The 57,340-nt window shown below is 66.7% G+C and carries 50 protein-coding genes and 1 pseudogene (1 of these 51 cut by a window edge); 24 read left to right on the forward strand and 27 right to left on the reverse strand.

Annotation, left to right across the window (positions count from 1 at the left end; genetic code table 11):
* Positions 1-134: 134 nt before the first annotated feature.
* Genes FZ029_RS08310 through FZ029_RS08330 form a run of 5 tightly spaced genes read right to left on the reverse strand, consistent with a single transcriptional unit; the run spans position 135 to position 6,515 of the window.
* Positions 135-1,364, reverse strand: coding sequence for an ABC transporter substrate-binding protein (locus FZ029_RS08310; RefSeq protein ID WP_149268832.1), 1,230 nt, complete (start codon positions 1,362-1,364; stop codon positions 135-137).
* Between the two features lie 47 nt (positions 1,365-1,411).
* A complete protein-coding gene (locus FZ029_RS08315; protein ID WP_149268833.1) occupies positions 1,412-2,878 on the reverse strand; it encodes an FAD-dependent oxidoreductase in 1,467 nt (488 codons plus the stop codon).
* Positions 2,879-2,923: 45 nt separating this feature from the next.
* Positions 2,924-4,162, reverse strand: coding sequence for a CoA transferase (locus tag FZ029_RS08320; protein WP_149268834.1), 1,239 nt, complete (start codon positions 4,160-4,162; stop codon positions 2,924-2,926).
* Positions 4,159-4,998 (reverse strand): citryl-CoA lyase, encoded by an 840-nt coding sequence (locus tag FZ029_RS08325; protein ID WP_149268835.1) that lies wholly within the window; start codon positions 4,996-4,998, stop codon positions 4,159-4,161. The genes FZ029_RS08320 and FZ029_RS08325 overlap by 4 nt, the downstream gene beginning before the upstream one ends.
* Before the next feature lie 38 nt (positions 4,999-5,036).
* A complete protein-coding gene (locus FZ029_RS08330) occupies positions 5,037-6,515 on the reverse strand; it encodes an aldehyde dehydrogenase (protein ID WP_149268836.1) in 1,479 nt (492 codons plus the stop codon).
* A 225-nt stretch (positions 6,516-6,740) separates the two neighbouring features.
* Between FZ029_RS08330 and FZ029_RS08335 the strand changes: the two genes are divergently transcribed.
* Together FZ029_RS08335 and FZ029_RS08340 are read left to right on the forward strand one after the other, a co-directional pair.
* On the forward strand, positions 6,741-7,454 hold the full coding sequence (locus FZ029_RS08335) for an IclR family transcriptional regulator (protein ID WP_174757138.1): 714 nt from the start codon (positions 6,741-6,743) through the stop codon (positions 7,452-7,454).
* 40 nt (positions 7,455-7,494) lie between these two features.
* Complete coding sequence (locus FZ029_RS08340) at positions 7,495-8,217, forward strand: 2OG-Fe dioxygenase family protein (RefSeq protein WP_247892208.1); 723 nt, start codon at positions 7,495-7,497, stop codon at positions 8,215-8,217.
* A gap of 22 nt (positions 8,218-8,239) precedes the next feature.
* Here the strand turns inward: FZ029_RS08340 and FZ029_RS08345 are convergent, their stop codons facing one another.
* The gene (locus FZ029_RS08345) at positions 8,240-9,571 is read right to left on the reverse strand and encodes an MFS transporter (protein ID WP_149268839.1); all 1,332 of its coding nucleotides are present in this window, start codon (positions 9,569-9,571) and stop codon (positions 8,240-8,242) included.
* A 113-nt stretch (positions 9,572-9,684) separates the two neighbouring features.
* On the opposite strand from FZ029_RS08345, the gene FZ029_RS08350 reads away from it, so the two are divergent.
* From FZ029_RS08350 to uxuA, 4 genes are all read left to right on the forward strand, one after another.
* The gene (locus FZ029_RS08350) at positions 9,685-10,563 is read left to right on the forward strand and encodes a LysR substrate-binding domain-containing protein (RefSeq protein WP_149268840.1); all 879 of its coding nucleotides are present in this window, start codon (positions 9,685-9,687) and stop codon (positions 10,561-10,563) included.
* 315 nt (positions 10,564-10,878) lie between these two features.
* Positions 10,879-12,252 carry an MFS transporter gene (locus FZ029_RS08355; RefSeq protein ID WP_149268841.1) on the forward strand — a complete coding sequence of 458 codons (1,374 nt, stop codon included), beginning with the start codon at positions 10,879-10,881 and terminating at the stop codon, positions 12,250-12,252.
* Between the two features lie 160 nt (positions 12,253-12,412).
* Entirely contained in the window at positions 12,413-13,936 is a 1,524-nt protein-coding gene (locus tag FZ029_RS08360; RefSeq protein WP_149268842.1) for a mannitol dehydrogenase family protein, read from the forward strand.
* A gap of 53 nt (positions 13,937-13,989) precedes the next feature.
* Positions 13,990-15,180: a mannonate dehydratase gene (gene uxuA, locus FZ029_RS08365; protein WP_149268843.1), complete on the forward strand. Its 1,191-nt coding sequence runs from the start codon at positions 13,990-13,992 to the stop codon at positions 15,178-15,180.
* 72 nt (positions 15,181-15,252) lie between these two features.
* Here the strand turns inward: uxuA and FZ029_RS08370 are convergent, their stop codons facing one another.
* The 8 genes from FZ029_RS08370 to urtA form a co-directional block, all read right to left on the reverse strand.
* Complete coding sequence (locus FZ029_RS08370) at positions 15,253-16,197, reverse strand: 3-hydroxyacyl-CoA dehydrogenase NAD-binding domain-containing protein (RefSeq protein WP_149268844.1); 945 nt, start codon at positions 16,195-16,197, stop codon at positions 15,253-15,255.
* A 224-nt stretch (positions 16,198-16,421) separates the two neighbouring features.
* Positions 16,422-16,769 (reverse strand): zinc ribbon domain-containing protein, encoded by a 348-nt coding sequence (locus FZ029_RS08375; RefSeq protein WP_149268845.1) that lies wholly within the window; start codon positions 16,767-16,769, stop codon positions 16,422-16,424.
* Positions 16,770-16,793: 24 nt separating this feature from the next.
* Positions 16,794-18,026, reverse strand: a complete 1,233-nt coding sequence (fmdA, locus tag FZ029_RS08380) for a formamidase (protein WP_149268846.1) — start codon at positions 18,024-18,026, stop codon at positions 16,794-16,796.
* 54 nt (positions 18,027-18,080) lie between these two features.
* Positions 18,081-18,770 (reverse strand): urea ABC transporter ATP-binding subunit UrtE, encoded by a 690-nt coding sequence (gene urtE / locus FZ029_RS08385; protein WP_149268847.1) that lies wholly within the window; start codon positions 18,768-18,770, stop codon positions 18,081-18,083.
* 15 nt (positions 18,771-18,785) lie between these two features.
* Complete coding sequence (gene urtD / locus FZ029_RS08390; RefSeq protein ID WP_149268848.1) at positions 18,786-19,532, reverse strand: urea ABC transporter ATP-binding protein UrtD; 747 nt, start codon at positions 19,530-19,532, stop codon at positions 18,786-18,788.
* A gap of 15 nt (positions 19,533-19,547) precedes the next feature.
* Positions 19,548-20,714 carry an urea ABC transporter permease subunit UrtC gene (urtC, locus tag FZ029_RS08395; protein ID WP_149268849.1) on the reverse strand — a complete coding sequence of 389 codons (1,167 nt, stop codon included), beginning with the start codon at positions 20,712-20,714 and terminating at the stop codon, positions 19,548-19,550.
* 13 nt (positions 20,715-20,727) lie between these two features.
* On the reverse strand, positions 20,728-21,654 hold the full coding sequence (gene urtB, locus FZ029_RS08400) for an urea ABC transporter permease subunit UrtB (protein ID WP_149268850.1): 927 nt from the start codon (positions 21,652-21,654) through the stop codon (positions 20,728-20,730).
* 171 nt (positions 21,655-21,825) lie between these two features.
* A complete protein-coding gene (gene urtA / locus FZ029_RS08405) occupies positions 21,826-23,100 on the reverse strand; it encodes an urea ABC transporter substrate-binding protein (RefSeq protein WP_149201778.1) in 1,275 nt (424 codons plus the stop codon).
* A 419-nt stretch (positions 23,101-23,519) separates the two neighbouring features.
* Between urtA and FZ029_RS08410 the strand changes: the two genes are divergently transcribed.
* Both FZ029_RS08410 and FZ029_RS08415 read left to right on the forward strand, forming a co-directional pair.
* Entirely contained in the window at positions 23,520-26,963 is a 3,444-nt protein-coding gene (locus FZ029_RS08410; protein WP_149268969.1) for an ATP-binding protein, read from the forward strand.
* The gene (locus FZ029_RS08415) at positions 26,932-27,870 is read left to right on the forward strand and encodes a response regulator transcription factor (protein WP_149268851.1); all 939 of its coding nucleotides are present in this window, start codon (positions 26,932-26,934) and stop codon (positions 27,868-27,870) included. The genes FZ029_RS08410 and FZ029_RS08415 overlap by 32 nt, the downstream gene beginning before the upstream one ends.
* A gap of 75 nt (positions 27,871-27,945) precedes the next feature.
* Here FZ029_RS08415 and FZ029_RS08420 read toward each other — a convergent pair whose 3' ends face one another.
* On the reverse strand, positions 27,946-28,983 hold the full coding sequence (locus FZ029_RS08420) for an aliphatic amidase (RefSeq protein ID WP_149268852.1): 1,038 nt from the start codon (positions 28,981-28,983) through the stop codon (positions 27,946-27,948).
* A gap of 276 nt (positions 28,984-29,259) precedes the next feature.
* Here FZ029_RS08420 and FZ029_RS08425 point away from each other — a divergent pair, with 276 nt between their 5' ends.
* Positions 29,260-29,724, forward strand: a complete 465-nt coding sequence (locus FZ029_RS08425; RefSeq protein WP_149201781.1) for a nuclear transport factor 2 family protein — start codon at positions 29,260-29,262, stop codon at positions 29,722-29,724.
* Here FZ029_RS08425 and FZ029_RS08430 read toward each other — a convergent pair.
* Positions 29,705-31,141 (reverse strand): MFS transporter, encoded by a 1,437-nt coding sequence (locus FZ029_RS08430; protein WP_149268853.1) that lies wholly within the window; start codon positions 31,139-31,141, stop codon positions 29,705-29,707. The two genes, FZ029_RS08425 and FZ029_RS08430, sit on opposite strands and share 20 nt — an antisense overlap.
* 113 nt (positions 31,142-31,254) lie before the next feature.
* Here FZ029_RS08430 and FZ029_RS08435 point away from each other — a divergent pair, with 113 nt between their 5' ends.
* Together FZ029_RS08435 and FZ029_RS33555 are read left to right on the forward strand one after the other, a co-directional pair.
* Positions 31,255-32,178 carry a LysR family transcriptional regulator gene (locus tag FZ029_RS08435; protein ID WP_149268854.1) on the forward strand — a complete coding sequence of 308 codons (924 nt, stop codon included), beginning with the start codon at positions 31,255-31,257 and terminating at the stop codon, positions 32,176-32,178.
* Positions 32,179-32,406: 228 nt separating this feature from the next.
* Positions 32,407-32,514: pseudogene (locus FZ029_RS33555) on the forward strand (IS30 family transposase); the annotation flags it as partial.
* A 216-nt stretch (positions 32,515-32,730) separates the two neighbouring features.
* Here FZ029_RS33555 and FZ029_RS08445 read toward each other — a convergent pair.
* The 6 genes from FZ029_RS08445 to FZ029_RS08470 form a co-directional block, all read right to left on the reverse strand.
* Positions 32,731-33,993 (reverse strand): PHB depolymerase family esterase, encoded by a 1,263-nt coding sequence (locus FZ029_RS08445; RefSeq protein WP_149268855.1) that lies wholly within the window; start codon positions 33,991-33,993, stop codon positions 32,731-32,733.
* 53 nt (positions 33,994-34,046) lie between these two features.
* Positions 34,047-34,466: a CopG family transcriptional regulator gene (locus tag FZ029_RS08450; RefSeq protein WP_149268856.1), complete on the reverse strand. Its 420-nt coding sequence runs from the start codon at positions 34,464-34,466 to the stop codon at positions 34,047-34,049.
* Between the two features lie 169 nt (positions 34,467-34,635).
* Positions 34,636-35,850 (reverse strand): ABC transporter substrate-binding protein, encoded by a 1,215-nt coding sequence (locus FZ029_RS08455; RefSeq protein ID WP_149268857.1) that lies wholly within the window; start codon positions 35,848-35,850, stop codon positions 34,636-34,638.
* Between the two features lie 82 nt (positions 35,851-35,932).
* Positions 35,933-36,712 (reverse strand): 3-hydroxybutyrate dehydrogenase, encoded by a 780-nt coding sequence (locus FZ029_RS08460; RefSeq protein ID WP_149268858.1) that lies wholly within the window; start codon positions 36,710-36,712, stop codon positions 35,933-35,935.
* A 32-nt stretch (positions 36,713-36,744) separates the two neighbouring features.
* Positions 36,745-37,683 carry a 3-keto-5-aminohexanoate cleavage protein gene (locus tag FZ029_RS08465; protein WP_149199809.1) on the reverse strand — a complete coding sequence of 313 codons (939 nt, stop codon included), beginning with the start codon at positions 37,681-37,683 and terminating at the stop codon, positions 36,745-36,747.
* A gap of 81 nt (positions 37,684-37,764) precedes the next feature.
* The gene (locus FZ029_RS08470; protein WP_149268859.1) at positions 37,765-38,676 is read right to left on the reverse strand and encodes a 3-hydroxyacyl-CoA dehydrogenase family protein; all 912 of its coding nucleotides are present in this window, start codon (positions 38,674-38,676) and stop codon (positions 37,765-37,767) included.
* 330 nt (positions 38,677-39,006) lie between these two features.
* Between FZ029_RS08470 and FZ029_RS08475 the strand changes: the two genes are divergently transcribed.
* The 10 genes from FZ029_RS08475 to hpaI all read left to right on the forward strand — a co-directional run bounded on the left by FZ029_RS08475 (position 39,007) and on the right by hpaI (position 48,094).
* A complete protein-coding gene (locus tag FZ029_RS08475; RefSeq protein ID WP_211104125.1) occupies positions 39,007-40,434 on the forward strand; it encodes a sigma 54-interacting transcriptional regulator in 1,428 nt (475 codons plus the stop codon).
* A 335-nt stretch (positions 40,435-40,769) separates the two neighbouring features.
* A complete protein-coding gene (locus FZ029_RS08480) occupies positions 40,770-41,804 on the forward strand; it encodes a TRAP transporter substrate-binding protein (protein ID WP_149268860.1) in 1,035 nt (344 codons plus the stop codon).
* 23 nt (positions 41,805-41,827) lie between these two features.
* On the forward strand, positions 41,828-42,379 hold the full coding sequence (locus FZ029_RS08485; protein ID WP_149268861.1) for a TRAP transporter small permease: 552 nt from the start codon (positions 41,828-41,830) through the stop codon (positions 42,377-42,379).
* Entirely contained in the window at positions 42,376-43,707 is a 1,332-nt protein-coding gene (locus FZ029_RS08490; protein ID WP_149268862.1) for a TRAP transporter large permease, read from the forward strand. Before FZ029_RS08485 ends, FZ029_RS08490 begins: the two co-directional genes overlap by 4 nt.
* Positions 43,708-43,744: 37 nt before the next feature.
* Positions 43,745-44,389, forward strand: coding sequence for a fumarylacetoacetate hydrolase family protein (locus FZ029_RS08495; protein ID WP_188051871.1), 645 nt, complete (start codon positions 43,745-43,747; stop codon positions 44,387-44,389).
* Positions 44,386-45,126 carry a fumarylacetoacetate hydrolase family protein gene (locus FZ029_RS08500; RefSeq protein ID WP_149268864.1) on the forward strand — a complete coding sequence of 247 codons (741 nt, stop codon included), beginning with the start codon at positions 44,386-44,388 and terminating at the stop codon, positions 45,124-45,126. Before FZ029_RS08495 ends, FZ029_RS08500 begins: the two co-directional genes overlap by 4 nt.
* A gap of 47 nt (positions 45,127-45,173) precedes the next feature.
* On the forward strand, positions 45,174-46,022 hold the full coding sequence (gene hpaD, locus FZ029_RS08505; RefSeq protein WP_149268865.1) for a 3,4-dihydroxyphenylacetate 2,3-dioxygenase: 849 nt from the start codon (positions 45,174-45,176) through the stop codon (positions 46,020-46,022).
* Between the two features lie 16 nt (positions 46,023-46,038).
* Positions 46,039-46,428: a 5-carboxymethyl-2-hydroxymuconate Delta-isomerase gene (locus FZ029_RS08510; RefSeq protein ID WP_149268866.1), complete on the forward strand. Its 390-nt coding sequence runs from the start codon at positions 46,039-46,041 to the stop codon at positions 46,426-46,428.
* A gap of 15 nt (positions 46,429-46,443) precedes the next feature.
* Complete coding sequence (gene hpaH / locus FZ029_RS08515) at positions 46,444-47,247, forward strand: 2-oxo-hept-4-ene-1,7-dioate hydratase (RefSeq protein ID WP_149268867.1); 804 nt, start codon at positions 46,444-46,446, stop codon at positions 47,245-47,247.
* A gap of 19 nt (positions 47,248-47,266) precedes the next feature.
* Positions 47,267-48,094, forward strand: a complete 828-nt coding sequence (gene hpaI, locus FZ029_RS08520; RefSeq protein ID WP_149268868.1) for a 4-hydroxy-2-oxoheptanedioate aldolase — start codon at positions 47,267-47,269, stop codon at positions 48,092-48,094.
* Positions 48,095-48,101: 7 nt separating this feature from the next.
* Here the strand turns inward: hpaI and hpaR are convergent, their stop codons facing one another.
* A complete protein-coding gene (gene hpaR / locus FZ029_RS08525) occupies positions 48,102-48,524 on the reverse strand; it encodes a homoprotocatechuate degradation operon regulator HpaR (RefSeq protein ID WP_247892209.1) in 423 nt (140 codons plus the stop codon).
* A 339-nt stretch (positions 48,525-48,863) separates the two neighbouring features.
* On the opposite strand from hpaR, the gene hpaE reads away from it, so the two are divergent.
* Positions 48,864-50,387: a 5-carboxymethyl-2-hydroxymuconate semialdehyde dehydrogenase gene (hpaE, locus tag FZ029_RS08530; RefSeq protein ID WP_149268870.1), complete on the forward strand. Its 1,524-nt coding sequence runs from the start codon at positions 48,864-48,866 to the stop codon at positions 50,385-50,387.
* A 231-nt stretch (positions 50,388-50,618) separates the two neighbouring features.
* Here hpaE and FZ029_RS08540 read toward each other — a convergent pair whose 3' ends face one another.
* A complete protein-coding gene (locus FZ029_RS08540) occupies positions 50,619-51,395 on the reverse strand; it encodes a helix-turn-helix transcriptional regulator (RefSeq protein WP_149268871.1) in 777 nt (258 codons plus the stop codon).
* A 166-nt stretch (positions 51,396-51,561) separates the two neighbouring features.
* Between FZ029_RS08540 and FZ029_RS08545 the strand changes: the two genes are divergently transcribed.
* A complete protein-coding gene (locus FZ029_RS08545; protein WP_149268872.1) occupies positions 51,562-52,755 on the forward strand; it encodes an MFS transporter in 1,194 nt (397 codons plus the stop codon).
* Positions 52,756-52,856: 101 nt separating this feature from the next.
* Here FZ029_RS08545 and fae read toward each other — a convergent pair whose 3' ends face one another.
* From fae to FZ029_RS08560, 3 genes are all read right to left on the reverse strand, one after another.
* Positions 52,857-53,390 (reverse strand): formaldehyde-activating enzyme, encoded by a 534-nt coding sequence (gene fae, locus FZ029_RS08550; RefSeq protein WP_149268873.1) that lies wholly within the window; start codon positions 53,388-53,390, stop codon positions 52,857-52,859.
* A gap of 37 nt (positions 53,391-53,427) precedes the next feature.
* Complete coding sequence (locus tag FZ029_RS08555) at positions 53,428-55,143, reverse strand: methyl-accepting chemotaxis protein (protein WP_247892210.1); 1,716 nt, start codon at positions 55,141-55,143, stop codon at positions 53,428-53,430.
* Positions 55,144-55,305: 162 nt separating this feature from the next.
* Positions 55,306-56,196: a glycine betaine ABC transporter substrate-binding protein gene (locus tag FZ029_RS08560; protein ID WP_149268874.1), complete on the reverse strand. Its 891-nt coding sequence runs from the start codon at positions 56,194-56,196 to the stop codon at positions 55,306-55,308.
* 661 nt (positions 56,197-56,857) lie between these two features.
* On the opposite strand from FZ029_RS08560, the gene FZ029_RS08565 reads away from it, so the two are divergent.
* Positions 56,858-57,340, forward strand: the 5' portion of a protein-coding gene (locus FZ029_RS08565) for an aromatic ring-hydroxylating dioxygenase subunit alpha (RefSeq protein WP_149268875.1). Its footprint extends 798 nt past the window's final position; the window shows 483 of its 1,281 coding nt (coding positions 1-483); its start codon is at positions 56,858-56,860; its stop codon lies beyond the right edge, outside the window.

Consider the following 57,340-nt stretch of genomic DNA (forward strand, 5'->3'; position numbering starts at 1 on the left):
TCACATCCCGAACCGCCACGAACCCCTTGAACTCCTTCGTCAGGTTGCGCGCTTCCAGGATGATGTCGTCGGTGGGTCGGGTGGTCATTCCTGTCCTCTCCCGGTCTTGAGGCCGGCCGGCGGCACGCCGCCCATCACATCTTCTTGACGAGAGGGCACTCGCTTTCCGACAGCGGCCGGAAGGCGCGCTCGGCGGGAATGCTGCGGACCTGCTTGTAATAGTCCCAGGGCGCCTTGGACTCGGCCGGGGTCTTGACCTGGAACAGATACATGTCGCGCAGCACCCGGCCGTCCTCGCGCACCGTGCCGTTCTTCGTCATGAAGTCGTTCACCGGCGTTTCCTTCATCGTCTTCATGACGGTGGGGGCGGCATCGGTCCCGGCGGCCTTGATCGCCTTCAGATAATGGCTGACGGCGCCGTAGACGCCGGCCTGGTAGAAGGTCGGCATCGCCTTGCGCTTCTCGAAGAAGCGCTTGGAGAAGGCGCGCGTCTCGTCGTTCATGTCCCAGTAGAAGGGCGTCGTCAGCATGATGCCCTGGGTCGCCGGCAGGCCCAGCGCATGGACCTCGCTGATGGCGAGCAGCAACGCCACGATGTTCTTGCCCGATTGGCCGAGCCCGAATTCCGCCGCCTGCTTGATGGCGTTCTGGGTGTCGGCTCCGGCGGTGGCGAGCGCCACGACCTTGGCCGGCGACGCCTGGGCCTGGAGCAGGAAGGAGGAGAAGTCGGCATTGTTGGCCGGCATCTTCACGCTTCCCACCACCTTGCCCTTCTGGCTTTCGACGACGGCGCCGGTGTCACGCTCCAGCGCATGGCCGAAGGCATAGTCGGAGGTCAGGAAGTACCAGCTGTCGAGCCCCGAGGCCACCACCGCCTCGCCGGTCACATGGGCCAGCGCATAGGTGTCGTAGGTCCAATGGATGCCGTTCGGCGTGCAAGCCTTGCCGGTCAGGTCCGAACTGGCGGGCGAGGAGAAGATGGCGACGCGGTTCTTCTCCTTGGTGATCTGCTGCACCGCCAGCGCCACGGCGGAGTTCGGCACGTCCATGATGGCGTCGACCTGATCGACATCGTACCAGCGCCGTGCCGTCGAGGCACCGACGTCGGCCTTGTTCTGGTGGTCGGCGAAGATCAGTTCGACGGGCGTGCCATTGACGGAGCCGCCGAAGTCCTCCACCGCCATCTGCGCGGCGGTGATCGAGCCTTGCCCGGTGCTGTCGGACAACTGGCCCGACAGATCGGTCAGGACGCCGATCTTGATCTTTCCGTCGCTGTAGGCGGCACTTTGCGCGAGCGCCGGCTGGGACACGGTATGGGCGAACAGGCAGGCGGCGACGGCCGCCGTCACGGCGTAACGGTTCATCAGTTCCTCCCTAGGGTATTTTTATGGATGGTCGGCTTTATGGACGCTCAGCCGGCGTCCCTCGACGCGGCGGCATGCTGGGCGGCCAGCCGGCCGAACACGGCGCCGCGCAGGACCGAGGTCGAGCCGGTGTAGACCTGGTGGTAAAGGCCGACCGTCTCGCCCGCCGCATAGAGTCCCGGCATCGGTTGGCCATTGCCGTCCAGCACGCGGGCATCGACGTCCACCTTCAATCCGCCGAAGGTGAAGCAGTTGGCCGAGACGATGGGGAAGGCGCGGAACGGACCCTTGGTCAGCGGGCGCGCCCAGTTGGTCTTGGCCGGGTTCAGACCGATGGTCGCCAGACCGTCCACCCGCGTCGGGTCGAAGCGGGAGGCATCGGCCGGACAGGCGGCGTTGTAGGCGGCGACCGTCGCCATCGTTGCCTCCGGCGGCAGACCCAGCTTGTCGATCAGCGCGTCCAGCGTCGGCGCCTCGATGGCCGGCACGTCGCTGCGGATGCTGGCGCGCCAGCGCGGGATGTCCTCCACCTGATCGTCGAACAGGACATAGGCGATCCCCTCCGGCTGGTCGGCGACGACACGGGTGATGGCGTCATAGGTCGCGTCGGCGGTGCCCGGCGCCTCGTCGAGGAAGCGCTCGCCGCGCTTGTTGACCAGCACGCCATAGGGCCAGATGAAGATCACCGCTTCCGGCTGGCGCGACCGCGGATCGACCGGTTCGGCATGGTAGGAGCCGAAATCGCCGGCCGCCGCCGCCCCGGCGTCGAGCGCCATCCGGATGCCCTCGCCGCGGTTGTAGTAGCCGCCACGCGCCACCGGCCGCACATGCTTGGCGCGCTGGCCCATGTAGCGGGTCATCATCTCCGGATTGCCCTGATAGCCGCCCGACGCCAGGATCGTCGAACGGCCGCGGATGGCGACGCGCAGGCCGTCGGTCCCGGTGGCATAGACGCCGCCGATGCGGCCCTGGTCGTCGCGCAGCAGCTCCAGCGCGGTGGTGCGGTAGAGCACGCGGGCGCCCAGTGCCTTCGCCTCCGCCATCAGGCGCTCGATCAGCGCGAGGCCGCCGCCCTGCGCGGCAATGCGCTGGGTGTTCTGGGTCAGCAGATAGATGGGCTGCGGTTCGAACCGCAGGCCGAAGCCCTTCAACCAGGCGATGGTCGGCGGCACCCGCTCGGCGAAGCGGGAGATCACCTCCGGATCGGGGAAGGGGTGGGCCTTCACATAGTCCGGCCAATGCTCGTACGGTTCGGAGGCGGCGGCCAGCACGTTGGGGTCGATGTTCAGCCCGGCGTTGGCGGCGAAATGCTCCTCGAAATCGTCGGCGATCTCGGAATCGTTCTTCATCCGCATATAGGCTTCGGTCCAGCGTGAGTTGCCGCCGAAATCCTCCTCGGGTGCCCGCTCCAGCAGGGTGACCGACAGGCCGGCCTGCAGCGCCGTCACCGCCGCCGAAAGCCCGGCGATGCCGCAGCCGACGATGACCAGATCGCTGATGGCGTAATCAGACATCCGTGTTTCCTCCGTCATTTCATTGATCTTCCGACCTGTCCCGCATCATCCTGCGAGACGTTCCCGGTCGCTGCCGGGTTCGCTGTCGGCCACCACGATTCCAGCCTCCGTCAGCTGCTCGATCGCCGCCGGACCGTAACCGAGTTCGGCCAGCACCGCGCGCGTATCCTGCCCGACGCGCGGCGGATCGCGGCGGATCGCCAGATCGGCGTCCGCCACATGGATCGGCAGCCGCGGCAGAGCGGTCCGCACCCCGTTGGGCAGGGTGGTCGGCATCAGCCCACCGGTCGCCCGCAGATGCGGATCCTCGAACAGATCCTCGGGCCGGGCGATCGGTGCGAAGGGAATGCGGGCGCGCTCGCACACCGACACCGCCTCGTCCATCGACAGGCTGCCGAACAGACCGGTCATCAGCGGCAGCAGGCGCGGCCGGGCGGCGATGCGGTCGTTGTTGGTGCGGAAATCCGGATCGTCGCGCAGGTCCGGCCGGTCGATGACGGCGCAGAAGCGCTCCCAATGGCTGTCGGTGGTGATGCCGACGAAGATCGGCCGCCCGTCGGCGGTGCGGAAGGTCTCGTAGACCGCCCAGGCCGACACGCGCTCCGGCATCGGCGGGATCGGCCCATCCGACTGGGCGGCGTAGCAGAGATGCTGCCCCATCAGGAAAACCGTGGTCTCGAACAGCGCGGTTTCGATGGTCTGGCCCTTGCCGGTCCGCTCACGCTCGCGCAGTGCAACCAGGATGGCGATGACCGCGAACATGCCGCCGGTGATGTCCACGACCGAGGTGCCCGCCCGCAGCGGCCGGCCGCTCGGTCCGGTCATATAGGCGAGGCCGGTCATCATCTGCACCACCTCGTCCAGCGCGAGGCGGCCGGCATAGGGGCCGTCGAGGAATCCCTTCAGGCTGGCATAGATCAGGCGCGGGTTGACGCGGGCCAGCGCCTCGGCACCCAGCCCCAGCCGTTCCATCGTGCCGGGGGCGAAATTCTCCACCAGCACGTCCGCCTCGGCGACCAGACGGCGCGCGATGTCACGGCCTTCCGCCGTCTTCAGATCGACGGCGACCGAGCGCTTGTTGCGGTTGAAATAGCCGAAATAGCCGGTGCCGAAGCCCTTGAGATGACGGGTCGGCTCGCCGTTGGGCACCGGCTCGATCTTCACCACGTCGGCGCCGAGGTCGGCGAGGATCATCGCGCAGGACGGGCCCATCACCGTGTGGCCGAAATCGAGGATCTTGACGCCGGCCAGGGGGAGCTTTTTGTCGAGGGGTTGGGCGGTCATGCGTCCTCTCCTGCAACCGGACGCGGGGACGCCCCGTCGTAGCGGTAGGGAATGGACGGCGGCATCGGTCCCTTGATGCGGCCGCCCTGCTGCGACTGCTCCCAGGCGTGCGCCAGGATGCCGACCGAGCGCGACAGCACGAACAGCCCGCGCCCGAGACCGGCCGGGAAACCGAGTTCGGCGAAGACCACGGCGGTGGCGCCGTCGATGTTCATCGGCAGCCGCCTGCCCTTGCGCGCGGCCAGCGCATCCTCCACCGCGCGGCCGATGGCGGCGGCCTCTCCGGTCACGGCGCCCTCCCCTCTCGCCGCATCGACCAGGGCCAGCAGCCGGCCGGCGCGGGGATCGACGGGGTGGAAGCGGTGGCCGAAGCCGGGGATATGCTCGCGCCGCTCAAGCCGGGCGGCGATCTCGCTCTCCGCCGCCCCGGCCACGGACATGCCGTCCGCCATGTGATCGGCCAGGCGGGCGGCGACGGCGGCGTACAGTTCCATGCATTGCTGGCCGGCACCGCCATGGACGTCGCCCAGCGCGTTGATGCCGGAGGCCATGGCGTTGTTCAGCCCGACGCCGCAGGTGGCGGCCATGCGGGCGGTGGCGATGGACGGTGCCTGCGGCCCGTGGTCCACCGCCGCCACCAGTGCTGCACCCAGCAGCCGGCCCTGCGCCGGTGTCGGCAGCTCGCCGCGCAGCATCAGCCAGACCATGTCGGGGAAGCCGATCGTGCCGATCAATTCCTCGATGGCGTAGCCGCGCACCCGGATCGAGCCCGGATGGATGTCGATGATCGATGTCCGCCACCAGCCGGTGGCGCTGTCGATGGTCGCTTCGGACATGGGAATGCTCCCGGAGGACTCCCTTCGCAGGCCCGGCCTCAGCCGAGCACGAAGGGGTTGGCGCGGTTGGGTTTGGTGGTGATCCAGACACTTTTGGTCTGGAGATATTCCTTGATCGCCTCCACTCCGCCCTCGCGGCCGAGGCCGGAACGCTTGTAGCCGCCGAAGGGCGTGGTGAAACTGGTCGAGCGGTAGTTGTTCACCCACACCGTCCCGGCGCGCAGCCGGTCGACGCAGTACATCGCGCGGTGAAGGTCGCGCGTCCAGACGCCGGCCGCCAGACCGAACTCGACGTCGTTGGCGATGCGCAGCGCATCGTCCTCGTCCTCGAACGGTATGACGCAGAGGACCGGGCCGAACACCTCCTCCTGGGCGATGCGCATGTCGTTGCGCACCTGCGTGAAGATGGTCGGCGCCACGAACTGCCCCTGGCCGTATTCCGGTCCCGACAGGGCATGGCCGCCGAGCGCGCAGACCGCGCCCTCCTCCTTCGCCATGGCGATCATCCGCAGGATCTTCTCCCATTGCGGACGGGTGGCGATAGGGCCGATCTGCGTGTCCATCTTCGACGGGTCGCCGATGCGCGCCTCGGCTGCCGCCGCGACCAGCTTCTCGACGAAGGCGTCGTGGATGGATTTCTGGACCAGCAGGCGCGAGCCGGCCATGCAGGTCTGGCCCGAGGCGCCGAACACGCCGGAGATCGCGCCCTTCACCGCCTGGTCGAGATCGGCGTCGTCGAAGACGATGTTCGGCGACTTGCCGCCCAGTTCCAGCGTCACCTTCTTCAGGCCCGGCGCCGCGGCCTCGTTGACGCGCTGGCCGCCGATGTCGCCGCCGGTGAAGGCGATCTTGGCGGTCAGCGGATGACGCACCAGCGGCTCGCCCACCTCCGCGCCGAAACCGGTGACGACATTCACGACGCCGCGCGGGAAACCCGCCTCATGCGCCAGCTTCGCCAGCTCCAGGATGGAGGCGGAGGTGTATTCCGACGGCTTGATGACGATGGTGTTCCCGGCCGCCAGCGCCGGGGCCATCTTCCAGGTGGTCAGCGCCAGCGGCGAGTTCCACGGCGTAATGGCGACGACGACGCCGAGCGGCTCGTACTTCACATAGTTGAAGACATCGGCCTTGTTGATCGGCACGACGGCGCCCTGAACCTTGTCGGCCAGCCCGGCATAATAATGGAACCACTGGGCGACGTTCCGCACCTGCCCGCTGACCTCGGCCATCAGCTTGCCGTTGTCGCGCTGCTCGATGGCGCCCAGCCGGTCGACATTGGCCTCGATCAGCTCGGCCAGCCGGCGCAGCAGGGCGCCGCGCTGGGTCGCGGTCAGCCCGGCCCAGTCCGGCGACAGGAAGGCGCGGTGCGCCGCATCCACCGCGCGGTCGGCATCGGCCTGCATGCCGCGCGGGATCTCCGCCCAGGCCCGCCCCGAAAAGGGCTCCGTCGTCTCATACCACTCGTTGGAAACCGGATCGCACCAGTCCCCGTCGATGAACAGCTTGTAGCGTTCCACCCTCGGCCTCGCAAAAGTTCTGTTAGATAGAACCGTGTTTCATCTAAGAGAACATAGGTGCGCCAAATGCGTCAAGTCCTAACCATTCGCCTCCCCACTTTTTTCAGCCAGGGCCTTGTACCGGCCGTCCTTGACGTACGATGGTGGTGTCGGGGAAAAATGCGCGCCGGAGATGCCCATGGCCCATCTGCCAATGACGCCCCGTCTGCCAATGAAGGACGCGATATGACCGACGCGAAGGCCAACACGACGACCACATCCTCCGGCGGGGTGGAGTCCGTCGACCGGGCGCTGAGCATCGTCGGCTGCTTCCAGGCGGGCGATCACGCCCTGAGTTTGACGGAGATCGCTGCGCGGACCGGTCTTTATAAAAGCACCATCCTGCGGCTGACCGTGTCGCTGGAGAAGGCCGGCTATCTCGTCCGCCACCAGGACAAGTCCTATCGGCTCGGCCCGGAACTGATGCGGCTGGGGGGGCTCTACCAGCGCTCGCTGCGGCTGGAGGATCATGTCCGGCCGGTGCTGCGCCAACTGATGCGGGAAAGCGGGGAAAGCGCGTCGTTCTTCCGGCGCGAAGGGGCGTGGCGCATCTGCGCGTTCCGCGAGGATTCGACCCAGGCGATCCGTGACCATGTCCACGAAGGCGACCGCCTGCCCCTGGATCGGGGGGCGGCCGGCCATGTGCTCACCCGCTTCGCCGGAACGGTGTCGGCGGCCGATTTCGCCGCCCTTCCCCTGCGCTCCTTCGGCGAGCGCGAGTCGGAAACCGGGGCCGCCGCCGTGCCGGTCTTTTCCCAGCGGGAGGGGCTGATCGGCGCCCTGACCCTGTCGGGTCCGCTGACCCGCTTCACCGAGGAACGCGTGGCGGTGATGGCGCCCCTGTTGCTGGCCGCCGGCCGCCGGCTGTCCGAGACCCTGGGCGGACACTATGCGAATTGAGGTTTCGCCAGGGCTGCAAGGCCGGCGACAGGGAGGTGACATGGATATGCTGATGCAACGGATGCGGGACGGGATCGCGTCGAGCGGCTTCTCCTTCATCGCGGCACCCGACATGCAGGTTCTGCTCGGCGAGGCCGGCATGGCGGATTGGGACGGTTTCAGCAGCAGCTGGGACGACCTGGGCCTCGACCTCTACATGGCGGACGGCGGCCGTTACCGGCGGCGGCGCCATGCCGCCTTTGCCCTTTCGGCCGGGGATATCCGGCGCAAGCCGCACCAGCCCCATTACCAGAGCCGCGATTACAATCCGCTGAACGGCGGGATCGAACGCTGGTTCGAGCCGGTCACCGACGGGATCGCGGCCCACCCCGCCCTGCGTGCGATCCTGGCGACCAGCTTCGCCCTGTTCGATCCGTTGACGCCGCCGGACGTCCGTCCCGACGTCTGGCACACGGAGGTTCATCAGTTCCGCATCGAGGCGCGCGCGGGCGAGGCCGCCCAACCGACCCCCGAAGGCATGCATCGGGACGGTGTCGACTGGGTCCTGGTGATGCTGATCCGGCGCGAGAACATCGCAAGCGGCACCACGACGATCCACGACCTCGATGGCCGACCGCTGGGAAGCTTCACCCTGCGCCATCCGCTGGAGTCGGCGGTGCTGAACGACGCGCGGGTGTTCCATGGCGTGACGCCGGTGGAGCCAGCCGACCCGGACCGGCCCGCCTTCCGTGACGTTCTCGTGGTGACCATGCGTCGCCCGTGATTGCGCCGTTCGCTCCGGCTTTTCAGCGTACTGCCGCTGGCGCCACCTTCGGGAACAGGACGAAGGCCGCCAGCGCAGCCACGGCCGCCGCCAGCCACACCCCGCTCCAGTTCGCCCGTTCCAGGACGTGAGGGATCGCCATCGGGGCGAGGAAATAGGCGCCGAAGGCAAAGGTGTTGCCGAGGCCGAGAGCCGTGCCGGTGTGCGCGATGCCCGCGATGCTGGCAAGTTCGGTGAAGGCGATACCGTGCCAGCTGGACGCGACGATCCCGCCGGCGACCAGGGCGACGACCACCGCCGCCACAAGCGCTCCGCCGGACTGCGGCAGTGCGGTGTCGATCGCGACGAAGCCGGCCAGCACGCAGTAGACGACGGCCGTCAGCAAGGCGCATGCCTTGAGGAACGGCCGCCGGTTGCGGTGACGGTCCGTGAAATGGCCGCTCCACACGCGGACGACGGCCGCGCCAAGCTGAATCGTCACGATGCTGGCGCTCACCGCGGCGGTGCCGAGATGACCGACATCGTTCAGAAAGATCGCCGCGAAAGTGACGACCGCCACCTGCGGAATGCACAGCGCGCCGACGCCGAAGACCGTTTTCCAAACCTGCCCGTTGTGCAGCGGTCCCTTTCCAGACATCTGCGAAGCGGTCCCTGCCGGCATCGTGGCCGCCATCTCAGGAGGTTCGCTCACCCACAGCCACACGAACCCCGTGGTGGCGAGGCAGAGCGCCGCCAGCGTGCCGTAGACTCCCTGGAATCCGACGCCGTCGGCGAGCGGCGGAAGAATCAGCGCCCCGGCGGCACCGCCGGCTGGCAAAGCCATCTGCCGGACACTCATGGCGAAACCCCGCTCGCCTTCACCGAACCATGCCATGACCGCCCGCCCGCTCGACCCGTTCAGGCTGCCGCCGATCATGCCGACCATCAGGAAGGCGCCTGCGAGGAGCGTGGTGGACGGAATGCGGCCCGGCACCGGCGATAGCAGCAGCGCCATGAGCGCCAGCACCAAACCGGTCAGGCCGAGCCCCGTCAGCAGCACCTTGCGGTCGCCCCAGCGGTCGGTCAGCATCCCCCACAGCAATTCGCTGACGGCGACCCCCAGCCCCATGGCCCCGATCACCAGCCCCAGATCGGTCGCCGCCAGCCCGTAATCGGCCCGCATGGAAACGGCCGTCGCCGGAAGTCCCGTCAAGGCCGCGGCAAAGCTGCCGTTGGCGGCCACGCCGACCCCCAGCACCTTCCAGCGATGGGGGTCCTTGCCGGTGGCCTTGTCGGTGGAATCCCTGCCGGCGCCATTGTCGCCGATATCTCTCAATGAGGCCCGTCGGGCCCGTTCGTCACTGGTCGTCGTCATGTCCGGAAGCCTCGATGTCGCTTGTGCTTGCCTCCTTGCTGATACCGCGTCACAATCATTCTGATAATCAGGATTATCTATACAGTCGATCCCGAAAATCAGGATTGTTGGCCGTGAGCAAAGTGATCTTCGATCTCGACGTGCTGCGCAGCTTCGTCACAGGCATGGACCTCGGCAGTTTTGCCAAGGCCGCGGACCGGCTGGGCCGCTCGACCTCGGCGGTGAGCGCACAGATCAGGAAGCTCGAGGAACAGGCCGGCATGGCGATCTTCCGCAAGGCGGGTCGTGGCCTTGCCCTGACCGAGGCGGGGGAGACCATGCTCGCCTACGCCCGGCGCCTGCTCGACCTCAATGACGAAGCAGTCACCGCTCTTCACGGCATGACGTCGGAAGGGTGGCTGCGGGTCGGCATGCAGGAGGATTTCGCGGAAAAGCTATTGCCGGCGGCGCTCGGCCGCTTTGCCCGCGCGCATCCCAAGGTCCGTATCGAGGCGCGCGTCGGCCGCAACAACGACCTGCTCGACCGGGTGGCGCGGGGACAACTGGATTTCGCCCTCGCCTGGGACAACGGATCGGCGGCGCCGTTCAAGACGGATATCGCCACTCTTCCCGTCCGCTGGATCGCGCCCGGCGCCGGCATGGCGATGCCAACATCCGAGGACGGAGCGCTGCCGCTGGTATCATTTGATGACGGCTGCTGGTTCCGGGGCGTCGGCACGGCTGCGCTCGACCGTGCCGGCCGCGCATGGCGCATCACGCTGACAAGCCCCAGCCTTTCGGGATTATGGGCCGGCGTTGAAGCAGGGCTGGGACTCACCCTCCGAACGTCAATCGGCCTGTCGTCCGGCGTCCGCGTGTTGGAGGAAGGGACCCACGGCCTACCTCCGCTTCCCTCGATAAGCCTCGCGATCTACCGGAAGGATGCGACGCTCGATCCTCTGGCGGAAAGGCTGATCGACATCGTCACGGATGGCGTGCGGGACCTTACCTGACGAAATGCCGCAGACGCCACGGTTGACCGTCAGCCGGGCGCGCAACTACCATACCAGCAACTGGAATGGTAGTATGCAACGCCACGAACGGTCCCGAAGCGGCACCGCTCCCGACGATGGCCGGACTGCTCCAGGAGACAGTGCTGAAACGTGCGACCGCCGCCCGGTGGTGCCGCGGGAAACCTGGATACCCGGTTCCCGCACTTGTCCACCGGTGCGCCCGAACCATTGGGCCACGGTATTTGGACCGAATCCGGTGCGCAGATCCTGCGCAGTGACCGGCGGCGGCGTGCGTCCTGGCTGGAGATGCCAATCATGAGCGAACAGACTATTGCCGACGCCCCACCCGGCCAGTCGGCGGAACCGGCCCGTAAAGCCGGCGGCTTCGGCAAAGCGGCGGGCAAAGCGGCGGTCACGGTAAGCAAGACCATCGGCCGCTACCGTTGGACCATCTGCGGCCTGCTCTTCTTCTCGACCACCATCAACTATATGGACCGGCAGGTGCTGGGCCTGTTGAAGTCCACGCTGATGGGCGACATGGGCTGGACCGAGTCCGACTATGGCGACATCGTCGCCGCCTTCTCGCTGGCCTACGCCTTCGGCTATGTCGGCTGCGGCCGGCTGATGGACAAGGTCGGCATCCGCATCGGCCTGCCGGCGGCCGTCGCCGGCTGGAGCTTCTTCGCCTGCATCCATGCCCTGATGGGCAGCGTCCTTGGCTTCAAGGTGGCGCGCGCCGGCCTCGGCCTGACCGAAGGCGGCAATTTCCCGGCCTCGATCAAGGCGGTGTCGGAGTGGTTCCCGGCCAAGGAACGGGCGCTCGCCACCGGCATCTTCAACGCCGGCTCCAACGTCGGCGCGGTCGTGGCGCCGATCCTGGTGCCGATCCTGCTCGCCCTCTATGGCTGGCAGGCGGCCTTCCTGGTCACCGGCGGCATCGGCTTCTTCTGGGTCATCGCCTGGCTGCTGATCTACCGCAAGCCGGAGGAGCATCCGAAGCTGACGGCCGAGGAACTGGCCTATATCCGCAGCGATCCCGTCGAGCCGCAGGAGAACATTCCCTGGATCAAGCTGCTGACCTATCGCGGCACTTGGGCGAACATCGCCGGCACCTGCTTCTCGGCACCCGTCTGGTGGTTCTACCTGAACTGGGTTCCCGGCTTCCTGAACAAGCAGTATGGCGTCAACCTGTTCGGAGCGATGCTGCCGCTGATCATCATCTACACCATGGCCGATTTCGGCAGCATCGGCGGCGGCTGGTTCTCCTCCCACCTGATCAAGCGCGGCGTGAAGCCACTGCGCGCCCGCAAGCTGACCTTCCTGGTCTGCGGCCTGTGCGTGCTGCCGGTGTTCTTCGCCTCGACCGTGTCCAACATGTGGCTGGCCGTTCTGCTGATCGGCATCGCCGCCTCCGCCCATCAGGGCTATTCGGCCAACGTCTACACCATCGTGTCCGACACCATGCCGCGCAACGCGGTGGGATCGGTGGTCGGCATCGGCGGCTTCTGCGCCTATTTCGTCGGCATGTTCGTGTCGATGGGCGTCGGCCGCCTGCTGGACGCCACCAACGGCAACTATCAGGTGCTGTTCGGCATCGCGTCGGTGCTCTACCTCGTCGGTCTGGCGATCATGCATCTGATCCTGCCGAAAACCGGATCGGGCAAGACCCCGGCCGGGATCGAGGTCTGATCTTTCCGTCCACTCCGCCTCGCCACTCCGGGGCGCCCCGCCCCGGAGTCCTCACCAGCGACCGATAGTCTTACCGAATGACGGTGCACCGGCCACCCGCACTGCCCCCAGGGGCAGCGGACAGGGGGACCGCAGCGACCGCCGCGAACCGGAGCCCATCATGCCCGACGCGAACACCGCCCTGCTGGCGGCCCGTCCTTCACGAACCCGCCTATCCACCGACAACCTCGACCGCTTGGCCCCGGCCATCGAGCGTCCCGCCTACGACCGCGCCGCGGTGACGCCGGGCATCGTCCATATCGGCCTCGGCGCCTTCTGCCGCGCCCATCTCGCCACCTACACCGACGACGTGCTGGCGACCGGCGACCGGAGCTGGGGCATCGTCGGCGTCGATCCGCTTTCCCCGGCGATCCGCGACGCGCTGAAGCCGCAGGATTGCCTCTACACCCTGCTGGTGCGCGAGGAGAACCGCGACCGGCTGCGCGTTGTCGGCTCTTTCCTCGACGCGCTGGCGACCGACGACCAGCTGGACGAGGTGCTGGCCCTGATGGCGAAGCCGGAAATCCGGATCGTCACCCTGACGGTCACGGAAAAGGGCTATTGCCAGGACGCCGCCACCGGTTCGCTGGACGAAGCGCATCCGCTGATCCGCGCCGACCTTGCCGACCCCGCCAACCCGCGCAGCGTCCCCGGCCTGCTGGCGGAAGCGATCCGCCGCCGCCGCGCCGCCGGGGTGCCGCCATTCACCGTGCTGGTCTGCGACAACCTCGCCCAGAACGGCATCAAGGTGCGCGGCATCGTCGTGCGCTATGCCGAGTTGCGCGATCCGGAGCTTGCCGCCTACATCGCCGGGCAGGTCAGCTTCCCCTGCACGATGGTCGACCGCATCACCCCAGCCACCCAGGACGCCGACCGCGCCACGGTGGAGGAAGCGACCGGCTGCGCCGATGCATGGCCGGTGGTGAGCGAGCCGTTCAAGCAGTGGGTGATCGAGGACCGCTTTCCGCTCGGCCGCCCGGCCTGGGAAAAGGCCGGTGCCATCCTGGTCGAGGACGTCCACCCGTTCGAGCTGATGAAGCTGCGCTGCCTGAACGGTGCCCATTCGCTGCTGGCCTACCTGTCGGTGATCGCCGGGATCGAGACCATCGCCGACGCCATGGCCGACCCGCAGTTGCCGGCCGTCATGCGCCGTCTGTGGAAATTCGACCTCATCCCGACGCTGCCGCCGGTGCCGGGAACCGACATCCCCGCCTACACCGAGGCGCTGGAGGCGCGTTTCCGCAATCCCGGCATCCGTCACCGCACCATCCAGATCTCCTCCGACGGCTCGCAGAAGCTGCCGCCGCGCCTGCTGGAGCCAGCGCGAGAGCTGTTCGCCGCCGGCAAGGCACCGGCGGTGATCCCGCTGGCCGTCGCCGCCTGGATGCGCTTCCTGCTGGAAAAGGACGAGGCCGGCAACACCTACACGGTCGCCGACCCGATGGCGGCGGTGCTGACCCGCGTCGCCCGCGCCAACAGCGGCGATGCCGGCGCGCTGGCGGCGGCCCTGTTCGCCATCGAGGACATCTTCGCACCCGAACTGGTGGCCGAAACCGCCTTCCGCAATGAGGTCGTCCGCCATCTGGACAGCCTGATGAACGCAGGTGTGCAGCAGACGCTGACCGCCTTCCTCGCCACCCCATGACTTTCGGCGGCCATCAACCCCGCCAACGCACCCGAATTTGAAAGGACCCCATCATGCAGGAAACCTGGCGCTGGTTCGGCCCAGACGATCCCGTCACTCTGGAAAAGGCCCGTCAGGCCGGTGCGACCGGCATCGTCACGGCGCTGCACCACATGAATCAGGGCAGCGTCTGGACGCCTGAGGAAATCCAGAAGCGTCGCGCCATGATCGAGGCCGCCGGCCTGACCTGGGCGGTGGTGGAAAGCATCGGCGTCGGCGAGGAGATCAAGACCCGCACCGGCGACTTCCGCACCAAGATCGACAATTACAAGCAGTCGATCCGCAATGTAGCCCGCGCCGGCATCCCGGTGATCTGCTACAACTTCATGGTCATCACCGACTGGAGCCGGACCAACCTGATGCACCGGCTGCCGAACGGTGGCTATGCGTTGCGCTACGACAGCGTCGATTTCGCCGCCTACGACCTGTTCGTGCTCAAGCGCCGCAATGCGGAGGCCAGCTACGACCCCGCCCACATCGCCGCCGCCAAGGCGCGGTTCGAGGCGATGACGGTGGAGCAGGTCGCCGAATTGGAACGCAACCTGATCGACTGGCTGCCGGCCCGCGACTTCGCTTATGACCGCGACAGCTTCCGCGGCATGCTGGAGCTTTACCAGGAGATCGGCGTGGAGGATCTGCGCGCCAACCTGATCGAGTTCCTGCGCGAGATCACGCCGGTCGCCGAGGAAGAGGGGGTGCGGCTGTGCATCCACCCCGACGACCCGTCCTTCCCCATCTTCGGGTTGCCGCGCGTCATGTCCACCGCCGAGGATGTCCGGGCGCTGTTCGACGCCGTACCGCAGGAGGCCTGTGGCCTGACCCTGTGCACGGGCTCCTTCGGGTCCAACCCGAAGAACGATCTGGTGGCGATGGCGAAGGAGTTCGCCCCGCGCATCCATTTCGTCCATCTGCGCAACACCACGCACGAGCCCGACGGCTCCTTCTACGAGGCCGACCATCTCGGCGGCGACACCGACCTGATCGGCGTGGCCGCGGCGATGATCGACGAGGAGGCCCGCCGCAAGGAGATCGGCCGTGCCGACGCCCAGATCCCGATGCGCCCCGACCACGGCCATCTGCTGGGCGACGACATCGGACAGACGATGAACCCCGGCTATTCCTTCGTCGGGCGTTTGAAGGGTCTGGCCGAACTGCGCGGCGTTATGCGCACCATCGAAGCCTTCCGCGAAAAGCGGGTGGCGTGACCGGTGGCGGGGCCGCTCTCCAGTGCGGGGCGAGGGGCCCCGCCATCCGGGCGCGGATGGTCGTCTCCGCAGTCATGCGCTCTCTCCCTCCCCGGCCTTCCGCCGGGCGGCCAGGGCCAGCATCAGCCCGCGGTCGCGCTCGACCTCCAGCGTGGCGACGGAGCGGCCGGCGGCTTCCCGTGCGATGCCGTCGACAAGCAGCCGGCAGACTTCTGGCGTCAGGCTCGGGGTACCGAGAGTCGCCCAGCGCCGTTCCTGGCTCGGCCCGAGATGGTCGAGGTAATGGGCGATGCCGCCGGGCCCGCCGCCCAGGTGATAGGCCATGTGGGCGCCGATCACCGACCAGCGCAGGCCGGGACCATGCACGAGCGCGGCATCGACGTCGGCGACATCGGCGATGCCCTCCGCGACGATGTTCACCGCCTCACGCCACAGGGCGGAGGCCAGACGGTTGGCGATGTGGCCCACCGCATCCTTCTTCAGCGCCACCGTCACGCGGCCGATGCCGCGGTAGAAGGTCTCGGCCCGGCCCAGCGTCTCCGCATCGCCGGCGAACAGTTCGACCAGCGGCATCAGATGCGGCGGATTGAAGGGATGGGCCGTGATGAAACGGTCACGCCGCGCCACGCCCGCCGCCAGATCGGTCCAGGTCAGCGAAGAGGTGCTGCTGGCGATCACCGCGTCGGGCGCAGCCGCAGCCTCGACCTCGGCATAGAGCGCATGCTTGATGGCGGTCTTCTCGGGCGCGTTCTCCTGAATCCACGCGGCGCCCCGGACAGCCTCGGCGACCGATGACGCGACGGCCAGGCGGCCCGGCCGGTCCGCCGTGGCCCCGAGCGCCCGCAATTGCCCGAGCAGGGGCTCCACGCGTTCCGGCAGGGCGGCCAGCACGCCGCCGTCGGGATCCCAGGCGACCACATCCAGCCCATGGGCCAGAAACAGCGCCGACCAGCTCTGCCCGATCAGCCCGCAGCCAAGAACAGCAACGGACGAGATCGGCAGCGGGGATGACGGCATTGGAAACTCTCCTGCGCGGTGATGTCGGATATGGAAACGCGGTGCGGCCGGAGCTGGACTTCGCCCATCCCCCGCATCACTATGATGCATCATACAGCAAAAGCCTGCAGGAGAAAAAACGGGCTGGAACCGGGCGACGCCGTGTGGGAGCGTCGCCCGGTTCCAACCCGTTCTTCATGGCCGTCTTTTCGACCGGCGCGCTTCGGCTTCACCGCCCCGATGCGTCAGTGGCTGATCATCCATGGCCTTGCGGTGGGGAAGCCCTTGGCACCGTCCGCGGTCCGCTGCACCGACCGCCCCTTCTTGCCACCGCCGCAACACCCACAGCCGGGGCCGTGCTTGTGCGCCGGCCCAACCTCCGACAACAGTTTCGGCCGGTCGGCGCTGCGTTCGTTGGTGGAATGCGCCGCCCGGGTCGCGGCCGACAGGGTGGAGAAGGCCGGCGCCATGCGGATCACCCGCCGCGACGGAGTCTCGCACCAGGGGCAGGGTTGCGGCAGGCTGCTTTCCGCCATCGGCCGCATTTCGGTGAAGTCGCCGCATGTCGGGCATTCATAGTCGTACATCGGCATGGCGTGGCCTCCTTCCTCTGGCGGTTACACGCGGTCCGGTGCGATGGGCATGTCGATGTCGCCGCTGATGAACTTCGTCGGCCCGTCGGCGTTCGGGCTGATGTCGAAGTCGAAGATCTGCGTCGGCAGGAACAGGGTGGCGCAAGCGTTGGGCACATCGACGACGCCGCTGATGTGGCCCTGCACCGGTGCCGTGCCGAGGATCGAATAGGCCTGGGCGCCGGAATAGCCGAACTTCTTCAGATATTCGATGGCGTTCAGGCAGGCTTGGCGATAGGCGACATGGACGTCGAGATAATGCTGCTCGCCCGCCTCGTCGACCGAGATGCCCTCGAAGATCAGATAGTCGTTGTAGGTCGGGACGATCGGGCTCGGCTTGAAAATCGGGTTCTTGATGCCGTATTTCGCCATGCCGTCCTTGATCAGGTTCACCTTCAGATGCGCCCAGCCCGCCATCTCGATGGCGCCGCAGAAGGTGATCTCGCCGTCGCCCTGGCTGAAATGCAGGTCGCCCATCGACAGGCCGGCACCCTTCACATAGACCGGGAAATAGATGCGCGAGCCGCGCGACAAATCCTTGATATCGCAGTTGCCGCCATGCTCGCGCGGCGGCACGGTGCGGGCGCCCTCCGCCGCCGCCTTGTCGCGGGCATCGCCCTTCAGCCGGCCCATATGGGCGGTCGGCGCATAGGGCGGGTTGGCGAGGCCGGGCACGCGGGTCGGGTCGGTGTCGATCAGCGCCTGCTCGCGCTTGTTCCACTTGGCAAGCAGGTCGTGCGACGGCAGGCAGCCGATCAGGCCGGGGTGGATCAGCCCGGCAAAGCGCACGCCGGGAATATGGCGCGACTTGGTGAACATGCCTTCGAAATCCCAAATAGATTTCTGGGCCAGCGGGAAATGCTCGGTCAGGAAGCCGCCGCCATTCTGCTTGGAAAAGAAGCCGTTGAAGCCCCATTGCTGCTGCGGGAAGGCGCCGATGTCCAGCAGGTCGACGACCAGCAGGTCGCCCGGCTCCGCCCCCTCGACCCCGACCGGACCGCTGAGGAAATGCACCTGGCTGAGGTCGACGTCGCGCACGTCGGCGGCATCGTCGTCGTTTTTGATCTGGCCGCCGGTCCAGTCGTAGCATTCCAGGATGAAATCATCGCCCGGCTTCACCGTCACCGCCATCGGGATATCCGGGTGCCAGCGGTTGTGGATCATGTCGTTTTCATAGGGAGTCTGTGACAGATCGACCTTGATCAGGGTGTCAGCCATGGGTTGCTCTTCCTTTTTGTGGACTGATTTCAAGGGAGTGGGAGTAGCGGCGCATCACACCGACAGCAGCCGGGCGACCTTGGCCTCGTCGATGGCGCCGCGGCTGTCCTCGTGGACGATCTCGCCGTTCTCGATCACCAGCACCCGGTCGGCGATGTCGAGCGCGAAGCTCAGCACCTGTTCCGACACGATGATGCTCAGCCCCTTCTCGTCGCGAATGCGGCGGAGCGTGCGGGCCATCTCACGGATGATCGACGGCTGGATGCCTTCGGTCGGCTCGTCCAGCAGCAGAACCTTGGGCTTGGTCGCCAGCGCGCGGGCGATGGCGAGCTGCTGCTGCTGGCCGCCCGACAGGTTGCCGCCACGCCGGCCCTTCATCTCCAGCAGCACCGGGAACAGCTCGTAGAGATCGCCGGGAACACTGCGCCCGCCATGCACGGTCAGGCCGGTCTCTATGTTCTCCTGCACCGTCATGGTCGGGAAGATCATGCGGCCCTGCGGCACATAGGCGACGCCCTTCGCCACCCGCTCGTAGCTTTTCAGGCTGGTGATCTCGCTCTCGCCGATGCGGATGGCGCCGGAGCGCGCCGGCACGATCCCCATCAGCGACTTCATCAGCGTGGTCTTGCCCATGCCGTTGCGGCCCATGATGGCGACGATCTCATTGGGAGCGACCGTGAAGTCCAGCCCGTGCAGGACCTCGCTCTCGCCGTAGGACACGCGGAGTTGATTGACGGACAGCATCTGTTGATCCCCCGCTCAATGGCCCAGATAGACTTCGACGACCTTGGGATCGGTCTTCACCCGCTCCATGCTGCCTTCCGACAGGATCCTGCCCTGGTGCAGCACGGTGACGCGGTGGGCGATGTCCTCGACGAACTTCATGTCGTGCTCGATCACCAGCACCGAGCGGTTCCGAATGATGCGGTTCAGCAGTTCGGCGGTCTTCTTGCGCTCGTTGACGCTCATGCCGGCCACCGGCTCGTCCAGCATCAGCAGTTCGGGGTCCTGGATCAGCAGCATGCCGATCTCCAGCCACTGCTTCTGCCCGTGGCTGAGATACTCGGCGCGCTGGTCGAGATGGTCGGCCAGGAAGATCATCTCGGCGATCTCCCCCACTCGGTCGCGCACCGCGGCATCGCGTTTGAAGGCGAGCGCGCCGAACACCGTGCGGCCACGCGGGTAGGAGATCTCCAGATTCTCGAACACCGTCAGGTCGTCGTAGATCGACGGGTTCTGGAACTTGCGCCCGACGCCGGCCTTGACGATCTGGTGCTCCTTCATTGCCGTCAGTTCCCGATTGCGGAACTTGATGGAGCCGCCGGACGCCTTGGTCCGCCCGCAGATGAGGTCGAGCACCGTGGTCTTGCCGGCACCGTTCGGGCCGATGATGACGTGGATTTCGTTGCTGTCGACGTAGAAGGACAGGTCGTTGACCGCCTTGAACCCGTCGAAGGACACGGTCAGCCCTTCGACCGCCAGCAGGTAATCGGTGGGGTTTGCCATGGGATCCGTCCCTCCTCAGTCGGCGGCGGTGTGGGGCGGGATGATCGGCGCGCCGGCGGCGGCTCCGTCCGACCGGCGGGCGGTCAGCCGGCGCAGATGTGGGGCGATGAATTGCTGGTAGAGGCCGGCCAGCCCGTTGGGGAACACCATCACCACGCCGATGAATAGCGCGCCCATGGCGAACAGCCACAGCTCCGGAAAGCTTTCCGACAGCATCGTCTTGGCCCAATTGACCAGCAGCGTGCCGTACACCGCGCCCAGAAGCGACAGCCGCCCGCCGACGGCGCAATAGATCACCATCTCGATCGACGGCACGATGCCGACGAAGGACGGCGACATGAAGCCGACCTGCAGCGTGAACATCGCCCCGCCAACCGCCGACAGCGCCGCGGCGAAGCAGAAGACGAAGATCTTGAAGTTGGCGACGTCGTAGCCGGAGAAGCGGACCCGGTCCTCCTTGTCGCGCAGCGCCACCAGGATGCGGCCCAGCTTGGAGCGGCGGACGTAGAGGCACAGCAGCAGGCAGCCGATCAGCAGAGCGGCGTTGACGAAATACAGCACCAGCTTCGCCTCGTCGGTGCGGATGTCCCACCCCTTCAGCGTTCGCAGGTCGGTGATGCCGTTGATGCCGCCGGTGTAGCCCTGCTGGCCGACGATCAGGATGGTCAGGATGGCGGCGAAGGCCTGGGTGATGATGGCGAAATAGACGCCGCCGACCCGCCGCTTGAACATCGCCAGCCCGACAACGAAGGCCAGCACCGCCGGGACCGCCACCACCGCGACGATGGAGAAGGATAGGCTGTGGAACGGCTCCCAGAACCAGGGCAGCGCCTTCAGCTGGTTCCAGTCCATGAAATCGGGGATGCCCGGCGTGGACTGGATCTTGGTCGCTTCGGGGCTGGAGGCCTCCAGCTTCAGGAACATCGCCATGCAATAGCCGCCGATTCCGAAGAAGATGCCCTGCCCCAGCGACAGGATGCCGGCGCTGCCCCAGCACAGCACGAGGCCGAGCGCCACGAAGGCATAGGTCAGGTATTTGCCGACCATGTTCAGCCGGAAGATGTCGAGGCCGAGCGGCAGGACGATCACCAGCAGGGCGGCCAGCAGCAGGATGCCCGCGATGTCGCCGTCGATGCGCCAGAAACTGCGCCCGAGAAGGTTGCTTTGAGGGGTGCGCGTCATGGTGATTGTCTCCTCAGCGGCGGACTTTGAGGACGAACAGGCCCTGCGGGCGCAGCATCAGGATCACGACGACGGTCAGCAGGGTCAGGACCTTGGCGGTCGAACCACTGAGGAAGAACTCCATCGTCGACTGCGCCTGGCTGATGGTGAAGGCGGACGCGATGGTGCCGATCAGGCTCTGGGCGCCGCCGAACACCACCACCAGGAAAGTGTCGACGATGTAGAGCTGGCCCGATGTCGGGCCGGTGGAGCCCACCATGGTGAAGGCGCTGCCGGCCACCCCGGCGATGCCGCAGCCGAGCCCGAAGGTGTAGCGGTCGACCTTCTCGGTGTTGATGCCGACGGCGCCGGCCATCACCCGGTTCTGCATCACCGCACGCACGCCCTGTCCCCAGCGCGAACGGAACATGACGGCGTAAATCACGATGGTGATAGCCATGGTCAGCGCCATGACGAACAGGCCGTTGATCGGCACCTCGATGGTGTCGGTGACGGCGACCGATCCCATCAGCCAGTCGGGCAGCACCACGCCGACCTCGCGCGCGCCAAAGACGGAACGAAAGACCTGCTGCAGGATCAGGCTCAACCCCCAGGTCGCCAGCAGCGTGTCGAGCGGACGGCGGTAGAGGAAGCGGATCATCCCCCATTCCACCAGCATGCCCAGCGCCCCGCTGGCGACGAAGGCCAGCGCCATGGCGATGAAGAAATAAGCCGGGAAAAGCGCCGGCGCGTAACTGGAAATGAAATTCGAGCAGAGATAGGTCACATAGGCGCCGAGGATCATGAATTCCCCGTGCGCCATATTGATGACGCCCATCTGCCCGAAGATGATGGCGAGGCCAAGCGCCATCAGCACGAAAACGGAAAACAGGATGAGTCCGGCAAATCCCTGCATGGCAAAGATCGACCCGAGCTCGGCCAGGCTGTAGCCCTCGAACATGATGGGTACTCCTGTGCGGTGATGCGGCGGAGTGCGGAAGCGAATGCCCCCTCCCTAACCCTCCCCCTCTTCGAGGGAGAGGGAACTGCCGCCGCCTCGCAAATCACCCCCTCTCCCGCGATAGCGGGGGAGGGTCGGGGAGGGGGCATCGAAGCCGACGCCCACCGCCCCTTACTGGTAGCCCTTCGGGAACGGGTTCGGCTCGATCAGGTCGGCGGTCTCATAGACCATGTCGAACTGCCCGTCGGTGCGGGCGCGGCCGACGCGGGTCTTGCTCCACAGGTGATGGTTCTCGTGGATACGGACATAGCCTTCCGGCGCGCCGGTGAACTCGATGCCGGGGGAGGCGGCGGCGATCTTGTCGATGTCGAAGCTCTTCGCCTTCTCCGCCGTCAGCTTCCACAGCCAGGGGCCGAGATAGGCGGCCTGGGTCACGTCGCCGATGACGCTTTCCCCGCCCCACATCTTCTTGAAGGCGGCGACGAACTTCTCGTTGTTCGGATTCTTCAGCGACTGGAAATACTTCATGCAGGCATAGGCGCCGGCGATGTTCTCGCCGCCGATGCCCAGCATCTCGTCCTCGGTGACGGAGATGGTCATCAGCGTCTGCTTGTTCAGGTCGATGCCGGCGGCCTTCAACTGCTTGTAGAAGGCGACGTTCGACCCGCCGACGACCGAGGCGTAGATCACGTCCGGCTTGGTCAGCTTGATCTTGTTGATGACCGAGTTGAACTGGGTGTGGCCCAGCGGGAAATACTCCTCGCCGACCACCTTCTGCCCGTGCATCTCGATGTGCTTGCGGGCGATCTTGTTGGAGGTACGCGGCCAGATGTAATCGGAGCCGATCAGGAAGAAGGTCTTGGCCTTCTTCTCATTCGACACCCAGTCCAGACCGGCCAGGATCTGCTGCGTCGCTTCCTGTCCGGTGTAGATGACGTTCTTCGACTGCTCCAGCCCCTCATAGAAGGTCGGATAATAGAGCATGCCGTTATACTGCTCGAACACCGGCAGAACCGCCTTGCGCGAGGCCGAGGTCCAGCAGCCGAACACCGCCGCCACCTTGTCCTCGACCAGCAGCTTGCGCGCCTTCTCGGCGAAGGTCGGCCAGTCGCTGGCGCCGTCCTCCTGGATCACCTCGATCTTGCGGCCCAGCACGCCGCCCATTTCGTTGATCTGGGCGATGGCCAGCTTTTCGGCCTGCACCGAGCCGGTTTCGGAGATCGCCATGGTGCCGGTGGTGGAATGCAGGATGCCGACCTTCACCGTGCCGTCGGTGACCGCCAGCTTCGTGGTGTTGACCGCATCGGTCGGCAGCGCCTGGGCCAGCGCGCCGCGCGGCAGCAGCGCCACGGCCGGCAAAGCCGCCATGCCAAGGAGGAGCTTGCGGCGGAGCGGCGACGGAACGCCGCCGATGGTCTTGTCCGCATCCATCTTGTCAGAGGACATGAAACCTCCTGATGTTGGCCATTGTCGCCTTGCAAATGCCGTCCGCGATCCGGATGCGGCCTTTTTGAAAGGCGGTATTTTTTGGGGGGAGTTGGCGGAGCGATCCGCGACTGGACGAGCCGATGGTTGGCCGAACTGTGCGGCGCAGCAATACGTGGATTTGCGTATAGGGGTGCCGGAGCGCAAATCGCTATAAACTTGCGGCAGTCTGAAATCGGCTCACCACTCGCAACCACCCAGCGGCGAGTTGAACACGCGTGTTTTCTCGCAGAATACGCCGGTGCTTTGGCTTTATTGTTCGACGGCTTTATTCCTGACAGACTGACGGAGGAACCGGCTTTACTATGGAAGCGCCACGGAAACGGAATCTACGGACTGTACGTAACACCAACTGATTTTCAGGAGGGCGAATGGGGCCGATGGCAGGGCGCCAGAGGGTGGTCGCGGTGCGGCGGACCTACAACAGGTGGGTCGCCAACCAGACGCTGGAGGATTACGCGCTGCGCTTCACCGCGCGGAAGGCGCGGCGCTGGTCGCCGACGCGCGTTGCCAACACGGCACTCGGTTCGATCTCCTTCCTGGCGCTGGAGGCCATAGGCGGGGCGATCACGCTGAATTACGGCTTCACCAACGCGCTGTTCGCCATCCTGGCCGGCGCCGTCCTGATCTTCGCCAGCGCGCTGCCCATCAGCTACTACGCCAGCAAATACGGCGTGGACATGGATCTGCTGACCCGCGGCGCCGGCTTCGGCTATATCGGCTCCACCATCACCTCGCTGATCTACGCCTCCTTCACCTTCATCTTCTTCGCCATCGAAGCGGCGATCATGGCGACGGCGCTGGAGATGGTGTTCGGCCTGCCGCTGGCCGCCGGCTATGTCGTCAGTTCGCTTCTGGTGATCCCGCTGGTCGCCTACGGCTTCACCGTCATCAGCCGCATCCAGCTGTGGACGCAGCCCTTGTGGCTGGCCCTGCACACCCTGCCCTTCCTGTTCATCGCCATCCAGGACAGCGACGCCTTCACCGCCTGGACCCGCTTCTCCGGCCGGGCAGCGGAGACGGGTGACGGCGGCTTCGACCTGATGCTGTTCGGTGCGGCGGCATCGGTGGTGTTCTCGCTGCTGGCGCAGATCGGCGAGCAGGTCGATTTTATCCGCTTCCTGCCCTACGACCCCGGCGCGACGGGCCGCAAAAAGCTGGGCTGGTGGGCGGCGCTGGTGGCGGCCGGGCCGGGCTGGATCGTCATCGGCACGATCAAGCTTCTGCTGGGCTCCTTCCTGGTGGTGCTGGCGCTGCAGAACGCCGTTCCGTTGGAGTTGGCGGCGGAGCCGACACGGATGTATCTGGTCGCCTTCCAGTATGTGACGCCGTCGCCGCAGCTGGCGCTGGGCCTCACCGGCCTGTTCGTCGTGCTGTCGCAGCTGAAGATCAACGTCACCAACACCTATGCCGGCTCGATCGCGTGGTCGAACTTCTTCTCGCGACTGACCCACAGCCATCCCGGCCGGGTGGTGTGGGTGGTGTTCAACGTCGTCATCGGCCTGATGCTGATGGAACTGGGCATCTACAAGACGCTGGAACCGGTGCTGGGCCTCTATTCCAGCGTCGCCGCCTCGTGGATCGGCGCGCTGGTCGCCGATCTGGTGGTGAACAAGCCGCTGGGATTCAGCCCGCGCCATGTCGAGTTCAAGCGCGCCCACCTCTATGACATCAACCCCGTCGGCGTCGGCGCCATGCTGCTGGCGACGGTGCTGTCGATGCTGGCCTTCCTGGGTGCGCTGGGACCGACGCTGAAGGTCTGCGCGCCCTTCCTCGCCTTCGCCACCGCCTTCGCCGCGGCGCCCGCCATCGCCTGGGCGACCCGCGGCCACTACTACATCGCCCGCCGCCCCTTCGACAGCTGGAACGGCGAGGAGGCGATCCGCTGCCGCATCTGCCAGCATGCCTTCGAACCGGACGACATGGCCTTCTGCCCGGTCTATGCCGGTGCGATCTGCTCGCTCTGCTGTTCGCTGGACGCCCGCTGCGGCGACGGCTGCAAGCGCGACGCCCGGCTCGGCGTGCAGCTGCGCCACGCGCTCGACGCCGTCCTGCCGGCGAAGGCCGCGACGGCGCTGAAGGCGCGGTTCGGCCATTATCTGGCGGTGCTGCTGATGCTGGGGCTGGCGGTCGGCGCCGTGCTGTCACTGGTCTATGTCGAGGTCGCCTCGGTCAATGCCGAGGCGCAGGCTCTGATCCGCAGCACGCTGTGGAAGGTCTTCTTCATCCTGATGATCGTCGCCGGCGTCGCCACCTGGCTGTTCGTGCTGGCCCGCGAAAGCCGCAAGGTGGCTCAGGAGGAAACGCGCAAGCAGACCGACCTGCTGATGCAGGAGATCGAGGCGCACGAACGCACCGACGCCCAGCTTCAGAAGGCCAAGGAGGCGTCGGAAGCGGCCAACCTCGCCAAGAGCCGCTATCTGGTCGGCATCGGCCACGAGTTCCGCACGCCCTTGAGCGCCATCTTCGGCTATTCGCAGATGCTGGAGCGCGATCCGGCCATGCCGCCGCACCGCATCGACGCCGTCCGCGTCATCCGGCGCAGTGCGGAACACCTGTCCGGCCTGCTCGACGGGCTGCTCGACGTGTCGAAGATCGAAAGCGGCCGGCTGCAGCTGAACCGGGGTGAGGTGCGTTTCGGCGATCTGCTTGACCAGCTGGTCGGTATGTTCCGGCTGCAGGCGGCAGGCAAGGGCATCGCCTTCCGCTTCGAGGCGCCGGAGGACCTGCCGCCGGTCGTCTTCACCGACGAAGGCCGCATCCGCCAGATCCTGATCAACCTGCTGTCCAACGCCATCAAATTCACCGACAGCGGAACCGTCAGCCTGCGCGTGCGCCACCGCAGCCAGATCGCCGAGTTCGAGGTGGAGGACACTGGCCCCGGCATCGCCGCCGGCGATCTCGACCGCATCTTCGAACCCTTCGAACGCGGATCGGCCGCCAATCCGATGGTGCCCGGCATGGGCCTTGGCCTCACCATCACCAAGCTGCTGACCGAGGTGATGGGGGGCGAGATCACCGTGACCAGCACGCCCGGCAAGGGCAGCCTGTTCCGGGTGCGGCTGATGATGTCGGCGGCGATGCTGTCCACCGCCGCCGCTCAGCCCGACCATCCGATCCGCGGCTATCGCGGGCCGCGTATAACCGTGCTGGTCACCGACGACGACCTCGCCCACCGCAACCTGCTGGGCGATCTGCTGACCGAGATGGGCTTCACCGTGTTCAAGGCGACCGACGGCCAGAGCTGCCTCGCCCTGGCGGAACTGCACCGGCCCGACATCCTGCTGCTCGACATCTCCATGCCCGGCATGAACGGGCTGGAGGTGGCGCGGCACCTGCGCGCCACCGGCCACGGCGACACCACCATCATCCTGGTGTCGGCCGACACGCGGGAGGACCGCTCCGCCCCCGTTCCCGGCCAGCCGCATGACGGCTTCGTCGCCAAGCCTGTGTCGATCCCGAAGCTGCTGGCCTGCATCGGCCGGCTGCGCGGCATCGAGTGGGAATACGAGACGCCAGCCGGCACCGACGACGGCCCGCCGGTCTTCACCGCGTCGGAATTGCCGTCGCAGAACCACATCGCCGAACTGATCCATCTCGGCCGCATCGGCTATGTCCGCGGCATGCAGGCCAAGCTGGCGGAGATCGCCGCCGCCCATCCGGAGCTGGATCGCTTCGTCGGCCGTATGCGCACGCTCGTCAGCAATTACGACCTGAACCAGTATATGGCCGCGCTGGAGGCGGTTTACCGCGATGACAGCCATGATGAAGCCAGCTATGACGAATCGGGCCATGACGATGAAATCCGCAACCAGACCGCGTGACGTCGTCCTCGTCGTCGACGATTCGCCCGAAGCCCTCAGCTTCCTGACCGACGCGCTGGAGGAGGCCGGGGTGACCGTGCTGGTGGCGCTGGACGGCCGCAAGGCGCTGGCGCTGCTGGAGCAGGTGACGCCCGACGTCATCCTGATGGACGCCATCATGCCGGGGCTGGACGGCTTCGAGACCTGCCGCCAGCTGAAGCGTAACAGTCAGGTCGCGCATGTTCCGGTCATCTTCATGACCGGCCTGACGGAAACCAAACATATCCTGAAGGGCTTCGCCGCCGGCGGGGTGGATTACGTCACCAAGCCCATCGTCGCCGAAACCCTGATCGCCCGCATGTACGCCCATCTCGCCAACGCCCGCGTGGCGCAGAGCACGCGGGCGGCGCTGGACGTCACCGGCCGCACCCTGCTGGCCGCCAACCACAAGGGCGAGGTTCTGTGGTGCACGCCGCAAACCACCCGCATGTTGGAGGCGGCCTTCGGCGATGACACGGGAAGCGGCGTGTCCCTGCCGGAGGAGGCGCGGCGCTGGCTGGCGGAGCGTCAGGCCGGCGGCGCCACGCGCAAAGCCGACAGCGTGGTGCTCGCCACCCTTGCCGACGGCCGCCGCCTGCGCCTCAGCCCGGTCGGGCAGACCGGCCCCGACGAGATCCTGTTGCAACTGGCGGAGGAGTCGGATGCCGGCGAGGACAGACAGTTGAAGGACAAGCTGTCCCTGACACCGCGGGAAGCCGAGGTGCTGATGTGGGTCGCCAACGGCAAGCCCAATCGCGACATCGCCGAAATCCTCGGCCTCAGCCCACGCACGGTCGACAAGCATCTGGAGCAGATCTATTCGAAGCTCGGCGTTGAGAACCGGGCGGCAGCGGCCGCGATGGCGGTGCGCGCGCTGAACGGCCGGTAGACAGGATCAGGATCACCGTGCGGCATGATCCGAACGGACGCGGGAGAGGAACAGCCCCTCTCCCGCCGCAGACGGTCAATTCCGGGGAAGCTCGGTCGTCGGGATGCCATCGATCGGACATTCCGGCGTGCCGACCGTCGGCCGGGTGAAGGCCTCCACCATGGCCCGCGTCCCCTCCGGGTCGTTCACCCATTGGCGATAGAAGTCGTAGGGACAGGCGGCTTCGCCCTTCACCCCGTCGAGGCTGGCGATCATGCCGGTGTAGCCGCGGTGGACAAGCTTGAAGAGGTGGTTCTCCGACTGGCCGTTCTTGCGGAAATCGCGGATCAGCGTCTTGGACAGCTGGGCGTACTGGATGCCGTACTCCTCCTCTCCGCATTCGCCCAGCGTGCGGCCATCGAAGCCGACGATGGCGGAATGGCCGAAGTAGGAATAGACGCCATCGAACCCGGCGGCGTTCGCCACGGCGACATAGACATTGTTGGCCCAGGCCATCGCCTTCGCCATCAACACCTGCTGCTCCTTGGCCGGATACATGTAGCCCTGGCAGCGCACGATCAGCTCCGCCCCTTTCATGGCGCAATCGCGCCAGATTTCGGGGTAATTGCCGTCGTCGCAGATGATCAGGCTGATCTTCAGCCCCTTCGGACCTTCCGACACATAGGTGCAGTCGCCGGGATACCAGCCCTCGATCGGCACCCAGGGCATGATCTTGCGGTATTTCTGCACGATCTCGCCCTGGTCGTTCATCAGGATCAGCGTGTTGTACGGCGCCTTGTGCGGATGCTCCTCGTGGCGTTCGCCGGTCAGCGAGAACACCCCCCACACCTTCGCCTTGCGGCAGGCGGCGGCGAAGATCTCCGTTTCGTCGCCGGGAACGGTCGCGGCAGTCTCGTACATCTCCTTGGAATCATACATGATTCCATGGGTCGAATATTCGGGGAAGATCACGAGGTCGAGGCCGGGCAGACCCGTCTTCATGCCGATCAGCATGTCGGCGATCTTCTGCGCGTTCTCCAGCACCTCCGCCTTGGTGTGCAGGCGCGGCATCTTGTAATTGACGACGGCGACGCCGACGGTGTCGTTGCTGCTGGTGATATCGCCGTGAATCATCTCGGTCTCCCTGCGTGACGGGGCATGGGGCGGCGCGTGCGGGAAGCAGGAGGAACGGCCGGCTTCCGCATTGTTTTCGCACGCGTCTTCGTCGTCACCGATCATCGGGGAGCGGCCCATCCACCGGAATACGCGATTCCCCGTATGGCCGATCGGCAGGGCGGATCATTTCATCCAGCGCAATAATGAAATGCCAAGGCTGGTCATTCCCGCCGCCCTGCGGATGCAGCAGTCTGGCGATGGGGAACCATCCCATCCACCGTCAAGGAACCTGCCATGTCCCGTCCGCCGCTTCCCCCCTTTACCGAAGCATCCGCCATTGAGAAGGTCCGGCTCGCCGAGGATGGCTGGAACAGCCGCGATCCGGCGAAGGTCGCTCTCGCCTACACCGAGGACAGCCGGTGGCGGAACCGCGCCGAGTTCGTGACCGGCCGCGCCGAAATCCAGGCCTTCCTGACCCGGAAGTGGAACAAGGAGTTGGGCTACCGGCTGATCAAGGAACTCTGGGCCTTCGCCGGGAACCGTATCGCGGTGCGCTACGCCTATGAGTATCACGACGACAGCGGCCAGTGGTTCCGCGCCTATGGCAACGAGAACTGGGAATTCGCCGAGGATGGGTTGATGCGCGCCCGGCACGCCAGCATCAACGAACACCCGATCGCGGAGACGGAGCGCAAGTTCCACTGGCCGCTCGGCCGCCGGCCCGACGACCATCCCGGTCTCAGCCATTTCGGCTTCTGACCCCGACCCTTGCCGATAGAGACGGCTGGGCCGTTCCAACGTCCGCCGGCACGCGGAGCAGGCTTGCGACGCCGCCGGCCAGGGTGAGGACGGCCGCCACGGCAAGCCCGATCCGGGGCGCCTCCACCGGGCCGGAAACCAGGGAGAAGAGCAGCGTCATGGTCACCGCACCGGCAGTCTGCCCGACCAGCCTTGCGGTGCCCTGCATCCCTCCGGCGGCACCGCTGCGCGCCTTCGGCACCGTGAGCAGCATGTTGCGGTTGTTGGGCGTCTGGAAAAGGCCGAAGCCGAAGCCGCTGATCACCATGAAGGCCAGCAGGGGCAGCGGATCGCGCTGGAGCGGCCAGACTGCCGACAGGGCGAGGCCGGCGGCGAGCAGCAGGCCGCCGGCTGCGCACAGCCAGCCGGTCGCCAGGCGATCGGAAAGCCGCCCCGCGACCGGCGCCGCGACCGCGGTCGCAAGCGGCCACGGCACCATGAACAGCCCGGCGGTGAAGGCGTCCTGCCCCAGCCCGTTCTGCAGATAGAAGGGCAGCGCCACGGTGCTCGCCATCTGGCCCGTGAAGCAGAGGACGGAGGCGACCACCGACAGGCGGAAGGAGCGCACCCGCAGCAGGTCGAGGGGGATCAGCGGCGCGTCCTGCCCGTGTTCCCGCCGGATCAGGCCGGCAAGGCAGAGCGCCGCGACCAGCAGCAGCGCGCTGCCGGCCCCGACCCGTGACGCGACGGTCTCGGCTCCCATCACCAATGCCACGAAGAAGCCTGCGTTGAGGACGACGCTGACGGGATCGATCCGGCGCTTCACCCCCTCGACCGCGGGCAACGCGCGCGCCGTCATCAGCACGATGACGCCGATCGGGATGTTGACGGCGAACAGGAACGGCCAGGGAGCGATGGCGAGGATGGCCGCCCCGACGGTCGGTCCTGCCGCCGACGACAGGGCGATGACCAGGGCGTTCCAGCCGATGGCGGCCCCCAGCAGCCGCGGCGGATAAACGAAACGCAGCAGGGCGACGGCAAGCGACATCACCGCGGCGCCGCCCAGGCCCTGCATCAGCCTTGCGGCGACCAGCCAGGGAAGCGTCGGCGCCAGGGCGCAGCCGGCCGAGGCGGCGGTGAACAGAAGCACGCCGCCGGCGAACACCTTCCGATATCCGAGGCTCTCGCCGAGCGCGCCCGCCGGCAACAGCGCGACCACGAGCGCCAGTTGGTAGCCGGTGATGACCCAAACGGACCCGGCTGGCGCGACGCCCAGCGTGTCGGCGATGGTCGGCAAGGCGATGTTGACGACGGCGCCATCGAGCACGACCAGCACGATCGCCGTCAGGATGGACGCGACGGCGGCGACGCGGCGGAAGCCCGACAGCCCCTCCGACGGTGGGGAAGCGGCCGGCCGGGCGGCGGTGGATTGGGGCATCGCATGTCTCCAGGAAGTGTCGGAGATCAGTATGGCGACGCTGTGACATGGCGGTAGACGCAGCTTATGCAGAGTATTCCTGCATGGAACGCCATGTGTTAGCGTTTCCACCCATGGCCGATCCCGATTTCAACCTCCTCGTCGCGCTCGACGCGCTGCTTGCGGAAGGCAGCGTGGTCAATGCCGCCCGGCGGCTCGGTCTCAGCGATTCCGCCATGAGCCGCACATTGGCGCGCCTGCGGGACGCCACCGGGGATCCGCTGCTCGTCCGGGCCGGACGCGGGCTGGTCCCCACGCCGCGGGCCATCCAGCTGCGGGCGCGGGTGCAAGATCTCGCCGACGAAGTGCGCGCGGCGCTGCGTCCGGCGGCGGCGATCGACATTGCCGGGCTGGAACGCACCTTCACCCTGCGCGCCAGCGAGAGCTTCATCGAGGTCTTCGCCGCCCGGCTGGTCAGCCGGGTCACCGCCGAAGCACCGGGCGTTCTGCTGCGGTTCGCGCCGAGGACGGATCGGGATGCACAGGCGCTGCGCGATGGACGCATCGATCTGGAGATTGGCGCCCATGCGGAAACCGCGCCCGAGTTGAAGGTGCAGAAGCTGATCGGCGACCGGCTGGTCGGCGCCGTACGGGGCGGCCATCCGCTGATGCTGCGGGAGGCGGTGACGGCCGACCAGTATGCCGCCTGCGGCCATGTGGTCACCTCGCGCAGCGGCCGGGCGAGGGATCAGGTCGATGATGCCCTCGCCGCCCTCGGCCTCTCCCGTAAGGTGGTCGCCGTGGTGCCGAGCTTCCCGGCCGCCCTGGCGATCGTCCGCGCGTCGGACCTCGTCGCCCTGGTGTCGGAGCGGCAGGTCGCCTCCGGCATAACCGGGGTTCGCACCTTCCCGCTTCCGGTGCCCATGAAGGACGTCACGGTGACCCAGATGTGGCACCCGCGCCAGGATGCCGACCCCGCCCACCGCTGGCTGCGCGGACAGGTGCTCGCAGCCTGCCGGGGGACGGACGACGGAGCCACGTCAGGGATGAGTGGTTGATGGATCAGCCTGCCCTGCCCCCAACTCCGGGGGACGGGACGGACAGTGATCTCGTTCCGTTTGGAACATTGTACACGCAGTTTGCCCGATGGACGCGCCTGGGGCGTTGGTGCCGCTTGCTCGGCCGGCTGCGTCAGACCTGGCGGCTGGCCTGCGGTGATACCGCGGAGCCCAGCACGGTGGTGCTCGATCGCCCATCGTCCGGCAGAGGTGGAGACCCGGCAGAGTTTCGGGCACTGGGAACGTGATTTGGTGATCTTCAGCCCTCAGTTCGGAAAATCCAACATCACGTCTCTTCAGGAGCGTCAGAGCCGCTATCACATCCTCATTGCCAATGAGGATCGCCGCTCAGCCGACGGTATAGCCTGAGAGGCCGGGAAGACAGCTAGTCTTCCCTGCCCCGCCGCTTGCCCCGGTGGTTCCACAGACGTGATCCATAATCGCGATGGAGGCGCACGGATCAAGCCTGTGGATTACCGCCACGACCTCTCTCTTCCTGAAGCAACGCCTATCAAGCAGGCCAACAGATCCATGAGAACGTGTTGTCGCACTTCAGCTTGGTTCCGCCCGGTGTTCCAGGAAGAAGCGCATCATCTCCGCCGTGGCGTCCGGACCCTGCGGGTCGGTGTAGGAGCCGGCGGGGCTCCCACCCGCCCAGGCATGTCCGGCGCCATGGATCGCCCACTGCTCGCACAGCGTCCGGCCGGAAGGGTCGGTGTGCAGGATTCGGCTGTAGGAACGCCGGCCGGGGGCTTCGCCGTGTTGCACCTCGGTGCCGAGGCCGGCCGCGGCGGCCGTCGCGCGGGCGGCCACATGATCGCCGTTTCGCGGGTGGACGACGGTATCGCGATCACCGTGGAAGATGATGGTGGGTACCGGGCGGCCGGCACCCGCCCTTCCCGCCCCTGCCCTGCCCATGGCCCCATAGTCGCCCTGGTGCATGGCGGCGAGGGCGGAGGGAAGGTCGTGTGCGGCGCCGGCAGGCAGGCCGGAATGCACGCCGACCGCCGCATAGAGGTCGGGATAGGCCTCCCCCATGATGGCCGCGGCGGCACCGCCGGCCGACAGCCCGGCGATGTAAACCCGGTTCGGGTCGATGGGATGGTCGTGGATGATCCGGCGGGTGATCCCTGCCAGCAGGTCCGGCTCCCCCTGGCCGCGGCGCTGGTCTTCGGGTTTGAACCAGTTCCAGCAGCGTTGGGCGTTGGCCGAGGCCGGCTGTTCGGGGTAGGCGACGTAAACGCCGTGCTGCTCGGCAAAGGCGTTCATCCGGGTCCCTGCGGAGAAATCGTCGGGCGACTGGGTGCAGCCGTGCAGCATCACCACCAGCGGACGCCGCCCGTCGCCGCGGTTGGCCGGCACATAGAGCTTGTAAGCCCGCGTCCCCGACGCCCCGCTGTGGGACGCCGTCGCAAAGGATGCGCCATCCGGCAGCGGTTCGGCGGGCGGGCGCGGAGCACCGCCACCCCGCAACCCCGTCGGCTGCAGGCGCGCCGCAAGGCCGCGCAGGGTCTCGCCAAGGCCGGTCCTCGCACCCTTTCCGGCCCGGCTTCCCGCCATCTTGCCGGCTGGTCGCACGTGATCCTTGGTGTCGCTCCGGGCTTGAGGTCCGGAAGCGGCATCGAGGCGCACGAACTCTCCCTCCAGCACGGTCGGGTCCGGCACAGCGGCTGGAGCCGCCGCAGGTTCGGTCGCGCCCTCTCCCCGCAGCAGGCGCTGGATCAGGCCGGTCGCTTCGGTGAGCCGGCCGGCCTGGGTCAGGCGGGCGACCTCGTCCATGCCGGGCGGCAAGCCGGTGGGGCGTGTTTGGGACATCTGGATGCTTTCTCGGTTCGGGGATGACGCCGGTATCGGCGATGCGGGACGCATCAGCGGATGCGGTCGGCGAGCGCCGCCTTGACGGCTGCCGGCGCATGGAGCGCGCCAAGTACGGTCAGCGTGGCGATGGTGGCGCGGGCAAGCTCGGGTGACACGTCCTGGGCGATGGCGGCAAGCCCGAGGACACGGATGTCCAGCATCCGCCCTTGGGCCTGGACGGCTTCCAGGTCGGCGCGGCTGAAATGGCGAAGGCCAAGATCGACGCTCTTTCGCGTCACGGATTGGCGGACCACGTCAGCATGTTTGTCGACTTGGTTGCGGATGGCGGTGCGGATGAAGTCGGTGCGGTTCGAATAGAACCCCTCCTCCACCAGCAGGTCGATGTGACCCAGGTCGACGTAGCCGAGATTGATTGTGATCTTCTCGCTGTCACCGGCTTTCGGCCGCAGGTCTCGCGCCACGTCGCTCATGATGTTCCATCCGTTCACCATCCAACTGGATGGTAAATGGATGGCGTCCGCCCGCCGTTCAAGCCCGACCCCGATGTTTTCGGACGGCCGTCGGCGTGCAACCCCCGCCACCGAGGGTTCGCCTGACGCAGAGCAGTGAAAAGGGGAGCCCGAACGCTCCCCTTTTCCATCATTTCACGAGTGGGCAGCCGCTGGCCTTCGGGTCGATGTAGGCCTGCGTACCGGGGATCTTCTTGATGATCTTGAAGTAATCCCAGGCGTATTTGGATTCGGCCGGCGTCTTGATCTGCGCCAGATACATGTCGTCGAAAACGCGCCCGTTATCGGCGATCTTCGCCTCCGTCATCATCATGTCGGTGACGGGCATGCTGCGCATCTTGGCAGCCACCTTGTCGGCATCGTCGGTGCCGGTCTCCTGCACGGCCTTCAGGTAATGGCGGACCGCCGAATACACGCCGGCCTGGTTCATCGACGGCTTGCGGCCGGTTCGTTCCTCGAACTTCTTCGACCAGGCGCGGGTCTCGTCGTTCATGTCCCAGTAGAAGGAGTTCGCCAGCATCAGCCCCTGCGAGGTCTCCAGTCCGAGCGCCTTGATGTCGTTGATGTTCAGCAGCAGGCCGGCCAAGGTCTGCCCACTCTGGGGAATGCCGAACTCGGCCGCCTGCTTGACGCCGTTGATGGTGTCGCCGCCGGCATTGGCGAAGGCCACCACGTCCGCGCCCGAAGCCTGCGCCTGAAGCAGGTAGGAAGAGAAATCGGATGCGCCCAGCGGATGACGCACACTGCCCTTGATGGTCCCGCCGAGCTGCTTGACAGTGTCGGCCGCTTCGGCCTCCAGCGAATGGCCGAAGGCATAGTCGGCGGTGATGAAGAACCAGCTCTTCCTGCCCTGCTCGACCAGCGCGCGGGCGGTGGCGGAGGCGACGGCATGGTTGTCCCAGGTCCACTGGAAGCCGTAGGGACTGCAATCCTTGCCCGTCAGGTCGGTCGAACCGGGACCGGACATCAGAAACAGGCGCTTCTTGTCCCGCGTGATCCCCTGCACGGCCAACGCGGCGGCCGAATTCGGCACATCGGCGATCACGTCCACCTTTTCCGTATCGATCCACTGGCGGGCAAGGTTGGCGGCGATGTCCGCCTTGTTCTGGTGGTCGCCGACGATGATCTCGATCTTCGTGCCGTTGACGGCGTTGCCGAACTCCTCGGCGGCCATCCTTGCGGCCACCGCCGATCCTTCGCCGTTGATGTCGGCGTAGATGCCGGAGCGGTCGGACAGCATCCCGATCTTGATGACGTTGTCGGACATCTGGGCGTGGGCTCGGGTCGGAACCGAACCCGCGGCCAACGTGGCAAAGGCGACGCCGGCGAGAAGGAACTTGCGCATCTTTCACTCCCAATTCTGACATTCTTGGTGATTGGGGCGGTCGTCGGCGAGGGCGCCGCCCGAAGGGCCGCGGGACCTTGGCTCAATGGGTGGTGTAACCGCCATCCACGGGAAGGATCGCCCCGGTGATGGACGCCGCGGCGTCGGAACAGAGGAAGGCGATGGCTGCGGCCACCTCCTCCGGGCCAATCAGCCGGCCGGTCGGCATCTTTTCCAGGAACACCGCCTTCAGGACCTGATCCTCGGGCAGGCCGGTGACCTGCGCCTGCTGGGCGATCTGGCGTTCGATGATCGGGGTCAGCACCGTGCCGGGACACACCGCGTTGCAGGTGATGCCATGACCGGCGACCTCGATCGACACCGACTTGGTCAGGCCGACGAGGCCGTGCTTGGCGGCGACATAGGCCGGCTTGTGCGGGGCGCCAACCATGCCCAGCACGGACGCCGTGTTGACGATGCGTCCCCAGCGCCGTTCCCGCATTGCCGGCACAGCCGCCTTTATGGTGTGGAACGCGGCGCTGAGATTGACCGCCAGCAACAGGTCCCATTTGTCGTCGGGAAATTCGTGCAGGGCGGCGACATGCTGGATGCCGGCGTTGTTCACCAGGATGTCGATTGGACCCAGCCGGTTCGCGGCCTCCGCCATCATGGCGCGGGCCTCCTCCGGCCGGCTGAGATCGGCGGCGGAATAGACGATCCGGGTCCCGCTCAGTTCCGCGATCTCGGCACAGGCCCGGTCGATCTCCGCACGGTCGCCGAAGCCGTTGACCATCACATGGCAGCCCCGGCCGGCCAGTTCCCGCACGGTCGCCAGTCCGATCCCGCTGGTGGAACCGGTAACCACGGCGTTTCTGTTCTGCATCTATCGGTCCTTGATATGGGAAATGGGGCGGCTCAGAACGCCACCTGATCGGCGCCCTTGAGGTGGAGCATGGCGCGCGCCTCTTCCGGGGTGGCGACCTCCAGCGACAGTTCCTCCAGGATGCGGCGGATCTTGGCCACCTGCTCGGCGCTGTTCCGCGCCAGCCGGCCCTTGGCGAGATAGAGGCTGTCCTCAAGCCCGACCCGGACATTGCCGCCCATCACCGCGGCCATGGTCGTGAAGGGAATCTGATGGCGTCCGGCGGCCAGCACCGACCATTCGTAATCCTTGCCGAACAGGCGGTCGGCGGTTTCGCGCATGAAGACGAGGTTGCGCTCCTCCGCCCCGATGCCGCCCAGGATTCCGAAGATCGTCTGGATGAAGAGCGGCGTCTTCACCAGCCCGCGATCCAGGAAATGTGCGAGATTGTACAGATGGCCGACATCGTAGCATTCGAATTCGAAGCGCGTGCCACAGCCTTCACCGAGATGTTCCAGAATATAGGCGATGTCCCGGAAGGTGTTGCGGAAGATGAAGTCGTCGGTGCTGCGCAGGTAGGGCTCCTCCCAGTCGTGCTTCCAGTTCTTGTACCGGTCGGCCAGCGGGAAGATGCCGAAGTTCATCGAACCCATGTTGAGCGAGCACATTTCCGGCCGAGCCTGCAGCGGGGCGGCGAGCCGTTCCTGAACCGTCATGTTGAGCGAACCGCCGGTGGTGATGTTCAGCACCGCGTCGGTGGACTGCTTCAGCCGCGGCAGGAACTGCATGAACACCGCCGGATCTGGTGTCGGCTGTCCGGTGCGGGGATCGCGGGCGTGCAGGTGCAGGATCGCCGCCCCGGCTTCGGCCGCACCGACCCCCTGCTCGACGATCTCGTCGGGCGTGACCGGCAAGGCGTCCGACATGGTGGGCGTGTGGATCGAGCCCGTCAGCGCGCAGCTGATGATGACTTTCTTGCCTGATGCGGCCATGCAAGGCCCTCCTGTGTTGAACCGCCCGTCGAGGCTGCGGACGATTGAAGATTGAACGTCGCCGGGCGGCTGCGGTGGCGGCTACCGGCGGTCGAGGCCATCCAGGCGTTGAAGATGCGTTGCGAGGGTGGCGGTGACCTTCTCCCGCTGCGCTTCCGTCCAGGTTCGGAAACCGGCACCGGCCTTCATGCCCAGCCGTCCCGACGCGACCAGATCGCGCAGAAGCGGCAGCGGACCGGGGCTGCGGTCGAGATCGGGCAGGACATGCTCATGAACCGCGAGGGTCAGGTCGGTGCCGACAAGATCGGCATTCTCCAACGGTCCGAGGACGGCGAGCCGCCGGCCGAAACTCGCCTTGACCACGGCATCGACCGTTTCGGCATCGCACACGCCGTTCTGGACCAGGGCAATCGCCTCGCGCCAGAGCGCATGCTGCAGGCGATTGCCGATGAAGCCGGGAACATCCTTGCGGACATGCACCGGCGTCTTTCCGATGGACGTCAGCAGGCCGGTCATCGCGGCGATTGCGGCATCGCTGGTGTCCTGGGTCTGGATCACCTCGACCAGCGGGATCAGATAGGGTGGATTCCACCAATGGGTGCCCAAGGCGCGGGACTTGTCGGAAAGCGGCTCCATGATCCGCGTGATCGGGATGACCGACGTGTTGCTGGCGAGAAGCGCGTGGGATGGCGCGGCCGCTTCGATGGCGGCGACGATGCGTTGTTTGATGGCGAGGTCCTCCGGCACCGCCTCGATGACGATGTCGGCGCCGGCAACGGCGCCCGCCAGCGTTTCATGCAGGTCGATCAGGTCGGCGGCCGCGATGTCCTCGCCCAATGCCCGCAGATTGCGGCGGACATGGTCGGGAATCGCGGCCCGGCGTCCGGCATCGGGTTCCTGGATGGCGACGCGATATCCGGCGGCGGCAAAGGCCTGTGCGATCCCGTGACCCATCAGTCCGCCGCCGATGATCGCGATGCGCTGGTTTGTCATGGCGCGTGCATATCCCCTTTGCCTGACCGGAAGCCTGTGCCCCACCGCCCTTTCCTGCCAAGGCCCGTACGATTGCGAGGCGGATTGTCAGGGTGGCGCGCATTTTGGAAGGGATGGTTAGCAACGCGCGTGCCACATGAATAACTACTTGAAAGAAAAGGATATGTGCCAATCAGCGTTCACTATGCGGCGGAGCAGGATTTAGCGATCGCTGACAGTCGACTGCCGCAAAGGGCGGAACACCGCTGCAAATCGGCGCTTTCGCCGTGTTCACTTTTCTGACAGACAATGTGCAACATATTGACAATCAGTGACACCGAGGAGCGTGGCATGCAGAAGGATCCGGCCGGTCATTTCGCTGCGGCACGTGCGCTGATGGTGATGATCGATGAGATGATCGACGGCGCCATACTGGTCGATCAGGATGCGCGTCTCGTCTGGTCGAATGACAAGCATGTCTGGTTCAGCGACAAGCAGATTGCGATGCTTGGCTTCCGGTCGCCGGCGGACGCGATCGGCCAGCCGGTTGAGCGCATCATTCCACACAGCCGGATGCGCGAGGTGGTGGAAACAGGCCGGTCGCTGCCGCTCGACATCATGCGCTATGGCGAGCACACGCTGCTGGTCAGCCGCCTGCCCCTGCGCGATGAGCAGGGACAGGTCATCGGCGCCCTTGCCTTCGCCCTGAAGAACAGCCTGACGTATCTTCGGCCCATCGCCGACCGCTTCAACAAGTTGCAGTCCCGCCTGACCCGTGTGGAGCAGGAGTTGGCGGCGAGCCGCGCCTCCCAATACACGGTGGAGAACCTGATCGGCTTCAGCCAGCCGATGCTTCAGGTCAAGCGGCTGGTGCGCAGGGCCGGCCAGATCCGGTCGGCGGTCCTGCTGCTTGGCGAAACCGGGACCGGCAAGGAACTGGTGGCTCAGTCGATCCACGCCTCCTCGGACCGCGCCCACCGCCCCTTCGTCGCCGTCAACACCGCCGCGATTCCCGAAAATCTTCTGGAAGCGGAGTTCTTCGGCGTCGCACCGGGAGCATACACGGGCGCCGCCCGCCAGCCGCGCCCCGGCAAGTTCCAGCTTGCTCATGGCGGAACGCTGTTTCTCGACGAGATCGGCGACATGCCCCTGCCGCTGCAGGCCAAATTGCTGCGCGCCCTGCAGGAACGCGAGGTCGAGCCGCTCGGGTCCAATCAGGTCATCAAGGTCGATGTCCGCATCATCGCGGCAACCAGCCGTCCCCTGGCCGAAATGGTGCGCAGCGGCGCCTTCCGATCGGATCTGTACTACCGGCTCAATGTCTTTCCGATACAGTTGCCGGCGCTCCGTGACCGCAAGGACGACCTGGAAATCCTGGCCCCGCTGTTTTCGGAGAAGATCGCCATCAGCCTCGATCAGCCGATGCGCGAGTTCACGCCTGCGGCGCTGGATGCGCTGCGGCAGCATGATTGGCCCGGCAATGTCCGTGAATTGGCCAACGTCATCGAACAGGTCTATGTGCGTACCGAAGGCGAGCGCATCAGGGCCGAAGATTTCGCGGACATCCTTCCGAGCGTCGCGATCCGGTCCCCTGCCCCACCCGACCGGAAGCGGTCCCTGACCGCCGCCATGGACGAACTGGAAAGGGCGCTCATTCTCGAATCCCTTGAGGATTGCCGGGGTAACAAGCTCGAAGCGGCCCGGAGGCTCGGCCTTTCGCGCACAAACCTCTACGCCAAACTGCGCAAACACGGCATTGCGTCGCATTCGGACGACTGATGCCATGTTCCGGACGTGGCCGGCATCCGGGTGTCGATGAACGGGCGCCGTCGGGAGCGCCGGATCCATCGCCAATCAGCCCGAATCTGCGCGCCTTACCGACTGTTCTGGTCGAACTGTGCCGCCTTTCCAGATTTCCGGCGCCATTTTTTCATGACGCGCGCCAAGCCGAGGACGTCCTTCCGGGTCACCCCACATCGCGCTTGACTGTTTAACATGTTAATGTTTAACTCGTTAACAGCATCACGCACCATCAATGAACAACGTGCCGACAAGAGGACGGACGGACCCTTCGGTCTGCCAATAGTCCCCCGTGCATCGGTGGAGGAAACCCCATGCTGAAATCGATCCGGCCGGCGGCGTTCGCCCTGGCCGCACTACTGCCGCACATCGTCGCCTCCCCTGCCGCCGCCGCGGACGGCGTCTCGCTGAAGATCACGCATTTCCTGCCGCCGGGTGCACCCGCGCAGCAGCAGGTGCTGGAGCCCTGGTGCAAATCGCTGGGCGAGCAGTCCGGCGGACGCATCTCCTGCCAGTTCTATCCGGCGATGCAGCTCGGCGGCACGCCGGCGCAGCTGGTCGATCTGGCGAAGAACGGTGTCGCGGACATCGTCTGGACCGCTCCCGGCTATTCGGCCGGCCGCTTCCCGATCATCGAGACGATGGAATTGCCCTTCGTCGTGCGCGACGGCCTGTCGGGCAGCCGGGCGGCCTGGGACTTCTACCAGCGCCATGCGGTGGAGGAATTCGCCGCCTACAAGGTGCTGGCGGTCCATGTCGACGGCGGGGTCGCCATCCATACCGCCGGCAAGCCCATCAGCGGGCTGGACAGTCTGAAGGGACAGAAGCTGCGCGCCTCCACCCGGATGGTCTCCAAGATGCTGGCCGCAGTGGGCGCCATCCCGGTCAACATGCCGCCCGCCCAGGTGACGGAAGCCATCTCCAAGGGAGTCGTCGACGGCGCGATGGGCGCATGGGAGGTGGTGACGCCGACCAAGCTGCAGGAAGTGACGAAGTTCCACACCCAGCCGCCGGCCGGCCAGCCCTATTACTCTACCACGGTCCTGACGCTGCTGATGAACAAGGAGCGCTACCAGTCTCTTCCCCCCGACCTGAAGGCGGTGATCGACCGCAACAGCGGCCCGGCGCTGGTGGACAGCTTCGGACAGGTCTGGGACCGGGTCACCGCCGACACCCGTGCGCTGGTCGGCAAGGAGGGGGGCAGCATCCTGAACCAGGACTCCGCGGACTACGAAGCGATGCGCACCGCGGCAGCACCGGTGGAGACCGAATGGCGCCAGGACGTCGCCAAGCGCGGTCTCGACGGCGCCGCCCTGGCGGCCGACGCCCGCGCGCTCGCTGCCCGCTGACCCCCTTCGCGGAGACCGTAATCATGCATCAACCCATCGGGCTTCCCGATCGCCCGCCGACGGACGGACTGAGCCGCGTACTGCTTGTTACGGCCAGGGGATTCGCGCTGGCGGGCGGCGGCATCTTCCTGGTGCTGGTCGGCATGTCGCTGCTGTCGATCCTCGGGCGCAAGCTGGCCGACCTGCCGGTGACCGGCGACGTGGAGATGATGCAGGTCGGCACCGCCGTGGCCGCCTGCGCCTTCCTGCCGCTCTGCACCATCCTGGGCGAGAATCTGCGCGTCGACTTCTTCACCGAGGCGGCTCCCGCATGGCTGCGCCGGCTGCTCGACGCGGTGGCCGACCTGCTGCTCGGAACGCTGGTCCTGCTGCTGGTCTGGCGCACCGGCCTCCAGACCATCGACATCCGCGAGGCGGGAGAGGTGACGCCGCTCCTGGGACTTCCGGTCTGGATCCCGATGGCCGCCATGCTGCCCAGCCTCGTCCTGACGGCGCTGTGCGCGCTGGCCCGCTGCCGGCGCGGCCTGACCTCGGAACAACAACTGACGGCCGGTACGGCGGAGGCGGCACGATGAGCGGGATCGCAATCGGACTTGCCGGTTTCGCCGGGCTGATGGGGATGCTGGCGCTGCGCGTCCATATCGGTGTGGCGATGCTGCTGGCCGGCGCCGGCATCTACCTGACCATCAATGACGGGCAGGCAGCGGCGCTGCTGTTCACCCTCAACAACCTCGCCTTCGCCCGTCTTTCGAATTACGACCTGTCGGTCATCCCGCTGTTCCTGCTGATGGGCCAGTTCGCCACCCATGGCGGACTCTCCAAGGCGCTGTTCCATGCCGCCGGCGCGTTGATCGGCCACCGGCGCGGCGGCTTGGCGATGGCCTCCACCGCCGCCTGCGCCGCCTTCGGCGCCATCTGCGGATCGTCGCTGGCGACCGCGGCCACCATGGGACAGGTGGCACTGCCGGAGCTGCAATCCCGCGGCTATTCGGGGCGGCTCGCCACCGGCACGCTGGCCGCCAGCGGCACGTTGGGCATCCTGATCCCGCCGTCGGTGCCGCTGGTGGTCTATGCGGTGCTGACCCAGGAATCGATCGGCAAGCTGTTCGTCGCCGCGGTGGTTCCCGGCATCCTTGCCGCGCTTGGCTATTTCGCGGTGATCGCGCTGATCGTGTGGCGCGATCCCGCCGCCGGCCCGGCCAGCGCGCCGGTGCCATGGACCGAGCGGCTGCGCGCCCAACTCGGCGTTCTGCCGGTGCTGCTGGTCTTTCTGGTGGTGATCGTCGGCATCTATGACGGCTGGGCCAACCCAACGGAGGCCGCCTCGATCGGCGCCGCTGCCTGCGGCATCATCGCCGTGGCGTCGGGCGGCATGCGCTGGCCGCAGTTGGTCGCCAGCATCTACGGCACGGCCCAGGCCACCGCCATGATCTTCGTGGTGCTGATCGGCGCCGACCTGCTGAACGCCGCGCTGGCGGTGTCGCAGATGCCGGTGGAACTGGCCGGCTGGGTGCGCGACAGCGGCATGCCGCCACTGCTGGTCCTGTTCAGCATCATCGGCATCTACATCCTGCTGGGATGCGTGATGGATTCGCTGGCGATGATCCTGCTGACCATCCCGATCTTCTATCCGGTGGTGATGGGTCTCGACTTCTTCGGCATGGCCGTCGCCGACAAATCGGTCTGGTTCGGCATCCTGGCGCTGATGGTGGTGGAGATCGGGCTGGTCCATCCGCCGGTCGGCATGAACCTCTACGTCATCAACCGGCTGGCGCGCGGCGTGCCGATGCGGGAAACCGCCTGGGGCGTCATGCCCTTCCTGGCGTCCGACCTGCTGCGCATCCTGCTGATCGTCTTCGTGCCGGGCATCTGCCTGTGGCTCGTCCATGCCTTCGGAGGCTGACACCATGCAAACCGCGTCCCCCGGAGTTGCTCGGAGATTGGTCTACGGGGTGATCCTGAACGACCGCCCCACCCTGGACCGCCTCGGCCCGGCCCTGTCGGAGCCGCCCTACGGCGCGCCGCCGAAGGCGCCGATCCTCTACATCAAACCCTACAACACCCATGCCGGCAACGGCGCCACCGTGCGGCTGCCGCGCGGGGCGGAGCGGGTGGAGGTGGCGGCGACACTGGGCCTCGTCATCGGCCGCGACGCCACCACCCTGGACGAGGCTACGGCGACCGACGCGATCGCCGGATTGCGCCCGATCCTCGACGTCAGCCTGCCCAACCCGTCGGTCTACCGGCCGCCGGTGCGGGAACGCTGCTTCGACGGCTCCTGCCCGATGGGGGAGACGCTGCCCTACGCGGCGGTGACGGGGCTGGAGGCGCTGACCATGCGCACCCTGGTCAACGGCACGGTCATAGCGGAACGCCGCCTGTCCGATCTGGTCCGCCCGCCGGCCCGGCTGCTGGCCGAGGTGACCGGCTTCATGACCCTGCGTGCCGGCGACATCCTGCATCTCGGCATCGCGCTCGGCGGGCCGCAGGCCGGTGCCGGCGACCGCGTCCGGCTGGAGATCGATGGCTTCGCCCCGCTGGACATCGCCATCGAAGACGCCGCGGCGGAAGGAGAAACGCCATGAAGCGCGCCCGCATCCTGCTGGACGGCACGGTCCATACTGCTGTGGAGGAAGAGGGACGGCTGCGGCTGTCCGACGGCCGGCTGGTTGCCCCTGGTGCGGTCACCTGGCTGCCGCCGGTGGAGCCGCGCACCATCTTCGCCCTCGGCCTCAACTATGCCGACCACGCGAAGGAGCTGGCCTTCAAGGCGCCGGAAACGCCGCTGGTCTTCCTGAAGGGGCCGAACACCATCACCGGCCATCATGCCAGCACCCGGCGCCCGGCCGACGCCACCTTCATGCATTACGAATGCGAACTGGCGGTGGTGATCGGCCGCACCGCCCGCGACGTGCCGCACGACCGCGCCTATGAGGTGGTGGCCGGCTACAGCGTCGCCAACGACTACGCCATCCGCGACTATCTGGAAAACTACTACCGCCCGAACCTGCGGGTGAAGAACCGCGACGGCTGCACGCCGCTCGGCCCCTGGCTGGTGGACGCGGCGGACGTGCCCGATCCGATGAACCTCACCCTACGCACCCTGGTCAATGGCCGGGTGATGCAGGAAGGCAGCACGCGCGACATGATCTTCGACGTGCCGCACCTGATCGCGTACCTGTCGTCGATCATGACCCTGTCGCCGGGCGACGTCATCCTGACCGGAACCCCGGAAGGGCTGGCGAATGTCGGGCCGGGCGACACCGTCACGACCGAGATCGAGGGCATCGGCAGCCTCGTCAACCACATCGTGGCCGGCTGACGGCCATCACCAAGCCGGGCTGAACCGGCACGATTCCGGAGGAAATCATGGGCAAACTCGCACTCGCCGCCAAGATCACCCACGTCCCGTCCATGTATCTGTCGGAGCTGGACGGCCCGCACAAGGGGTGCCGCGACGCCGCCATCGCCGGCCACAAGGAGATCGGCCGGCGTTGCCGCGACCTCGGCGTCGACACCATCGTTGTGTTCGACACCCACTGGCTGGTCAATTCCGGCTACCACATCAATTGCGCGCCCCATTTCGAGGGCGTCTACACCAGCAACGAGCTGCCGCACTTCATCAAGAACCTGCCCTATGCCTATGACGGCAATCCGTTGCTCGGCCATCTGCTCGCCCGCACGGCGACGGCGGCCGGGGTGAACACCCGCGCCCATTCCGAAACCACGCTGACGCTGGAATACGGCACGCTGGTGCCGATGCGCTACATGAACGAGGACCGCCGTTTCAAGGTGGTATCGGTCTCCTCGCTCTGCACCGTCCACGATCTGAAGGACAGCGCCACGCTGGGCCGCGCCGTCCGCCACGCCATCGAGCAGGAGTATGACGGCACCGTCGCCATCCTCGCCAGCGGCTCGCTATCCCACCGCTTCGCCCAGAACGGCGTGTCGGAAGAGTATCTGCACAAGATGTGGGATCCCTTCCTGGAGCAGGTCGACCTGCGCGTGGTCGAACTGTGGCAGCGCGGCGACTGGGCGACCTTCACCGCCATGCTGCCGATGTATGCCGAGAAATGCTGGGGCGAGGGCTATATGCACGACACCGCCATGCTGTTCGGCGCGCTGGGCTGGAACCGCTACGCGGGCAGCGTGGACATCGTCACTCCGTACTTCGCCTCCTCCGGCACCGGCCAGATCAACGCCGTCTTCTCGGTCTGAGGCGGGAGGACGGACCATGCCGCATCTGACCGTCGAATACACCGGCAACCTCGGCGCACAGGCCGACATTCCGGCGCTGCTGCGCAAGGCCAACGCCGTGCTGATCGCCCAGGGTGGCGTCTTTCCCATCGGCGGCATCCGCTCCCGCGCCATCCGGCTGGAGGATTTCTGCGTGGCGGACGGCACGGCCGACGACGCCTTCGTCCACCTGACGCTGAAGATCGGCGCCGGCCGCAGCGCCGAACAGAAGCGACAAGCCGGCGACGAGCTGTTCGCCATGGTCAGGGACCATTTCGCCGGCCTCTTCGCCAGCCGCTTCCTGGCCCTGTCGCTGGAAATCCAGGAATTCAGCGAAACCGGCACCTGGAAGCACAACAACATCCACGGCCGCTACAAGGCCGCTTGAGACAAGGCTTACCCCATGCTCAGTCCCGATGCCGTCCGGGCCGCCGCCGCGCGCCTGCACGAGGCGGAGAAGACCCGCGTCCAGACCCGCCAGATTTCCCTCGACCACCCCGACATCACGATCGAGGACGCCTACGCCATCCAGCGCTGCTGGGTGGAGGCGAAGGTTGCCGAGGGGCGCACGGTCATCGGCCACAAGATCGGCCTGACCAGCCGGGCGATGCAGCAGTCCTCGCAGATCGACGAGCCGGATTACGGCACCCTGCTGAACGACATGCTGTTCCCCGACGGCGGCGACATCGACATCGGCCGCTTCATCGCCCCGATGGTGGAGGTCGAGCTGGCCTTCATCCTGAAATCCAGGCTGGAGGGGCCGAACGTCACCATCTTCGACGTGTTGTCGGCCACCGACTATGTCGTGCCGGCGCTGGAGATCATCGACGCCCGCTGCCACCGCGTCGACCCCGACAGCAAGCGCCCCCGCAAGGTGATGGACACCATCTCCGACAATGCGGCGAATGCCGGCATCGTCATGGGCGGCCGGCCGATGCGGCCGCTGGACACCGACCTGCGCTGGGCCGCCGCCCTGCTCTACCGCAACGGCGTGATCGAGGAGACCGGCGTGGCTGCCGGCGTGCTGAACCATCCGGCCAATGGCATCTGCTGGCTCGCCCGCCGCTTCGCGCCGCATGGTGTGGCGCTGGAGCCGGGGCAGGTGGTGCTCGCCGGCTCCTTCACCCGTCCGGTGCCGGTCAAGGCCGGCGATACGGTCCATGCCGATTACGGCCCCTTCGGCTCCATCGCGCTGCGCTTCGTTTAAAGCGCCAAGGAAGATATCGATGAAGACACCTGAAAACGCCTTCAAGCGGTCCCTGGCGGCGGGCCGGCCGCAGTTCGGCCTGTGGCTCGGACTGGCGGACGCCTATTGCGCGGAAATCTCGGCCGGGGCCGGCTTCGACTGGCTGTTGATCGACGGCGAACATGCGCCGAACGACCTGCGCGGCATCCTGGCCCAGCTGCAGGCCATCGCCGCCTATCCCAGCCATCCCATCGTCCGCCCGGTGGTCGGCGATGCGGCGATCATCAAGCAGATGCTGGACCTCGGCGCCCAGACCCTGCTGGTGCCGATGGTGGAGACGGCGGAACAGGCGGCGGCGCTGGTCGCCGCCACCCGCTATCCGCCCGCAGGCATCCGCGGAGTGGGCAGCGCGCTTGCCCGCGCCTCGCGCTGGAACCGCTTCAGCGGCTATCTGGACGAGGCCGACGGCGGGATCTGCCTGCTGGTGCAGGTGGAATCCGCCCGCGGACTTGAGAATCTGGACGCCATCGCCGCGGTGGACGGGGTCGACGGCGTCTTCTTCGGTCCGGCCGACCTGTCGGCGTCGCTGGGCCTGCGCGGCCAGCCCGGACATCCGACCGTGCGGGCCGCCATCGAGGACGGCATCGACCGCACCCGCAGGGCCGGCAAGGCCGCCGGCGTGCTGGCGACCGACGAGGCGCTGGCCCGCGCCTATCTGGCGGCCGGCGCCCTGTTCGTCGGGGTCGGGGTGGACACCACCCTGTTCGCCCGCGCCGCCACAGATCTGGCCGCCCGCTTCCGGCAGCCATCCCCCGAACAGAGCACGTCGGATCCGGTCCAGACCGGTCCGGCGTCCGGCGGCTACTGAGCGCTCCCTACTCCTCGTCGTCGCCGCCGTCCGGACCGCCCAGGCAGTCGGCAAGCTCGTTGAGCAGTCCGTACAACGTCGCCAGCCGGTCGGCGCCGAAGGCCGCAGTGATCTCGGCGTAGCGCTGTTCGCTGTGGGGGGCGATCAACGCGATCATGTCGCGCCCGGACGGCGTGATCGAGATCTGGGCCGCCCGCAGGTCCTTGTCCTCGATCCCGCGCTGAATCAGGCCGCGTTTTTCCAGCGTGCGCAGGATGCGCGACAGGCTGGGCATGCTGATGCTGCTGACCCGCGCCAGTTCGCCGGCGCGGAATTCCTCGGCCGTGGTCAGGGCGCGCAGCACACGCCACTGCTGTTCGGTCAGGTCATGTTCGTGCAGCAGCGGGCGGAACCGCGCCATAACCGCTTCGCGCGCCTTCAGCAGCGCCATCGGCAGGGAACGGCGGAAGGCGCGAATCTCACCACCGGTTTGCCCGGCCTCCGATGCGACCGCAATTGGGGGCCTCGCACCGTGTTCAGCTGCCGTCGCGTTTTTTCTGGATGGTCTGCCCAAGGCTTCGGCCTCATCTGGAAAGGGTCGGCGCATGTTTCGAAGTTTCCGGCACCATAGCGCGGCGGCGGCGTGCAGGGAAAGCGCTTGACAGTGCCGCACACCGATTTATATAACATGTTAAATATTAACAAATCAAGCTTATGCGCCACGGCCGGCGATGCCCGCCGCACGCCGGCCCAACGAGCGCCGGCCAACCAGACACTGGAGTGAAACGCCATGGCATCCGCTTTCGATACGAACCTCGCAACCGCGGAAGGGCTCCTGGCCCGGTTCCGGGAACGTCCGCTCGGCCATTTCATCGATGGACGGGAGGTTCCCGGCCAGTCGGGCAAGCTGTTCGACAACCTGTCGCCCATCGACGGCGGGGTCATCAACCGGGTCCATGCCGGCAACGCCGCCGATGTCGATGCCGCCGCGACCGCGGCGCTGCGCGCCTTTCCCGACTGGGCCGCCATGCCGGGCACCGAGCGCAAGCGCATCCTGCACCGGGTCGCCGACGGCATCCTGGCGCGGGCGGAGGAGATCGCCCTGCTGGAAAGCCTGGACAGCGGCCAGCCGATCCGGTTCATGAGCAAGGCCGCCGAACGGGCGGCGGAGAATTTCCGCTTCTTCGCCGACCGGGCGCCGGATGCCGCCAACGGCCTGTCGCTGCCGGCCGCCGATCACCTGAACTTCACCGTCCGGCAGGCGCTGGGACCGGTGGCGGTCATCACGCCCTGGAACACGCCCTTCATGCTGTCGACCTGGAAGATCGCCCCGGCGCTCGCCGCCGGTTGCACGGTGGTCCACAAACCGGCGGAATGGAGCCCGCTGACCGCCATGCTGCTGGCCGAGATCATGACCGAAGCCGGCGTTCCGGCCGGTGTCGCCAATCTGGTCAACGGGCTGGGCGAAGAAGCCGGCAAGCTGCTGACCGAGCATCCGGCGATCAAGGCGGTGGCCTTCGTCGGCGAATCGACCACCGGCAGCCACATCATGGCCCAGGGCGCACCGACGCTGAAGCGCATGCATTTCGAACTGGGCGGCAAGAATCCGGTCATCGTCTTCGATGATGCCGATCTGGACCGGGCGCTGGATGCCGTGGTGTTCATGATCTACAGCCTGAACGGCCAGCGCTGCACCTCGTCCTCGCGCCTGCTGGTTCAGAGCGGCATTCACGACACCTTCGTCGACAGGCTGGCGGAGCGCGTCGCCCGTATCCGGGTCGGCCACCCGCTGGACCCCGCCACCGAGGTCGGCCCGCTGGTGCACGAGCGCCATCTGAACAAGGTTCTGGGCTATTGCGCCATCGCGCGGGAAGACGGCGCGACGGTGAAGGTCGGCGGCGTCCGCGCCGAGGAGGCCGGCGCCGGCGGCAACTATGTCCGTCCGACGCTGTTCACCGGCGCGCACAACCGCATGCGCATCGCCCAGGAGGAAATCTTCGGCCCGGTCCTGACCGCCATTCCCTTCGCGGATGAGGCGGAGGCGGTCGCGGTCGCCAACGACATCGCCTATGGCCTGACCGGCTATGTCTGGACCCGCGACGTCGGCCGTGCCAACCGCGTGGCGCTGAAGCTCGACGCCGGCATGGTGTGGATCAACTCCGAAAACAACCGCCACCTGCCCACCCCCTTCGGCGGCATGAAGGCCAGCGGCATCGGCCGTGACGGCGGGGATTACAGCTTCGATTTCTACATGGAGACGAAGAACATCTGCGTGGCGCTCGACACCCACAAGGTTCCCAAGCTGGGTGCCTGATCCGCCGCCGCGTCCCAGGGTGATGCCGGGTGGCGCCGAACACCGCCGCCCGGCGTGGGTCATGCTCAGTGCCTGGGCGGCCCAGTCGGGAAAGGCGCGCAGCGCCGCGGTCGAGGCGGCATCGACATTGCGGCGTCCAGCGCCCTGACTCAGACGACGCTCGGCTGGCGACCGCAAGGTCCCGGTCTCATCGCCGATCTGGTGGCGATGCAATACCCATGAGCGGAGGGGTCAGCCGTCGCCCTTGAGATAGGCGCGCGGCGACGATCCCAGCACCCGCTTGAACATCGCCGTGAAGGCGGCGGGGTTGTCATAGCCGAGGTCGAGCGCGACCGCGGTGACGGTCTCCCCCGCCACCAGCCGCGGCAGGGCGGCGGCAAGGCAGGCCTGTTGGCGCCACTCCAGGAAGCTCAACCCGGTTTCCCGCCGGAACAGCCGGGTGAAGGCGCGCCGGCTGACCCCCAGCCCGTCGCACCATTGCTCGATCGTCTCATGCACCGCCGGTCGCCGAAGAAAGCGTCGGCAGCGCTCGGCCAGGGCAGGGTTCGTCGGGAAGGGCACGGTCAGCGGCTGGGCCGGCAGATGCTGCATTTCGTAGCGGATCAGCGCCATCACCGCGCCGTCATGGCTGTCCGGATCGTAATCGGCCGGGACATCCACGGCGCGGGAAATCAGGCTGCGGATGAAGGGCGAAAGCCCGACGACCTGACAGCGGTCCGGCATGCCGCCGGTCAGGTCCGGATCAAGGTAGAGGCTCTGGGTGGTCACCGCCCCGATCATGCGGACCTCGTGCATGACGCCGGGCGGAATCCACAGGCCGAAGTCCGGCGGCACCACCCATCGCCCCTGCGGCGTCGACATGATCAGCACCCCGGTGATGCCGGAAATCAGCTGTCCGCGCCGGTGCCGGTGGAGCGGCAGCGTGCCGCCGTCCGGGTAATCGTGGGTGGTGGCGAGCAGTGGCCGCTGGACGGCATCGATCTCGTCGACGCGGACATTTCTGACCATGGCCCGATCTCGTAGGAAACTGGCCTGACCGCGGTGGCGGGCCTTCTCCGCCGACCGTAGGCTTACGGTGCATTCAACGCAACATGCCGGGCGATCCCGGACCGCTCCCTCCTTCAAGGGCGGGACGGACCCAACGCCTGAGGCGGAGAGAAGAGGGCATGCCCCCGTGACCGACACCACCCTGAGCCGGTCCCGCACCGGTTCGACGGCCTTTTCCATCCTGGCCGCGATCAGCGCCTGCCACCTGCTCAACGACATGATCCAGTCGCTGCTGCCGGCGGTCTATCCGATCCTGAAGGACGAGTTCGGTCTCAGCTTCGCCCAACTCGGCCTGCTGACCTTCGTCTATCAGGTCACGGCATCGCTTCTGCAGCCGCTGGTCGGGCTCGTCACCGACCGAAAGCCGATGCCCTATTCGCTGGTCTTCGGCATGGGCTCCACCCTGCTCGGACTTCTCACCCTGGCCTGGGCGCCCGGCTTTCCGGCGCTGCTGGCCGGCGGGATGCTGCTGGGCTTCGGTTCGTCCGTCTTCCATCCGGAAGCGTCGCGCATCGCGCGCCAAGCCTCCGGCGGCGCCCATGGGCTGGCCCAATCGCTGTTCCAGGTCGGCGGCAATCTCGGCTCCTCGCTCGGCCCGTTGCTGGCGGCCTTCGTCATCCTGCCCCACGGCCAGGGCAGCCTCAGCTGGTTCGCCGTCGCCGCCCTTGCCGGCATGGTGGTCATGGTCCGGCTGGGAAGCTGGCAGCGGCTGAACGCCAAACCCCGCGCGAGTGGCAGACAGTCGGCGCATCGGACCGAACTGCCGGCCGGACAGGTCGGCAGGGCCGTCGGCATCCTGATCGCGCTGATCGTCTCCAAATACGTCTATCTGGCCAGCATCACCAGCTACTACATCTTCTACCTGATCGACCGCTTCGGGCTGTCCACCGGCGACGCCCAGCTCTGCCTGTTCGTCTTCCTGGCGGCGGTCGCGGCGGGAACGGTGATCGGCGGTCCTGTCGGCGACCGCATCGGCCGCAAGACGGTGATCTGGGTCTCGATCCTCGGCATCCTGCCCTTCACCCTGGCCCTGCCCTATGTCGGCCTGACGGCGACGGTGGTTCTCAGCGCCGTGATCGGGCTGGCCCTGGCATCGGCCTTCCCCGCCATCGTGGTCTATGCGCAGGAATTGCTGCCCGGCCGGGTCGGTCTGGTGTCGGGCCTGTTCTTCGGGCTGGCCTTCGGCGTCGCCGGCATCGGTGCGGCGGGGCTCGGCATCGTCGCCGACTGGCGCGGCATCGGCTTCGTCTATTCCGCCTGCTCGTTCCTTCCGCTCTTGGGGCTGCTGACCGTATTCCTGCCGAATGTGGAGCGGCGATAGCCGGCAGGGACGGTCAAGGGTCGAGCGGCCCTATGGCAAAAAAGCCCGCTCTCCTGATCGGAGGCGGGCTTTTTCCTGGCCTGCTGCGGTGGGCCGGCAGGTTATTCCAGCGGATCCAACATGAAATGCCGGACCGTGTGCCGGTTTTCGATCAGTTCGTCGATGGTCGGTTCATTGCGCATCGCCCGGCCGATGGCGATCTTGGTCGCCTCGTAATTGGTCCGGTAGAGATCGGCGCGATCGAGGTTCGGATCGGTGGGGCAACGGGGATCGATCCAGACCATCACCAGAATGCACAGGTCGTTGATCCCGTCGCGCGGCAGAACGCCTTCGATGACGCAGTCCAGCACGGCGTCGGCAGTGGCGGCCTGGACGACGCCGCCAAAGAGGTCGACATAGGCGCTGGACTTCATCGTCACCTTGGACACCATCATGGTGGCCGGACGGACCATCTGGTTGCAATCGCGCACCGCGAACATGCGGGTGTGGCCGGCGGTCTGCCCCATCATGGTGGCGAACGCATGGCCGGCCGGACCATCGACCGTTCCGATCACGATCTCCGGCATGGCGTCGGTGAACTGGCCCTCTTTGGCGAAGACGGTGGCTTCACCGACACGGAACAGCGGATTGGTCATGGGATCATCGTTCTCTTGATAGGGGTGACGCTGCCGGTCATCCGGTGCGGATGCCGTCCAGCAACTGCTCGATGCTGCTGCGCAGGCGTGCGGTCTGGCCGGCCAAGTCCGCAGCGGCGGTCAGGACGTGCCGGGTGGCACTTTCGGTGTCGCGGGCACCGCCGGTGACATGGCGGGCGTTGCGTGCGACCACGCCCGCCCCCGATGCCGCCTGATCGATGCTGGCGTGAATGGTGGCGGAGGCGGCGGCCTGCGCCTGCATCGACTGGGCGATGGCAAGCGATACGGTGCTGATCTCCGCGATCACCGCGGTGATGCTTTGCAGGGCTTGTGCAGCATTGCCGGTCGCATCCTGCATCGCCTGGATACGGAGCGAGACATCCTGCGTCGCCTTGCCGGTCTGGCTGGCCAGCTGGCGCACCTCCTGCGCCACCACCGCAAAGCCCTTGCCGGCCTCTCCGGCGCGGGCGGCCTCTATGGTGGCGTTCAGAGCCAGCAGATTGGTCTGTCCGGTGATCTGGTCGATGATGCGCACGACATTGCCGATATCCTCGGCCGACTGCCGCAGGCTGTGCACGGACTCGTCGGCCTTGCGGGCCTGCTCCACCGCCGACTGGGCGATGCGGGCGGAATCGTCGATGCGCGAGCGGATCTCCTCCAATGACCGGAAGGTGTCGTCGGCCAGGGCGGCGACCGACTGGACGTTGCCGGCGATCTGCTCCGCCGCCACGACGGTGGCGCCCGCCTGCTCGTTGGTGCGGTCGATGATGCCGGTCAGCTGACGCGCGGTGCCGTCGAGCGCGCCCGCCGACGACCCGACCATGTCCAGACCTTCCATCGCCGTCCGCTCGAAATGCGAAATCAGCTCCTCAAGATGGGCGGAGCGCAGGCGCTGGCGGCGGCGATCCGCAATGTCCTGGAAGGCGGACCGGACATGGTCGTTCGCAGGGTGCTCCAGGATTTCGTCCGGGGTGCCGATCTGGGTGATGCGCCCGGTCTCCATGAAGGCGATCCGATCGCCAAGCCGCATCGCCTCATCCGGGTCCTGGGTGGTGAGCAGCACGGCCGCCCGGTGCGCCCGCTGCCAGTCGAGGAATTCGGCCTCCAGTTCCAACCTCAGGACGGGATCGACCCCGGCGAAGGGAGCATCCATCAGCAACAGCGGCGGATCGGCGATCAGGGAGCGTGCCAGTCCGATCCGCAGCCGTGCCTCGGCCGGAACCTCTTGCGGCCGCCGGACAGCGAAATGGGCCAGCCCCATCTGCGTCAGCAGGTCCATGGCCCGGTCCCGCCGGTCGCGCCGGCGCAAGCCCGCGATCTCCAGCCCGAAGGCCACGTTGTCCAGAACGCTGCGGTTCGGCATCAGCGCCACGGCGCCGAAGGTCATCGCCATGGCGTCGCGGCGGGCAGCCACCAATTCGGCCGGCTTCATCGTCGCCATGTCGCGCCCGTTCAGGACCACGGTCCCGGCCGTCGGTTCGATCAGCCGGTTGACCAGGCGGAGCAGGGTGGACTTGCCTGCATTGGACCGACCCAGCACCGTGACGATTTCGCCGGCCGACAGCCCGAATGCCACGTCGGCGACGGCCACCGCGGCGCCGGTTTCCCGCAGAATGTCGGCCGGGTCGACACCGGCGCGCAGCATGGTCAATGCCTGGGCGGTATTGCCGCCATAAAGCTTGCAGAGTCCTTCAGCCGACACCATCGCGGCGCTTGCCGACACGGTGCCCTGCATGTGAGCAGACGGGTTCATGGGCGACCTCCGTCGTTGAAGGACTGAAAACCTGAATGGCTGGAGACGGCCGTCCGTCACGCGGCTGCGCTTTGAACGGACCGCCTCCACGAACGGCGCGGGAAAGGGGAGGCGGCCACCGCCGTTGCCACCGCCGTCTGGGACGGTGGCAACGGGTGCCGATCAAAGCTTGCCGGTGACCCAGTAATCGATCCGGGCCTTGTTGTTCTTGATGTAATTGTCGACCGCCTGCTCGTAGCTGGTCTGACGGGCTTCCTGCATCATCGCTTCCAGATCGCCGATCGGCAGCACCATCCGGTTCAGGAACTCGAAGATTTCCGGATGATCCTGATAGAAGCCCTTGCGGACGAGCGCATTCACGCTTTCCAGGCCGCCCAGCGCACCCTTCGGGTCCTCCAGGTAGCGCAGCTTCCAGTTGGCGAACATCCAGTGCGGGCTCCAGCTCGTCACCACGATCCACTCGTTGCGCTTCATGGCGCGCTCCAGAGCGGCGAGCATCCCGGCGTCGCTGGCCGACACAAGCTGCATTCCCTTCAGGTCATAGGTCTTCAGCGCCTTCTCCGACGCCTGCATCAGCCCCGACCCCGGATCGATGCCCTGGATCTTGCCGCCCAGCTTCTGCTGCACGTCCGGCTTCTTGAGATCCTCGATGGATTTGACCTGATCGACGGGGATGTAGTCCGGCACCACCCAGCCCAGGCGGGCGCGGGTGTAGAGCGGGCCGAGATCGACCACGTCCTTGCCGACCTTGTCGAGATAGGGCTTGTGGGTCAGCGGCTGCCACGACATCAGCATGGCGTCCAGCTTGCCGCTGGCGATGCCCTGATACTGGATGCCGATGTCGGCCATGGTCAGCTCGACCTTGTAGCCGTACCGCTCCTCGATCACACGTTTGGCCAGTTTGGTCACCGCTTCGGCGTCGGCCCAGGCCGTCCAGCCGATGTTGATGGACTTATCGGCGGCCTGCGCCGGGGCGGCGACCACGGCGGCCCCCAGACTGACCGTCATGGCCGCCGAAAGCAGCACGCCCAAGGCTTTACCGAAGATTTTCATCAAGAAGCCTCCTCTTATCGTTTGTTTGTTTGGACCCGTTTGGTGGGACGGCCACGCTTTGCCGCGCCGAGGTTTGGATCGGACACATGCATGGGCCGACGGCCACCTTCCGGCATCGACGCGGAAAGTCGTTTCCGACCAACGGGTTCTTTGATGGCATCAGTGCTGATTGAGGAAGGATGCCGGCCCCGAAAGCAAAAAACCTTCATCAGAGCGGCAATTCGTATCGGATTTGCGACAGCTTTTTCCAAACCCCGCGCCGCCGGAGAATGTTGCCCGGTTTTCAGGCAGATGTTTCAAAGTCTTCCATAATAATAGGGAAGCGCTTCGACAGCTCCGTGGACACGAGGCGTCATGAATGCGGAACGACTCTCTTCGGATGGCGGCACGCCGCCGGCCGGCCGCTCTCCCGATGGACCAAGGCGGCCATCGCTCTTGAATAATCACGACATGCCGCAAAACGACCATTGTCAAAGTCCGGCTTGCGCAAAAAGACAGGTGCGCCTGTCGGCCTTTTTAAAGTTGATGTCGCATTCCAGAACGCGACGCGCCGCGGCGGGCGGCAGGCTGTGCGTCGTGGAATCGAAAATAGCAACAGCCCGGTCAAGGCTGAAGCGGTTCCGCGAACACCCGGCCCCACTCCCGCAGAAGGTCAACCGCCATGTCGTCCGAGATTTCCATAGAAGCCCTGCTGACGCGTCGAAAGAAGGGGCACAGCCTGGAGGCCCCGTTCTATACCAGCGAGGAGATCTTCAAGCTGGACATGGAGATCATCTTCGGCCGCCATTGGCTGCATGTGGGTGTGGAGCCGGACGTGGCGGAGCCGGGCGACGTGATGGTGGTGGATATCGGGAAGACCTCCGTCATCGTCATGCGCGACGACGACATGGAACTGCGGGCCTATCACAATGTCTGCCGTCATCGCGGCGCGCGCATCATCCTGCAGGAGAAGACCTCGGTCGGCAATCTGGTGTGCAGCTATCACCAGTGGACCTACGGCCAGGACGGCGAACTTCTGTTCGCCGAGCATATGGGCAACGACTTCGACCGCAAGTGCCGGAACCTGAAGAAGGTGCACATCCGGTCGGTCGGCGGCCTGATCTTCATCTGCCTGGCGGAGGAAGCGCCGAATGACATCGACCGC

It is taken from the genome of Azospirillum sp. Sh1 (assembly GCF_008365135.1).
Lineage (GTDB): Bacteria > Pseudomonadota > Alphaproteobacteria > Azospirillales > Azospirillaceae > Azospirillum > Azospirillum oryzae.

Coding starts and splice junctions, on each gene's coding strand:
- FZ029_RS08415 (WP_149268851.1), top strand. CDS start 26,932: ATGACGATGAAATCCGCAACCAGACCGCGTGACGTCGTCCTCGTCGTC.
- FZ029_RS08455 (WP_149268857.1), bottom strand. CDS start 35,850: ATGCGCAAGTTCCTTCTCGCCGGCGTCGCCTTTGCCACGTTGGCCGCG.
- uxuA (WP_149268843.1), top strand. CDS start 13,990: ATGCAGGAAACCTGGCGCTGGTTCGGCCCAGACGATCCCGTCACTCTG.
- fmdA (WP_149268846.1), bottom strand. CDS start 18,026: ATGGCTGACACCCTGATCAAGGTCGATCTGTCACAGACTCCCTATGAA.
- FZ029_RS08335 (WP_174757138.1), top strand. CDS start 6,741: ATGACCGACGCGAAGGCCAACACGACGACCACATCCTCCGGCGGGGTG.
- FZ029_RS08445 (WP_149268855.1), bottom strand. CDS start 33,993: ATGTCCCAAACACGCCCCACCGGCTTGCCGCCCGGCATGGACGAGGTC.
- urtC (WP_149268849.1), bottom strand. CDS start 20,714: ATGACGCGCACCCCTCAAAGCAACCTTCTCGGGCGCAGTTTCTGGCGC.
- urtD (WP_149268848.1), bottom strand. CDS start 19,532: ATGGCAAACCCCACCGATTACCTGCTGGCGGTCGAAGGGCTGACCGTG.
- FZ029_RS08340 (WP_247892208.1), top strand. CDS start 7,495: ATGGATATGCTGATGCAACGGATGCGGGACGGGATCGCGTCGAGCGGC.
- FZ029_RS08555 (WP_247892210.1), bottom strand. CDS start 55,143: ATGAACCCGTCTGCTCACATGCAGGGCACCGTGTCGGCAAGCGCCGCG.
- FZ029_RS08425 (WP_149201781.1), top strand. CDS start 29,260: ATGTCCCGTCCGCCGCTTCCCCCCTTTACCGAAGCATCCGCCATTGAG.
- FZ029_RS08490 (WP_149268862.1), top strand. CDS start 42,376: ATGAGCGGGATCGCAATCGGACTTGCCGGTTTCGCCGGGCTGATGGGG.
- fae (WP_149268873.1), bottom strand. CDS start 53,390: ATGACCAATCCGCTGTTCCGTGTCGGTGAAGCCACCGTCTTCGCCAAA.
- FZ029_RS08355 (WP_149268841.1), top strand. CDS start 10,879: ATGAGCGAACAGACTATTGCCGACGCCCCACCCGGCCAGTCGGCGGAA.
- FZ029_RS08470 (WP_149268859.1), bottom strand. CDS start 38,676: ATGACAAACCAGCGCATCGCGATCATCGGCGGCGGACTGATGGGTCAC.
- FZ029_RS08360 (WP_149268842.1), top strand. CDS start 12,413: ATGCCCGACGCGAACACCGCCCTGCTGGCGGCCCGTCCTTCACGAACC.
- FZ029_RS08450 (WP_149268856.1), bottom strand. CDS start 34,466: ATGAGCGACGTGGCGCGAGACCTGCGGCCGAAAGCCGGTGACAGCGAG.
- FZ029_RS08460 (WP_149268858.1), bottom strand. CDS start 36,712: ATGCAGAACAGAAACGCCGTGGTTACCGGTTCCACCAGCGGGATCGGA.
- FZ029_RS08325 (WP_149268835.1), bottom strand. CDS start 4,998: ATGTCCGAAGCGACCATCGACAGCGCCACCGGCTGGTGGCGGACATCG.
- urtA (WP_149201778.1), bottom strand. CDS start 23,100: ATGTCCTCTGACAAGATGGATGCGGACAAGACCATCGGCGGCGTTCCG.
- FZ029_RS08420 (WP_149268852.1), bottom strand. CDS start 28,983: ATGATTCACGGCGATATCACCAGCAGCAACGACACCGTCGGCGTCGCC.
- FZ029_RS08410 (WP_149268969.1), top strand. CDS start 23,520: ATGGCAGGGCGCCAGAGGGTGGTCGCGGTGCGGCGGACCTACAACAGG.
- FZ029_RS08430 (WP_149268853.1), bottom strand. CDS start 31,141: ATGCCCCAATCCACCGCCGCCCGGCCGGCCGCTTCCCCACCGTCGGAG.
- FZ029_RS08375 (WP_149268845.1), bottom strand. CDS start 16,769: ATGCCGATGTACGACTATGAATGCCCGACATGCGGCGACTTCACCGAA.
- urtB (WP_149268850.1), bottom strand. CDS start 21,654: ATGTTCGAGGGCTACAGCCTGGCCGAGCTCGGGTCGATCTTTGCCATG.
- FZ029_RS08345 (WP_149268839.1), bottom strand. CDS start 9,571: ATGACGACGACCAGTGACGAACGGGCCCGACGGGCCTCATTGAGAGAT.
- FZ029_RS08475 (WP_211104125.1), top strand. CDS start 39,007: ATGCAGAAGGATCCGGCCGGTCATTTCGCTGCGGCACGTGCGCTGATG.
- hpaR (WP_247892209.1), bottom strand. CDS start 48,524: ATGGCGCTGCTGAAGGCGCGCGAAGCGGTTATGGCGCGGTTCCGCCCG.
- hpaI (WP_149268868.1), top strand. CDS start 47,267: ATGAAGACACCTGAAAACGCCTTCAAGCGGTCCCTGGCGGCGGGCCGG.
- FZ029_RS08465 (WP_149199809.1), bottom strand. CDS start 37,683: ATGGCCGCATCAGGCAAGAAAGTCATCATCAGCTGCGCGCTGACGGGC.
- FZ029_RS08540 (WP_149268871.1), bottom strand. CDS start 51,395: ATGGTCAGAAATGTCCGCGTCGACGAGATCGATGCCGTCCAGCGGCCA.
- FZ029_RS08320 (WP_149268834.1), bottom strand. CDS start 4,162: ATGACCGCCCAACCCCTCGACAAAAAGCTCCCCCTGGCCGGCGTCAAG.
- FZ029_RS08500 (WP_149268864.1), top strand. CDS start 44,386: ATGAAGCGCGCCCGCATCCTGCTGGACGGCACGGTCCATACTGCTGTG.
- FZ029_RS08485 (WP_149268861.1), top strand. CDS start 41,828: ATGCATCAACCCATCGGGCTTCCCGATCGCCCGCCGACGGACGGACTG.
- FZ029_RS08480 (WP_149268860.1), top strand. CDS start 40,770: ATGCTGAAATCGATCCGGCCGGCGGCGTTCGCCCTGGCCGCACTACTG.
- hpaE (WP_149268870.1), top strand. CDS start 48,864: ATGGCATCCGCTTTCGATACGAACCTCGCAACCGCGGAAGGGCTCCTG.
- FZ029_RS08560 (WP_149268874.1), bottom strand. CDS start 56,196: ATGAAAATCTTCGGTAAAGCCTTGGGCGTGCTGCTTTCGGCGGCCATG.
- FZ029_RS08510 (WP_149268866.1), top strand. CDS start 46,039: ATGCCGCATCTGACCGTCGAATACACCGGCAACCTCGGCGCACAGGCC.
- urtE (WP_149268847.1), bottom strand. CDS start 18,770: ATGCTGTCCGTCAATCAACTCCGCGTGTCCTACGGCGAGAGCGAGGTC.
- FZ029_RS08315 (WP_149268833.1), bottom strand. CDS start 2,878: ATGTCTGATTACGCCATCAGCGATCTGGTCATCGTCGGCTGCGGCATC.
- FZ029_RS08370 (WP_149268844.1), bottom strand. CDS start 16,197: ATGCCGTCATCCCCGCTGCCGATCTCGTCCGTTGCTGTTCTTGGCTGC.
- FZ029_RS08435 (WP_149268854.1), top strand. CDS start 31,255: ATGGCCGATCCCGATTTCAACCTCCTCGTCGCGCTCGACGCGCTGCTT.
- hpaD (WP_149268865.1), top strand. CDS start 45,174: ATGGGCAAACTCGCACTCGCCGCCAAGATCACCCACGTCCCGTCCATG.
- hpaH (WP_149268867.1), top strand. CDS start 46,444: ATGCTCAGTCCCGATGCCGTCCGGGCCGCCGCCGCGCGCCTGCACGAG.
- FZ029_RS08310 (WP_149268832.1), bottom strand. CDS start 1,364: ATGAACCGTTACGCCGTGACGGCGGCCGTCGCCGCCTGCCTGTTCGCC.